The organism is Olleya sediminilitoris, assembly GCF_016785945.1.
Classification (GTDB): Bacteria; Bacteroidota; Bacteroidia; order Flavobacteriales; family Flavobacteriaceae; genus Olleya; species Olleya sediminilitoris.
In genome coordinates, this window is record NZ_JAEMEF010000005.1 from 57672 (window position 1) to 115342 (window position 57671).

At 30.9% G+C, this 57671-nt stretch carries 49 protein-coding genes (2 of these 49 cut by a window edge); 15 read left to right on the forward strand and 34 right to left on the reverse strand.

Features of this window, described 5'->3' with window-relative positions; all coding sequences use genetic code 11:
* Nucleotides 1–377, forward strand: the 3' portion of a protein-coding gene (locus JAO71_RS07445) for a glycosyltransferase family 2 protein (protein WP_116824308.1). 421 nt of this gene lie to the left of the window's left edge; only the last 377 of its 798 coding nucleotides appear in the window; its start codon lies off the left edge, out of view; it ends in the stop codon at nt 375–377.
* Here the strand turns inward: JAO71_RS07445 and JAO71_RS07450 are convergent.
* The gene (locus JAO71_RS07450) at nt 374–1120 is read right to left on the reverse strand and encodes a glycosyltransferase family 2 protein (RefSeq protein WP_116824309.1); all 747 of its coding nucleotides are present in this window, start codon (nt 1118–1120) and stop codon (nt 374–376) included. The genes JAO71_RS07445 and JAO71_RS07450 overlap by 4 nt on opposite strands.
* Before the next feature lie 80 nt (nt 1121–1200).
* Here JAO71_RS07450 and JAO71_RS07455 point away from each other — a divergent pair, with 80 nt between their 5' ends.
* Nucleotides 1201–1920, forward strand: coding sequence for a polysaccharide deacetylase family protein (locus JAO71_RS07455; protein WP_317193466.1), 720 nt, complete (start codon nt 1201–1203; stop codon nt 1918–1920).
* A 20-nt stretch (nt 1921–1940) separates the two neighbouring features.
* On the opposite strand, the gene JAO71_RS07460 is transcribed toward JAO71_RS07455, so the two are convergent.
* Entirely contained in the window at nt 1941–2678 is a 738-nt protein-coding gene (locus JAO71_RS07460) for a glycosyltransferase family 2 protein (RefSeq protein ID WP_116824311.1), read from the reverse strand.
* Between the two features lie 44 nt (nt 2679–2722).
* Here JAO71_RS07460 and JAO71_RS07465 point away from each other — a divergent pair, with 44 nt between their 5' ends.
* Entirely contained in the window at nt 2723–3544 is an 822-nt protein-coding gene (locus JAO71_RS07465; protein WP_162874913.1) for a glycosyltransferase family 2 protein, read from the forward strand.
* Here JAO71_RS07465 and JAO71_RS07470 read toward each other — a convergent pair.
* Nucleotides 3541–4620 carry a glycosyltransferase family 9 protein gene (locus JAO71_RS07470; protein WP_054852867.1) on the reverse strand — a complete coding sequence of 360 codons (1080 nt, stop codon included), beginning with the start codon at nt 4618–4620 and terminating at the stop codon, nt 3541–3543. The genes JAO71_RS07465 and JAO71_RS07470 overlap by 4 nt on opposite strands.
* A gap of 319 nt (nt 4621–4939) precedes the next feature.
* On the opposite strand from JAO71_RS07470, the gene JAO71_RS07475 reads away from it, so the two are divergent.
* Nucleotides 4940–5515, forward strand: a complete 576-nt coding sequence (locus JAO71_RS07475; protein ID WP_082396290.1) for a lipopolysaccharide kinase InaA family protein — start codon at nt 4940–4942, stop codon at nt 5513–5515.
* Nucleotides 5516–5582: 67 nt separating this feature from the next.
* Here JAO71_RS07475 and JAO71_RS07480 read toward each other — a convergent pair whose 3' ends face one another.
* Nucleotides 5583–6398 carry a 2,3,4,5-tetrahydropyridine-2,6-dicarboxylate N-succinyltransferase gene (locus JAO71_RS07480; protein ID WP_028289470.1) on the reverse strand — a complete coding sequence of 272 codons (816 nt, stop codon included), beginning with the start codon at nt 6396–6398 and terminating at the stop codon, nt 5583–5585.
* A 102-nt stretch (nt 6399–6500) separates the two neighbouring features.
* On the opposite strand from JAO71_RS07480, the gene ruvX reads away from it, so the two are divergent.
* The 5 genes from ruvX (at nt 6501) to JAO71_RS07505 (ending at nt 9053) form a co-directional block, all read left to right on the forward strand.
* A complete protein-coding gene (gene ruvX, locus JAO71_RS07485; protein ID WP_028289471.1) occupies nt 6501–6911 on the forward strand; it encodes a Holliday junction resolvase RuvX in 411 nt (136 codons plus the stop codon).
* Nucleotides 6912–6918: 7 nt separating this feature from the next.
* Nucleotides 6919–7512: a peptide deformylase gene (gene def / locus JAO71_RS07490; protein ID WP_202999927.1), complete on the forward strand. Its 594-nt coding sequence runs from the start codon at nt 6919–6921 to the stop codon at nt 7510–7512.
* Between the two features lie 105 nt (nt 7513–7617).
* The gene (locus JAO71_RS07495) at nt 7618–8043 is read left to right on the forward strand and encodes a DUF5606 family protein (protein ID WP_028607021.1); all 426 of its coding nucleotides are present in this window, start codon (nt 7618–7620) and stop codon (nt 8041–8043) included.
* Between the two features lie 105 nt (nt 8044–8148).
* Nucleotides 8149–8922 carry a nucleoside triphosphate pyrophosphohydrolase gene (gene mazG / locus JAO71_RS07500; protein ID WP_202999937.1) on the forward strand — a complete coding sequence of 258 codons (774 nt, stop codon included), beginning with the start codon at nt 8149–8151 and terminating at the stop codon, nt 8920–8922.
* Nucleotides 8898–9053 carry a hypothetical protein gene (locus tag JAO71_RS07505; protein ID WP_202999939.1) on the forward strand — a complete coding sequence of 52 codons (156 nt, stop codon included), beginning with the start codon at nt 8898–8900 and terminating at the stop codon, nt 9051–9053. Before mazG ends, JAO71_RS07505 begins: the two co-directional genes overlap by 25 nt.
* Nucleotides 9054–9576: 523 nt before the next feature.
* On the opposite strand, the gene JAO71_RS07510 is transcribed toward JAO71_RS07505, so the two are convergent.
* From JAO71_RS07510 to JAO71_RS07615, 22 genes are all read right to left on the reverse strand, one after another.
* Complete coding sequence (locus tag JAO71_RS07510) at nt 9577–11478, reverse strand: DUF349 domain-containing protein (RefSeq protein WP_202999941.1); 1902 nt, start codon at nt 11476–11478, stop codon at nt 9577–9579.
* A gap of 100 nt (nt 11479–11578) precedes the next feature.
* Nucleotides 11579–12340 carry a shikimate dehydrogenase family protein gene (locus tag JAO71_RS07515; RefSeq protein WP_236011206.1) on the reverse strand — a complete coding sequence of 254 codons (762 nt, stop codon included), beginning with the start codon at nt 12338–12340 and terminating at the stop codon, nt 11579–11581.
* Complete coding sequence (locus JAO71_RS07520) at nt 12309–13328, reverse strand: DUF368 domain-containing protein (protein WP_202999943.1); 1020 nt, start codon at nt 13326–13328, stop codon at nt 12309–12311. Before JAO71_RS07520 ends, JAO71_RS07515 begins: the two co-directional genes overlap by 32 nt.
* Nucleotides 13329–14342, reverse strand: a complete 1014-nt coding sequence (locus JAO71_RS07525; RefSeq protein WP_202999945.1) for a DUF368 domain-containing protein — start codon at nt 14340–14342, stop codon at nt 13329–13331.
* 52 nt (nt 14343–14394) lie between these two features.
* The gene (locus JAO71_RS07530; protein WP_054852909.1) at nt 14395–15783 is read right to left on the reverse strand and encodes a tetratricopeptide repeat protein; all 1389 of its coding nucleotides are present in this window, start codon (nt 15781–15783) and stop codon (nt 14395–14397) included.
* A gap of 135 nt (nt 15784–15918) precedes the next feature.
* Nucleotides 15919–17112 (reverse strand): aspartate aminotransferase family protein, encoded by a 1194-nt coding sequence (locus JAO71_RS07535; RefSeq protein ID WP_202999952.1) that lies wholly within the window; start codon nt 17110–17112, stop codon nt 15919–15921.
* Between the two features lie 9 nt (nt 17113–17121).
* Nucleotides 17122–18903, reverse strand: a complete 1782-nt coding sequence (locus tag JAO71_RS07540; RefSeq protein ID WP_317193467.1) for an OstA-like protein — start codon at nt 18901–18903, stop codon at nt 17122–17124.
* Between the two features lie 127 nt (nt 18904–19030).
* Nucleotides 19031–20302, reverse strand: a complete 1272-nt coding sequence (locus JAO71_RS07545; RefSeq protein WP_202999954.1) for an adenylosuccinate synthase — start codon at nt 20300–20302, stop codon at nt 19031–19033.
* Between the two features lie 2 nt (nt 20303–20304).
* Nucleotides 20305–20772 carry a Fur family transcriptional regulator gene (locus JAO71_RS07550; RefSeq protein WP_028289482.1) on the reverse strand — a complete coding sequence of 156 codons (468 nt, stop codon included), beginning with the start codon at nt 20770–20772 and terminating at the stop codon, nt 20305–20307.
* A gap of 95 nt (nt 20773–20867) precedes the next feature.
* Nucleotides 20868–23087, reverse strand: a complete 2220-nt coding sequence (locus JAO71_RS07555) for a RelA/SpoT family protein (RefSeq protein ID WP_028289483.1) — start codon at nt 23085–23087, stop codon at nt 20868–20870.
* 139 nt (nt 23088–23226) lie between these two features.
* Complete coding sequence (locus tag JAO71_RS07560; RefSeq protein WP_202999956.1) at nt 23227–24207, reverse strand: peptidase associated/transthyretin-like domain-containing protein; 981 nt, start codon at nt 24205–24207, stop codon at nt 23227–23229.
* An 18-nt stretch (nt 24208–24225) separates the two neighbouring features.
* The gene (locus JAO71_RS07565) at nt 24226–25467 is read right to left on the reverse strand and encodes a DEAD/DEAH box helicase (protein ID WP_202999958.1); all 1242 of its coding nucleotides are present in this window, start codon (nt 25465–25467) and stop codon (nt 24226–24228) included.
* A gap of 26 nt (nt 25468–25493) precedes the next feature.
* Nucleotides 25494–26498 carry a transglutaminase domain-containing protein gene (locus JAO71_RS07570; RefSeq protein ID WP_202999960.1) on the reverse strand — a complete coding sequence of 335 codons (1005 nt, stop codon included), beginning with the start codon at nt 26496–26498 and terminating at the stop codon, nt 25494–25496.
* Between the two features lie 12 nt (nt 26499–26510).
* Entirely contained in the window at nt 26511–27179 is a 669-nt protein-coding gene (locus JAO71_RS07575) for a carboxypeptidase-like regulatory domain-containing protein (protein ID WP_202999968.1), read from the reverse strand.
* 132 nt (nt 27180–27311) lie between these two features.
* The gene (locus JAO71_RS07580; RefSeq protein ID WP_116824327.1) at nt 27312–27875 is read right to left on the reverse strand and encodes a hypothetical protein; all 564 of its coding nucleotides are present in this window, start codon (nt 27873–27875) and stop codon (nt 27312–27314) included.
* 31 nt (nt 27876–27906) lie between these two features.
* Entirely contained in the window at nt 27907–30165 is a 2259-nt protein-coding gene (locus JAO71_RS07585; protein WP_202999970.1) for an FUSC family protein, read from the reverse strand.
* A 49-nt stretch (nt 30166–30214) separates the two neighbouring features.
* Nucleotides 30215–32419 (reverse strand): B12-binding domain-containing radical SAM protein, encoded by a 2205-nt coding sequence (locus tag JAO71_RS07590; protein ID WP_202999972.1) that lies wholly within the window; start codon nt 32417–32419, stop codon nt 30215–30217.
* A 38-nt stretch (nt 32420–32457) separates the two neighbouring features.
* Complete coding sequence (locus JAO71_RS07595; RefSeq protein ID WP_202999974.1) at nt 32458–33786, reverse strand: LTA synthase family protein; 1329 nt, start codon at nt 33784–33786, stop codon at nt 32458–32460.
* A gap of 47 nt (nt 33787–33833) precedes the next feature.
* Nucleotides 33834–34781: a tRNA dihydrouridine synthase gene (locus JAO71_RS07600; protein ID WP_202999976.1), complete on the reverse strand. Its 948-nt coding sequence runs from the start codon at nt 34779–34781 to the stop codon at nt 33834–33836.
* A 54-nt stretch (nt 34782–34835) separates the two neighbouring features.
* A complete protein-coding gene (locus tag JAO71_RS07605) occupies nt 34836–35186 on the reverse strand; it encodes a ribosomal protein L7/L12 (protein WP_036598471.1) in 351 nt (116 codons plus the stop codon).
* Between the two features lie 358 nt (nt 35187–35544).
* Complete coding sequence (gene htpG / locus JAO71_RS07610) at nt 35545–37461, reverse strand: molecular chaperone HtpG (RefSeq protein ID WP_202999978.1); 1917 nt, start codon at nt 37459–37461, stop codon at nt 35545–35547.
* Nucleotides 37462–37637: 176 nt separating this feature from the next.
* Nucleotides 37638–40046 carry an alpha/beta hydrolase family protein gene (locus tag JAO71_RS07615; protein WP_202999980.1) on the reverse strand — a complete coding sequence of 803 codons (2409 nt, stop codon included), beginning with the start codon at nt 40044–40046 and terminating at the stop codon, nt 37638–37640.
* Nucleotides 40047–40276: 230 nt separating this feature from the next.
* Between JAO71_RS07615 and JAO71_RS07620 the strand changes: the two genes are divergently transcribed.
* Entirely contained in the window at nt 40277–41287 is a 1011-nt protein-coding gene (locus JAO71_RS07620) for a 3-oxoacyl-ACP synthase III family protein (RefSeq protein ID WP_028607041.1), read from the forward strand.
* A gap of 379 nt (nt 41288–41666) precedes the next feature.
* Here JAO71_RS07620 and JAO71_RS07625 read toward each other — a convergent pair whose 3' ends face one another.
* On the reverse strand, nt 41667–44111 hold the full coding sequence (locus tag JAO71_RS07625; protein ID WP_202999988.1) for an outer membrane beta-barrel family protein: 2445 nt from the start codon (nt 44109–44111) through the stop codon (nt 41667–41669).
* 102 nt (nt 44112–44213) lie between these two features.
* Between JAO71_RS07625 and JAO71_RS07630 the strand changes: the two genes are divergently transcribed.
* Complete coding sequence (locus JAO71_RS07630) at nt 44214–44576, forward strand: CoA-binding protein (RefSeq protein ID WP_028289497.1); 363 nt, start codon at nt 44214–44216, stop codon at nt 44574–44576.
* On the opposite strand, the gene JAO71_RS07635 is transcribed toward JAO71_RS07630, so the two are convergent.
* The gene (locus tag JAO71_RS07635; protein WP_202999996.1) at nt 44560–46047 is read right to left on the reverse strand and encodes a sodium:solute symporter; all 1488 of its coding nucleotides are present in this window, start codon (nt 46045–46047) and stop codon (nt 44560–44562) included. The genes JAO71_RS07630 and JAO71_RS07635 overlap by 17 nt on opposite strands.
* Nucleotides 46048–46186: 139 nt before the next feature.
* Here JAO71_RS07635 and recR point away from each other — a divergent pair, with 139 nt between their 5' ends.
* From recR to JAO71_RS07650, 3 genes are all read left to right on the forward strand, one after another.
* A complete protein-coding gene (gene recR / locus JAO71_RS07640; protein WP_202999998.1) occupies nt 46187–46804 on the forward strand; it encodes a recombination mediator RecR in 618 nt (205 codons plus the stop codon).
* Nucleotides 46805–46811: 7 nt separating this feature from the next.
* Complete coding sequence (locus tag JAO71_RS07645) at nt 46812–47909, forward strand: glycosyltransferase family 2 protein (RefSeq protein ID WP_203000000.1); 1098 nt, start codon at nt 46812–46814, stop codon at nt 47907–47909.
* 94 nt (nt 47910–48003) lie between these two features.
* The gene (locus tag JAO71_RS07650; RefSeq protein ID WP_116824337.1) at nt 48004–49317 is read left to right on the forward strand and encodes a dihydrolipoamide acetyltransferase family protein; all 1314 of its coding nucleotides are present in this window, start codon (nt 48004–48006) and stop codon (nt 49315–49317) included.
* Nucleotides 49318–49400: 83 nt separating this feature from the next.
* Here JAO71_RS07650 and JAO71_RS07655 read toward each other — a convergent pair whose 3' ends face one another.
* The 4 genes from JAO71_RS07655 to aceB all read right to left on the reverse strand — a co-directional run bounded on the left by JAO71_RS07655 (nt 49401) and on the right by aceB (nt 54347).
* Complete coding sequence (locus tag JAO71_RS07655) at nt 49401–49811, reverse strand: MFS transporter (protein WP_203000002.1); 411 nt, start codon at nt 49809–49811, stop codon at nt 49401–49403.
* A gap of 3 nt (nt 49812–49814) precedes the next feature.
* Nucleotides 49815–50855: an OmpA family protein gene (locus tag JAO71_RS07660; RefSeq protein WP_203000004.1), complete on the reverse strand. Its 1041-nt coding sequence runs from the start codon at nt 50853–50855 to the stop codon at nt 49815–49817.
* Nucleotides 50856–51043: 188 nt separating this feature from the next.
* Nucleotides 51044–52675: an isocitrate lyase gene (locus JAO71_RS07665; RefSeq protein WP_203000006.1), complete on the reverse strand. Its 1632-nt coding sequence runs from the start codon at nt 52673–52675 to the stop codon at nt 51044–51046.
* Nucleotides 52676–52748: 73 nt separating this feature from the next.
* Nucleotides 52749–54347: a malate synthase A gene (gene aceB / locus JAO71_RS07670; protein ID WP_054852841.1), complete on the reverse strand. Its 1599-nt coding sequence runs from the start codon at nt 54345–54347 to the stop codon at nt 52749–52751.
* A gap of 120 nt (nt 54348–54467) precedes the next feature.
* Here aceB and JAO71_RS07675 point away from each other — a divergent pair, with 120 nt between their 5' ends.
* Nucleotides 54468–55943 carry a helix-turn-helix domain-containing protein gene (locus JAO71_RS07675; protein ID WP_116824341.1) on the forward strand — a complete coding sequence of 492 codons (1476 nt, stop codon included), beginning with the start codon at nt 54468–54470 and terminating at the stop codon, nt 55941–55943.
* A 16-nt stretch (nt 55944–55959) separates the two neighbouring features.
* Here the strand turns inward: JAO71_RS07675 and JAO71_RS07680 are convergent, their stop codons facing one another.
* Both JAO71_RS07680 and secA read right to left on the reverse strand, forming a co-directional pair.
* Nucleotides 55960–56376, reverse strand: a complete 417-nt coding sequence (locus JAO71_RS07680) for a hypothetical protein (protein ID WP_054852839.1) — start codon at nt 56374–56376, stop codon at nt 55960–55962.
* Nucleotides 56377–56470: 94 nt separating this feature from the next.
* On the reverse strand, nt 56471–57671 hold the 3' portion of the coding sequence (secA, locus tag JAO71_RS07685) for a preprotein translocase subunit SecA (RefSeq protein WP_203000008.1). 2156 nt of this gene lie beyond the right edge of the window; 1201 of the gene's 3357 nt are visible here — the last part of the coding sequence; the start codon falls outside the window, past its right edge; it ends in the stop codon at nt 56471–56473.

Consider the following 57671-nt stretch of genomic DNA (forward strand, 5'->3'; position numbering starts at 1 on the left):
CAGCTTTTTCAAAAGGAATAAAAAAACGTACTCGTGCTTTACACATTCCAATGTTAAGTAAATTATATAAACCAAATACAGAGTTTTCAAGTAAATTTAGAGGTTGTAACACCTCTTTCTTTAAAAAAGATTTTATTGCTGTTAATGGTTATAATGAAGATATAACTGGTTGGGGAAGAGAAGATTCTGAATTAGTGTTAAGAATGCATAATAATGGTTTGCAAGCTAGACGTTTGCGTTATAGAGGCATTGTGTTTCATATTTATCACAACGAAAAGTCTAGAAATAGATTTGAAATTAATGATAGTATTGAGCAAAAAACTATTAACGAAACTATTAAATGGGCTATAAATGGAGTAGATAAGTATTTACCTTAATCTATTTTACGATACATAGTCCACAATTGTATATAGCGTTTAAATACCGAAAATGCATGGACATAACAAATAATAAAACCTTCTTTACCATCTAAAAATCCAAACCTTAAAAAGTATTGGTGCATAAATCTGTACCAAGGTCTAAATAAAAAATGATACAAATTTGGACGTACATTTTTTTTAAATAAAGCTTCTGCTTGTAGTTTACTATATTGTGTTAGTTTTTGATTGTAGTTGTCAAAATCTGTATAGGTTTGATGTTTTACATGAGATTTTAATTTGCCGATTTTAGCATTAGTTTCTATACTTTCATGTACTAATTTACCATTGTATTTACAATTATTTTTATTAAACAAACGAACAGCTACGTCTGTCTGAAAACCACTATATTTAATACGTTTTCCCATAAAATGGTAATCACGCTTTACGCGGAATGCTTTTGCTTCTGGTTTTGATCTAACGGTTGCTACAATTTCAGTAGCTAATGCTTCAGGTACTTCTTCATCTAAATCAAAAAAAGTGACCCAATCATGTTTTGCTAAGCTAATTGCATAATTTTTTTGCGAGGAAAAATCATCAAAAACGCGCTTTATAAAAGTGACTTTTGGATGTTTGGCTAAAGCTTCAGTGGTATCTGTGCTATAAGAGTCTACTATAATAATTTCATCTGCAAAAGACATACTATTAATATAGCGTTTTATATTATGTGCTTCGTTATAAGTTATTGCTAGAGCAGTTATCATGCAAGAGAAAGTCAGATTTTTGCCAAATATAACCATTAGGCTTTATATATTTGTCTGTAGATTATTCAAATTAAAGTAACGTGCCAAAATTACCCATTTTAATGTATCATAGTGTAACCTCTAAATCTCAAGAGAGTAAAGGGTTAACTATTGATGTCAAAATTTTAGAAAAGCAATTGTTATACCTAAAAGCAAATGGTTATAGGACGTTGCATTTTAAAGATTTACAGCAATTTAACTCTGCTAAAGATTTTCCTGAAAAAGCAGTAATAATCACGTTTGATGATGTGTATGTTAATCAATTAGAATTAGCTTATCCATTATTTTTAAAATATAATTTAAAGGCTTGTTTTTACATTCCGTTTAAGTACGTAAATGGTGTTAATACTTGGGATGAAGGTGAAGAGCCTATTATGTCTGTGGAACAATTACAGAGTTTAAATACCGATAATATTGAGTTAGGTTTACATAGTTTTGCACATCAACGTTATGACCAATTATCAATTAAAGAGATCCAAGCAGACTTTGATTTATGTAAAGATTTTATAATTAATAACAATCTTGAAATCAATAATACTTTGGCATATCCTTACGGGAAATACCCAAAAACAGGAGAGGAGCAACATGCTTTTTTTAAATGTTTAAAGGATAATAATATTGCTTATGGTTTACGAATAGGAAATAGAGTCAATAAATTTCCGTTTAAAAATCATTACGAAATTCAGCGTCTGGATATTAAAGGTGATGACAGTATGAAAGTCTTTCAGCGAAAGCTAAAAAAGGGGAAAAGCTGGTTTTAACAGTTACAGTTAAACTGTATTTATCTAATCCTTTTTTGTAGTAAGATTAGCTTAACGTATCTTGAAAATACACCATAGGCATTAACGCTTGCAACAGTTAATCCAGGAATACCATCCATAAATCCACGACGTAATATATAACTACTAAAAAAACGATAAAAGGGTTTAAATGCTAAATGGAAATAAGTAGCCTTTTTACCTTTTTTAAGCATTTGCTCTGCCTGAAACCAAGCATAGCTATCTTTTTTACTAATATAGTGAAGTAATCCTTTGTAGGTAAAATGAAGCACAGGATTTTTTAATTGTCCAATAGTGCCATCAATAATCAGTTTTTCGTGGACCAAACCTTCAAATTTACAGTTGTTACGTTTTACTAATCGTGTTACATTGTCACTATGATGGTATAAAAAACGATTCATATAATAATGCGGAAAGTTTAACTTATAGCCAGCATGTTTGTTACTTTTAATGGCTTCAAATATTTCCTGTTGTAAGGCATAAGGTATGCGTTCGTCTGCATCTACAAATAAAATCCAGTCGCCTTTTGCAAATTGTAACGCGTGATTTTTTTGATTAGAAAAATTATCAAATGCACGTAAATAGACTTCACAACCCATTTTTTTAGCAATAGCAACAGTATTGTCTGTGCTATTAGAGTCAACAACAATAATTTGAGAAGCAAACCCAACAGATTGTATTGCCTGCTCTAAATAAGCTTCCTCGTTATAAGTTGGTATAATTACAGTAATAGCGTCCATATAAAAACCAAAATTACTAAAATAATTTTATCTTTGTAGCTATAATGAAAATAGATACTTCAATAATAATTAGCACTTATAATTCTCCTGAATGGTTAGCAAAAGTGCTGTATGGTTACAATAATCAAACCTACCGTAATTTTGAAATCGTAATTGCAGACGATGGTTCTAAACAAGAGACCATAGATTTAATAAAAACAATACAGGAAGAAGTCTTTTATCCTATTATTCATGTATGGCATGAGGATAATGGATTTCAGAAATCTGAAATTTTAAATAAATCAATTACACAATGCACATCAGAATATATTATTATGTCTGATGGAGACTGTATACCACGTCATGACTTTGTAGAAGTGCATGTTAAAGAGCGTGAAATTGGTTATTTTTTATCTGGAGGTTATTTTATGTTGCCTATGGATATTTCTCATGCAATCACTAAAGAAGATATCTACAAAGCCAACTGCTTTAATTTAAAATGGCTTAAAAAAAATGGTTTAAAATCCTCTTTTAAAAATAATAAGTTAACTGCTAAAGGTTTAAAGTCTAAAGTGTTAAATGCTATTACACCAACCAATGCAAGTTGGAATGGACACAATGCCTCAGGTTGGAAAAAAGACATTGTTGCTGTTAATGGTTTGGATGAACGTATGCAATATGGTGGCCAAGATCGTGAGCTTGGTGAGCGTTTAATGAATTTAGGAATACAAAGCAAGCAGATTAGGTATTCTGCAATTTGTATTCATTTAGATCATAAACGTGGTTATAAAAATGAAGCATCTATTGCTAAAAACAGAGCTATTAGAGAGGTTACTAAAAACGAAAAAAAGGCTTGGACTGACTACGGAATTGTAAAAAAAGCTTAATTTTTAAAAGCTTTTAAATGAAAATCTAAAAACGGAACCAATTTTGTTAAAATCATTTCTGGCGTTAACATACGGTATAATTCGTGTGGATTTTCTTCTATCTTGCGTCTTTGTTCAACACTAAACTCATCAAATAAGTTTGGTTTTTCTTCAAGTAAATGTATAGATGTATGTAGTTTACCATCTTCAAAACTAGCCCAATGTTCTTTTAAAACATAAGGAGAAAAAATTGTAAAAGTCGGTTTGTCTAATGCTTTTGCAATGTGTACAACACCACCTTCATTACCAACAAGTAGCTCGCACTTATTCATTAAAGTAATAAAACCTCTAATACTATCTTCGTAAAGGTCAATAATGATATTGTCTTTATTTTGACATTGGTTATATATATTTAAGGCATCGTCCTTTTGATCAGGAGCGTAATTAAATAACACATTAATGTCATAGTTAGAGGTAATATAATCTATAACAGATACTATGTACTGATATGGCATAGATTTTTGAGGTGTACTTCCTAAAACACCTAGCATTATAGCAGGTTTATTGTATTTGTCTAAAGCATCATATTGTTTTTCAGATTCAGTTAAAACAATATGTGGTTGATAATCTATTTTGTCTTCTGGTAATTTAAAAAAGCTGTTAAACATATTAACTCTATCTTGAATAGCTTTACCACTAATGTGTGTTTTTTCTTCAAGTAAAGGTACAGTGTGAGTGTAAAATTTAAACCAAGGATTTTTGCCTCTTTTTTGAAATCCAATACGCATGTCTGCACCAGAAAAATAACAAATCAATCGACTTTGAAGCTTAGTGTAAGGATCAAAAATCACATCATAATTGGTTTTTTTTATACGTTTAATCAAACGTTTCATGACCATAAACTGTTTTAATTCTTTTTCGTTTACAGCTATAATATTGTCAATTGCTGGATGGTTGTTAATCACACCAGTTGTATAGTCATATACCAAATAATCTATTTGACTATCTGGATAAATGGTTTTCATATTCTGAGCAATTACTGATGCTATCAATACATCACCAATACGTTTATTTTGTATGACAAGAATTTTTTTCATGTATGCTGACCTCTTTCAGTCTAAAGTTTTAACGCGTATTTTCTTTTTTTTTCCGCTTTTGCGCAAAATATAATTTTATAGGCTTTTATTAAAATTTACTTTAATATATCTTTGAATAATATTAAAATAACCAATTATCATACACTGTCACCCAAAATATCAACATTTAAAGCCTCAGTTATTACAACTTATTTCAGCGTTTGAAACCTCTGGAGAGGCAGTAACTATTGGTCAACGTAATGTTATTAAAGCATTTGAGATTGAAGGATTAAAACTAAATGTCAAATCTTTTAAAGTGCCTAATGCCTTTAATAGTTTTGTGTATAAATATATACGTCCTAGTAAAGCAAAACGATCTTTTGAGTATGCAAATAAGCTAATTAACTGCTCGATATCTACACCTTTTCCTATAGCTTATATAGAAAACAGTACTGTATCAGGATTGAAAACTAGTTATTATATTAGTAAACATATTGATTATGACTTTGAGTTTAGAGAGTTAATACACAATCCAAGTTTTCCTGAACGTGAAATAATTTTACAACAGTTTGCTGATTTTACGTTTAAACTACATCAAAACAATATTAACTTTTTGGATCATTCACCTGGAAATACATTAATTACAAAAGGCAATGGTGGTTATCAGTTTTATTTAATAGATTTAAATAGAATGCGTTTTGAAACCATGACTTTTGATAAGCGAATGCATAATTTTAGACGTTTATGGTTATCCAAAACAATGATTAAAGTTTTAGCTGAAACTTATGCCAAGCTTTACAATAAATCTTATCAAGACACACATGATTTAATGTTGAAGTATAGCCGAGCATTTCAACTAAAAATTAATAGTAAAAAACTGAGACGTAGCGGTAGAAAAATGCAGTTTAAAAAATAATATATAAACTAAAAAAGCCTCTAAAATATTTTTTAGAGGCTTTTTTTATTTAATAATGCTGTGCTATTTAAACAGCTACATCATATTCTCTTAAAGCATCATTTAAAGATGTTTTCTTATTTGTACTTTCTTTACGTTTACCAATTATTAATGCACAAGGTACTTGAAATTCTCCTGCAGCAAAGGTTTTAGTATAACTTCCAGGAATAACTACAGATCTTGCAGGTACGCGACCTTTCATTTCTACAGGCTCATCACCAGTTACATCAATAATTTTTGTGCTCATTGTTAAAACAACATTTGCACCTAAAACAGCTTCTTTTTCTACGTGTACACCTTCAACAACTATACAACGTGATCCAATAAAAGCACCATCTTCAATAATAACAGGAGATGCTTGTAAAGGTTCTAATACACCACCAATACCAACACCACCAGATAAGTGTACATTTTTACCAATCTGTGCGCAACTACCAACAGTAGCCCATGTGTCAACCATCGTTCCTTCATCTACGTAAGCACCAATATTAACGTAACTTGGCATTAAAATAGTTCCTGCAGATATATAAGCACCATGACGTGCAACTGCGTTTGGTACCACTCTAATTCCTTTTTCTTTATAACCCGTTTTTAGTGGGATTTTGTCGTGATATTCAAAAATACCAGCTTCTAATGTTTCCATTTTTTGAATTGGGAAGTATAAAACAACTGCTTTTTTTACCCATTCGTTAACTTGCCATCCATCATTTGTAGGTTCTGCTACACGTAGTTTTCCTAAATCTAAAAGGTTAACAACTTCTCTTATAGCTTCAATGGTTTTTGTTTCGGTTAAAAGCTCTCGGTTATCCCAAGCGCTTTCTATCGTTTTTTGTAATTCTGTCATGTCAATTTTTGTTTGACACAAATATAATTCGTAAAAATTAAAATATGGCACAATATTTAAGGTGTTAAGAGTAGAAAACTATAAATTTGTACAAAATTTAACATGGCTCGCATTTTAGCAATAGATTACGGAAAAGTAAGAACAGGTTTAGCAGTTACCGATGAGCTGCAAATTATTGCATCTGGTTTAACAACAGTTAATACCAAAGAGTTGCTGTCTTATTTAAAAGAATATTTAGGTAAAGAACAAGTAGAGCTTTTTTTAGTAGGAGAACCAAAACAAATGAATAATACACCTTCAGAAAGTGAAGCGTTAATTATTCCGTTTTTAGTTAAACTAGAAAAAGCCTTTCCAAACGTACCAATAAAACGTGTGGATGAACGATTTACCTCTAAAATGGCAACACAAACACTAATAGATAGTGGGTTAAAGAAAAAACAAAGACAAAATAAAGCGCTTTTAGATGAGGTTAGTGCAACCATAATTTTACAAAGCTACCTTTACAATCAATAATAATAGTATGATATTACCAATAGTCGCTTATGGCGATCCCGTTTTAAAAAGAAAAGCAAAAGATATTCTTGAGGACTATCCTAAATTAAAAGAACTAATAGCCAACATGTACGAGACTATGTATGGCTCATTTGGAGTAGGATTAGCAGCGCCTCAAATAGGATTATCAATACGTTTGTTTATTGTTGATGCAACCCCTTTTGCAGACGATGAAGATAATCTTGATGCAGATCAAATAAAGTTTTTAAAAAACTTTAAACATACATTTATTAATCCAGTGATTTTAGAAGAAACTGGTGATGAGTGGGTTTTTAACGAAGGTTGTTTAAGTATTCCTGATGTAAGAGAAGATGTGTTTAGAAAACCTAATATTAAAATCGAATATTATGATGAAGATTTTAATAAACAAACGATGGAATTAGATGGTTTAGCTGCAAGAGTTTTTCAGCATGAGTATGATCACATCGAAGGGATTTTGTTTACAGACCATTTATCTGCCTTAAAAAAGCGATTAATTAAGGGTAAATTAACCAACATTTCAAAAGGAAAAATTAATGTAGATTATCGTATGAAGTTTCCTTTAATGAAAAAGAAACGTTAAACGTTTGGAAAACCCAAACTAACATAAGATATTTGCCATCCTATTTTTTAACTCTGTTTTAACCAGAGCAAACTTAAAAACGGATAATAACAATAAAAACAATATATGGCTTTAGATAAAGTATTAGCAATAGCAGGTAAACCAGGATTATATAAATTAGTAACTCAAACTAGAGGTGGTTTTATTGCCGAATCTTTAATTGACAACAGACGTATGTCTGTAGGAATACAACAAAACGTTAGTATTTTAAGCGAAATAGCAATTTATACTCTATCAGAAGAAGTACCATTAAAAGACGTTTTTAATAAAATTAAAGACAAAGAAAATGGAGCTGAAACTAGTATTAGCCACAAAGAGTCTAAGGACAAGTTAGAAGAATATTTCTTTGATGTATTACCTGATTATGATGAAGATCGTGTTTATGCAAGTGACATCAAAAAAGTAATACAATGGTATAATATGTTACACAAAAATGACATGTTAAACTTTGAAGAAGCTGATAAAGCAGCAGCAACAGACGAAGAAGAATAGTATTTAGATACTTATTAATATTAAAAATCCAGCATACGCTGGATTTTTTTGTTTAGTTTTTTAAGCTCAAACAATCAACGTATTTTTACAAAAACCTATTTTAAAATGAATTCTAGAGCAGATCAACTTAAAGCATTTGACCGTTTACTAACTATTATGGACGAGTTAAGAGCACAATGTCCATGGGATAAAAAACAAACCATGGAAACCTTACGTCATTTAACTATTGAAGAAACTTATGAGCTAGGTGATGCTATTTTAGATAACGATTTGGAAGAGGTTAAAAAAGAAATAGGAGACTTAATGCTTCATATGGTGTTTTATGCCAAAATAGGTAGCGAGAAAAACGCTTTTGATATTGCAGACGTATGTAATAGTATTTGCGAAAAACTTATCCATAGGCATCCACACATTTATGGAGATGTAAAAGTAGAAAATGAAGAAGATGTAAAGCGTAATTGGGAAAATTTAAAATTAAAAGAAGGTAAAACAAGTGTGCTTGAAGGTGTACCTAATAGTTTACCAGCTTTAGTTAAAGCAAGTCGTATTCAGGAAAAAGTAGCAGGAGTTGGTTTTGATTGGGAAAAACCAGAACAAGTTTGGGAAAAAGTAGAGGAGGAGCTTAATGAATTTAAAGTAGAGGTAGATAAAGGTGATGCTGATGCTATGGAAGACGAGTTTGGAGACGTTTTATTTTCTATGGTAAATTATGCTAGGTTCCTAAATATTAATCCAGAAAATGCTTTAGAACGTACCAATAAAAAATTTAAAAAACGTTTTCAATATTTAGAGGCTCAAGCTAAAGCAATAAACAAAGAACTAAAAGACATGACTTTGGGTGAAATGGATGTTTTTTGGGAAGAAGCCAAAAAACAGTAATTAGAAAATCTGTTAGAGGATTTTCAAATACGTCTGCTTTTTTTGGGAGAAGCCAAGAAACAGTAATTGGAAAATCTATTAGAGGATTTTCAAATACCTCTATTTTTTGGGAGGAAGCCAAAAAACAGTAATTAGAAAATCTATTAGAGGATTTTCAAATACCTCTATTTTTTGGGAGGAAGCCAAAAAACAGTAATTAGAAAATCTGTTAGAGGATTTTCAAATACGCCTACTTTTTTGGGAGGAAGCCAAAAAGCAGTAATTAGAAATTTTTTGGAATGAAGATAATTTCTTTTAAATTATTATCCCTTTCCAAAGCTTTGTAAACACAGCGTTTTTTGAATAAAAATAAAAAAAAACGCTTTTTTTTATTTTTCGTAATCCAAAACTATAATTGCGACGTATATATAACAAATGACACAAGCTTTTTTAAAGTAATAGTTGATTAATAGCATACATCACTTATGATGTCATTACATATATTATTTCTTGTAAGCGAAGAGAAATAATTGGTTAGTTTAGTTAGGATCCAATAACCTACTTCTTTTAGAAGTAGGTTTTGGTTTTTTAGGACTTTTTGTAACATAGATTTAAACCATAAAAAAAGCCTGCAAGATTTATCTAGCAGGCTTTTTTATTATTAGTGATTACTATTTAATATAGACTTTTTATCTTTTTAAGTTTAGTAGTCCATAAAACTAAGCTGTCTTTATGCTTTTTAATGTTTTTATGTACATCTTTAACTAAAGGATTGTCAGATTTTACGTTAGAGAAAAACTGAAGGTTATTTTCTAATTGATTAATTTCACCTTTAATTTCATCTACTTTTTTCTGAATGTAAAAACGCTCGTTATCAAGAGCTTTAGTGTCGTCTCCAGAAGTCAATTGGTCTAACTTATTTTCAAACTTTATTAATTCAGCTTCAGTTTTATTTAAATCTAAAGATTTAAATAATCCATCTAAAGCATCATTAAAATCACTTTCAATTTGACGTTTATTACGTGGTACTCGACCAATTGTTTTCCAACTATTGATTTGTTCTTTAATAGTTGCTAAATCTGTTTTCTGTTCTCCAGTTAAAGCTAAATTTTTAACTTCAGCTAATAGTGTTTGTTTTTCAGTATAAGCAACTTCTTCTTCAGCACTAGCAGCATTGCGTTGTTCTTTTATACGATCAAAGTAATGGTTACAAGCACTTTTAAATTGCTTCCAGATTTTATCACTATCCTTTCTTGGGACATGTCCAATACGCTTCCAATCCCCTTGGATTTTTTTCATTAATTGTGTTGTCGCTTGAAAATCTTCACTATCTTTATTTTCTTCTGCTATTTTAATTAATGCTAGCTTTTTTTCAAGGTTATCATATTGATCCTTTTTTAAGCTTTTATAAAAATCGTTTTTCTTTCTATTAAAACCTCTAACTGCTTCTTTAAAGCTAGTCCAAGTAGCTTCGTTAACTTTAATTGGAACTTTTCCTGCTTTAAAAAATTCTTCTCTTAAAGCTTCAATTTCTTTAATTTTATTTTGCCATCCACTATGATTAGTGATGTTTTCGTTAGCTTTTTCTTCAATTAAAGTAATTATAGCCTGTTTGTTAATTAAATTTTGCTCATAAACCTTATCAAGATTTTTAAAATAGTCTTGACGTTTAGCATTTATTTTTTTGGTCGCTTCTTTAAAGCGATCCCAAATTGGTTCTCTATGTTCTCTGGCAACAGGACCTAATTCTTCCTTCCAAATTTTGTGTAAATTTTGAAGTTCTCTAAAGGCTCTGTTAGTATTTTCGTCATTAGCTAGCGCTTCAGCTTGCTCAATAATTTTAGTTTTTAATTCTAAATTATGTGCAAAATCTTTATCACGTAAATCTCTGTCTAAATGAAGTAAATCATAAAAACGTTCAACATTAAAATGGTAGCTATTCCAAGCATTGTTGTACTTGTCACGAGGTATTGGACCAGCAATCTTCCACTGTTCTTGTAGCTCTTTAAATTTTTTGTATTTAGTATTCATTGAGTCTTCTGCATCTTCTGTTAATGCTTTGATAGCCTCAATAATCTCTAATCTATTAGTCAGATTTTGTTTGTGATTTTGCTCGATATTTTTGTAATGCGCATTTAAACGTTGTCTAAAGTCTTTGTAGCTATCTTTAAAGCTACGTTGTAATGGAGAGTTGTATCTAAAATCAATCTCGTTACCACCATTACTTAAAAACTCTTCCTTTTTTTCGTCTAACTGTTGACTGAATTGCTTGTCAAATTCTGTTTTGATAGCATCCACATGTTTTTTTATAGCTTGAACTTTTTCGTTTTTAACTAAACGTTCAATTTCTATAACCAATTGTTCAAGGTTAAGTGACTCGTAATCCTTGTCTTCAATGTTATGACGCTCGCTGTTTCCTTCATCTTCTGCATCCTCAGCATTAGAATCGTCAATTTCATTTAACACTTCATCGTTTTCTTCTGTTACAGAAGTCGTTTCTTGAGGTGTCTCAGGTTGTACGTTTTTAATATTTTCTTCCGTTCCATCTGCGTTTTGCAGGTTATCTAGCTCTGACATTTTATAAATGTTTTAATTTGTTTTTATGTATTTCAGCTTTTAAAGATAATAACTACTTCAAAAACTACCAATATTTTAAGGGTTTACTCTTGGTTTTAAATTATTTATTCCAGATTTTCCATGATTTTTCGGCTTGAAAAACCAACATATCATAACCATTAATGGTTGTTGCGCCTTTATTTTTACCGTTTTTAAGAAACACAGTTTCTGATGGATTATATATTAAATCAAACAAAATGTGTTTAGAAGAAATCCCGTCATAAGGAATTTTAGGCGCTTCATTCACATCCGGAAATGTCCCAACAGGAGAACAATTAATAATTAGTTTATGTTTTTTGATATCTTCTTCGGTTAGCGTATCATACGTGAAAGCTGCTTTTTTTGAAGCTTTACGTGATACAAAACGGTACTCTATATTTAATTGATTTAATACAAATGCAATAGCTTTACTGGCACCTCCAGTACCAAGTATTAATGCTTGCTTGTGACGTTTTTTTAAATGAGGTTTTATTGTTTTTTTAAATCCGTAAATATCTGTATTGTAGCCTTTAAGTTGCCCTTTTTTTGTGAGTTTTACAGTGTTAACAGCACCTATTTTTTTTGCTTTTTTATCTAGTTTATCTAAAAAAGGTATTATAGTTTCTTTATAAGGAATAGTGACATTTAAACCTGATAAGTTATCTGTTTTTAGGATATTAGTCTTAAAGGCTTCAATGTCCTGAATGTCAAAATTTTGGTAAGTTGCATCAGTAATTGCTTCGTCTTTAAATTTTATTGTAAAATAATTTTGCGAGAAAGAGTAGGAGATATCCTTACCAATTAATCCGTATTTACGCATGTGATTGAGATGTTTTATTTCCATAAATTTCTAATGCTAATACTATTGCTATTCCCATTATGGTATAAAAAATAGCAAGGTAGGTTTGTGTATTAAGCTCTGGTAAATAGCGATGATAATTTTCTACTATTTTATGACCTTTAGAGTCTAAAATAAAAGTATTGTTTGTTGACATTTTATATATGGTTTGTTTGAAAGGCCAAACGACACCTAATGATCCTATTATGAACCCAATGATTGAAGCTAATGTTACACTTTTATAATGTTTTAAAATATAATTTAAAACATGAGAAAATGTGACTAGACCTACAACAGAGCCTAATGTAAATACAGCCAAAACTTTTAGCATCCTGATGCGCTCTATATTAGCAGTAAAACTAAAATCTCCAACCAAAATATCTGAAACGGTATCATATAAAGCATTGACCGAGTCTACTAACAGTAAAACATAATTGCCTAATAATATTAAAATAAATGAACCCGAAAAACCAGGTAATGTCATACCCGAAACACTAATTATACCACAAAAAAACACAAACAATAGATTATCGTTTTGTGTTGCAGGATCTAAAAAACTAATACTAACACCAATTGCTGTGCCTATGATTAGTGCAATGTAAGTTGTGGTTTTCCAGTCTTTAAAATCTTTACTTATATAATAAATAGATCCTATAATCATACCAAAAAAGACACTCCAAACATAAAGGTGGTAATGTGTGATTAAGTAGTCTAAGAGTTTTGAAATACTAAAATAACTAATAATCATCCCTAGAAAAAGCAAGCTTAAAAAATGACCATTTATATATTGGTAAAATAATTTAAACTCTCCTTTAAACAAAAGTTTTACAGCAGTTCCGTTTACTTTTTGTAAAGATTGGATAAACTCTTCATAAAAACCAGCGACAAAAGCAACGACACCTCCAGATACACCAGGAACTTTATTAGCTGCTCCCATACCTATCCCTTTTAAAACAAGGAATAATTTATCTTTAAAGGTTGTTAAGTTTTCCATTTATTTAGCTTTGTTCCCTACTTTTTCAAGAATAAAAATAGTTAAAAATCCAGCAACCATTAATCCTATTGCTAGAGTTGTTTGTGGTTGTGCCAAGTAATTGTTTATTTCGCTGTAATTTAATGGGTAAACACTTTGTTCTAAAACGGTTTTATAGGTTTCAAAATCGTTAGTTGTTTTTTGATAAAACGATAGTGTTCCAAAGTCCGTAACGGTATTAAAAGGGACGACTTTACCAGTCTCTTCAACCATTACCGAAACTGTTTTTTTCCAAGGCCAAACTTTATTTAATGAGCCTAAAATAAAACCTGTTAATATAGCTAAAGTCGTGTTATGATAATTTTTAAATAACCATTTTAAAACGTGACTGAAACTTAAAAGTCCAATAACTGCACCTGTACCAAATAAAGCTATTTTTTTTATATCAAAATCATGAAAGGCATCACTTAAAGTTTTATAAGCACCTAGTATTACTAATATAAAACTACCTGAAATACCTGGTAGAATCATTGCGCAAATGGCAATTGCACCAGCAATTAATAAAAAGTATGAGCTACTATTACTAGCTAAGGATGGTAAGCTAGTCAAATAAAAAGCAGTTACAGCACCAATTATTACAGCTACTATTGTTACAACTGACCATTTGGTTATTTGTTTTCCTATAAATAAGATACTGGCAATAATTAATCCAAAAAAGAATGACCAAATTAAGACTGGATGGTGTTCTAGTAAATATTTAGCCAAACGCATGAATGATACAAAGCTAATTACTATTCCCGTTAATAAAGCCAGTAGGAAATTGCCATTTAGTTGTTTCCAAAATGCAGAAACCCCTTCAGACTTAAGGGTTTTAAATAATGAGAGATTTACACCACTAATTGTAGCAATTAACTCTTCATATATACCTGAAATAAAAGCAATTGTTCCTCCAGAAACACCAGGAACTGCATCAGCAGCTCCCATTGCCATACCTTTTAAACTTATTAAAAGATAATCTTTTAACCGTCTTTGCATAATTTGATTTTTGTTACTAACCAAAGGTATGTAAAAATCGTTTTAATTTGGATTATTGTAGTTTATTTAATGCTTTTTTAAAGGTTAAAGACTTATAAATTGTAGGGAATAGCTCTTCTATAATTATTGCGTTTTCAGGGTTTATTGTCCATGCATTTTTAAGATGATAACTTCCTTTTTCTGTTTCTAGAATACTATAATATATACCAGCTAATCTAAATTCTATTTCAGATTCTTCAGGATAAAACTCGGCTGCTTGTATCAAGTTTAAGCTTGCAGCTTCATTTTCTCCTAATTGTAATAGAATATCGGTTCTTTGTAGCCAAGAATTTAACTCGTAATTACCTAACTCTAAAGCACGTTTGTAGCCTCTTTCAGCTTCTTCAAGATAATTTAATCTATGGTTTATTTGAGCAAAAAGCTTCCAGTACACAACGTTTTCACTATCTATATTAATAGCTTTATTAATATAATATAAAGCTTTTTGATAGTTTTTTTGTTTGTTGTAAAACTTGGTAATAGCAATCCATCCTTTGTCTAATAAAGGATCTTCTTTAACTGTTTTATAGTAGTATTGTTTTGCTAAATCATCTTGTCCTAGTTTTTCATGACAACATCCTAAGCGTAATAAAGCAAAAGATGTTGGGTCGTCTAATTCTAGAGTTAAAGCATAATTTTCAATAGCTTCATTATAACGTTTTAATTTTTCTAGTACTTTCCCTTTTTCAAGGTACGCACCAACAAAACGGTCATCCGATATTATTGCAAAATCAAAAGCGTTTAATGATTTTGTATATTCTTTAATTGCATAATATTGCTTTCCTAATTGATGCCAACCAACCTCTGAATAAGGGTTGTTATCTAAATATTCGTTTAAAAACTTTATGGCTTCGTTGTTTTCATTTAAAAAATCAAAACAATACATTACATTGTGTAAAGAAGAATAATCTTCAGAGTCTTCTGATAAACAACGCATAAAACTATGTTTAGCTTCTTGAAATTTATCTAGGAATAAGTATTCCATTCCGATTAAAGAATGAAGTTCTGAGGTTTCTTCAGCTAAATCTAAAGCTGTTTTTAAAACCTTAATAGCAGCTTCATGCTTATCTTCTTTGGATAATATATTTGCTTTTTGAATGTATATTTCTTCATTTGAAGGTTCTAAAATATACAAAGCATCTAAAAGCTGATTTGCTTCTTTTAGCTTATTTTCGAAAACATAAATTTCAACTTGAAATAATTTTAGGTTTGTAGATGTTGGGTGTTGATCTAAACCTAATTTTATAGCTTTTTTTGCTAAGGATACTTTACCTTGATTAAGGTAATGGTGTATTATATTTTCAAATTCGCTTGAATCAAAAAACAACACATTGTTTGTTTTTAACATCGATTCAAATTTTTTAAGCGAAACTTTATGTGGTTCTTCTTGACTAAACTCCATAGGCATTGTTTAGGTATTTCTAGTGTAATAAATGTACTGTTCTATTACTTTGTATACGCTAAAAAACTTTTTTGTTTTTAACAAAGTAATCAACAATTGTAGGTTTAAATGTGTTTTTGGGTGATTTGTAGTAACTTAACTTTTATTTTGGTCACTTATTTTATTTAATAGGTCAATTATGATGCCACAACCTTTAATTAGCTCTTCATTACTTATAGTTAATGGAGGAGTTATCCTTATTGCTTTAGGCTCAAAAAGTAACCAAAAGAGTATTAAACCTTGGTTTTGAGATTCTAAGATGACTTGATTGGTGATGTCTTCAGATGTTGTTAGTGCAGCTAACATGAGACCACGACCTCTAATTTTAGTGATTAAAGGGTGTTTGAGATGTTTTTTTATTAATTTTTCTTTGTTTAGTACTTCTGACATTAAGTTACTATTTACAACTTGTTTTAATGTTGCTAAAGCAGAAGCAGCTATTAATGGATTACCACCAAATGTAGTAATGTGACCTAATTTTGGACTATTTTGTAATGTGTCCATGTGTGTCTTAGAGGCAGTAAATGCTCCAATTGGAAGACCTCCACCAAGACCTTTACCAGTGACAACAATGTCAGGTATTACATTGTAATTTTGAAAACCAAAGAGCTTACCTGTACGTCCTATACCTGGTTGTATTTCATCTAGTATTAAAAGCGCTCCAACCTCATGGCATCTAGTTTTGAGTTTGGCTAAATAATCATTTGTAGGTTCTATAAATCCAGCTCCTCCTTGAATAGTTTCAACAATTACAGCAGCTGTTTTTTGTGTAATGTGTTTAAAGTGAGGTTCGTAATTAAAGGTGATATGACTAATGTCTGGTAATAAAGGTCTAAAAGGCGCTTTGCGCTCTTCAAAATCCATTAGACTTAAGGATCCCATTGTATTACCATGATAGGCATTGTGTGCAGCAATAATCTGACTACGACCTGTGACACGACGTGCTAATTTAATAGCGCCTTCAATAGCCTCAGTCCCAGAATTAACTAAATATGTGGCTTCCAAAGGATCTGGTAAATGTTTAGCCATGAATTGGCAAAGTTGTACAGCAGGTTGTTGTGCGTACTCGCCATAAACCATAACATGTAAATATTTATCGGCTTGGTTTTTTATGGCCTCAATTACTTTTGGATGACTATGACCTAACGTACAAGCAGAGACACCAGCAACAAAATCTAGATAAGCTTTTTTGTTAGTATCGTAAATATAACTTCCTTTAGCATGAGAAATTTCTAGCGCCAAAGGATAAGGTGATGTTTGAGCTTGGTATTTTAAAAATTCTGATTTCAAATGGTATTATTATTCTTTTTTAGGCGCTATTAAAGGCTTTAAAAATTTCTTGGGTATTGTTCTAGAGGCTTTTGGAGCTTGATCTTTTTGATTTAATTTTTTATTTTCCGCTTCTTGATCTGCTTTATTTACACGATCAAGTAGTGCGTCTCCAAAAAACTCTTCATCAGCTTTATAAGGTTCTAAACCTTTTATGGTTGGTAAATTAAGAGGTGGATCGTCTTTAAACAAATCTTCAACTGATTTTGGTCTTTCGTCATCACGCCAATCAAAGCCTCTTAGTTTTCTTGCGTTTTTTGGCAAATCTTCTTCTGTATATAATTTACCTTCAAATTGTGTGATTTTTCTTAATTCTATAACTTCTTTAGCTTCAAATAAAATAAGAATATCAGCAGATTTAGATTTTTCAATACCAATTAATTCCTTATCATCATTTCGACTATAGTTGATGGATTCTGCATTTTTTAAGATATCAACTTGTTTGATATCATTATTATCGTCAAAAAGTCCGATTAATACTTTTCCTGAAATTTGGTTGTAGGCATCTTCACTAATCGTGTCTTTACTAATTAAAAAGGCATTATTAAATACAATTAGAGAATCTAATTTCTCGGTTTTAGGATTAGATTTTAAATGAATGGTATCACCAGTCATTTGATTGTCAAGATTCCAAAGAATAGGTCTTCTGGCAACTGAAAAGGCATCACCTTTATTTAATCGTTTTAAATTAATTAATTGTGTTAATCCTGTCTTGTGATCTGCATGTATTGAATCTGCTTTAGCACTAATATCTGATTTGTAAACTTTACCATTGTAGTAGCCTCTAGTAATACGATGTTCTGGTTTTCCTGTAACCATAAGTGTATCTGCGTGCATATAAATGCTATCTGTTTCTTGAGTTGTAATGGCTAAAGCACGTTTAGTAATATACACAGAGTCTTTTGCACGATAGACTTCTGCATAATGTCCTTTAATAATACTACTGTTTATAGTGTCTGTAACTACAATGTTATTTGTTGCAGATGCGAAGTTTTTATTTCTGTCAAAGTATAAGCTATCACCTTCAATAACTCGATTATCATAATCTATTCTTGATTTTCTTACAAAATATCCAGTGTCATTAGTGGTATTATAAAAGCCACGTTCGCTATATATTTTACTGCTATCTCCAACAATTGTTGACGGTCCATACATGTATGCATGACCATTATCAGAGAAGTAGTCTAACGTTTTTGTGTTTAATTCATATTCAGGATTTACTAATCTTACGCTATCTACAAAACGATATTTTTTTTGGTTCATATAGTAACGACCAATACGACTTGTGATTGTTCCTGAAGAGTCTCTGACTACTTTTCCTCCAGTTCTGTAGTATGATTCTTGATTTGCTCTATTAAAATATAAAGTATCTGTAGTTATTGTAGATTGAGGATCCGTTAAAACGACGTCTCCACTAGCAAAAGCTAATTGTGTTTTACCCGAATATTCAACATATTTAGAGGTCAAATTAATAGTGTCACCTTGCTTCATGTTTACATTTCCATAAGCTTCGACAAAATCTTCTTTACCATAAAAGATAGCTTTATCGCAAAACATATCAATACCATCATGGTAGATGTGTACTTGTCCTTGGTCACTTCGTGTTAATATACTAGCTCCAGGATGGTTAACTTCGTCAATATCACCAAAAGCTCCTGAGTCTTTAATTAATATGTGTTTTTCTTGCGCTATTCCTAACTGTGAGAATAACATAGCAATTAAAATAATGGTTGAGTATGTATTAAATTTCAAGATATACGTGTTTATCACAAAAATAACGATTTAATAGACTTACTATTATGTATTAATATTTATTTAAGATGAAAAAACCTGCTATTCAATATAATAGCAGGTTTGTATTTTGATATTAGTTATGTAATTATCTAAAAATAGTTTGTTTTCTGTCAGGTCCAACAGATACTATTGTAATAGGAATTTCTAATTCTTTTTCTAAGAAGTCAATGTAGTCATTAAGTTCTGAGGGTAATGTTGATGCTTCAGACATTTCTGTTAAATCTTCAGACCAACCTTTAAAATCAGAATAAATAGGTTCTACATTTTCAGGTTCGATATTATATGGTAAATGAGTAATAGTTTCGCCTTTATACTTGTAACCAGTTGCAACTTTTAATGTTTTAAAACCAGATAAAACATCTGCTTTCATCATCATTAATTGAGTCACACCATTAACTTGACAAGCATATTTAAGAGCTACTAAATCTAACCAACCACAACGTCTTGGACGTCCTGTTGTTGCTCCAAACTCATGACCAACTTTAGCCATAGTTTCTCCATCAATATCAAATAATTCTGTTGGAAAAGGTCCAGATCCTACACGTGTTGTATATGCTTTAAAAATACCAAAAACTTCACCGATTTTGTTAGGTGCAACACCTAAACCAGTACAAGCACCTGCTGCAGTTGTGTTACTAGACGTTACAAATGGATAGGTTCCAAAATCAATATCTAATAAAGATCCCTGTGCACCTTCTGCCAAGATTGATTGTCCAGATTTTTGAGCTTGGTAAATGTATTCTTCAGAGTCAATAAACTTTAAAGATTTTAAAACTTTGACAGCTTCAAAAAAATCAGTTTCTAATTCTTTTAAATCGTACTGTATATCTACATTATAAAAGTCAATCATAGACTCATGCTTATCTGCTAATGCGCGATATTTATCTTTCCATGTGTTTAACTCTAAATCTCCTACTCGTAAACCATTACGACCAGTTTTGTCCATGTAAGTTGGTCCAATACCTTTTAAAGTAGATCCAATTTTTGCTTTACCTTTAGCGGTCTCACTTGCAGCATCTAATAAACGATGCGTTGGTAAAATAATATGAGCTTTACGCGAAATAAGAAGTGATTTTCTATAATCTACATCTTGCTCTTCAAGTTTATCTAATTCTTTTTTAAAAATTACAGGATCAATAACCACTCCGTTACCAACAAGATTTGTTGCTTCGTCATGAAAAATTCCTGAAGGAATAGTATGTAGCACATGTTTTTTACCGTTAAAAACCAATGTGTGTCCTGCATTTGGACCACCTTGAAAACGTGCTATAATATTGTATTTAGAGGTTAATACATCGACAATTTTTCCTTTGCCTTCATCTCCCCATTGTAAACCAAGTAGTAAATCTACTGCCATTTTTAGTTAGTTGTGTTGTTATTATTTTTTTTTCGGTTACCGTAAAAGTATAATGAATGTTTCGATATTTCGATATCAAAAACTTCTTCGATTGTTTTTTTTATTGCCTGAATTCTTGGGTCACAAAACTCAATAACTTCTCCTGTATCTTGCAATATGACATGGTCATGTTGCTTGTCAAAATAAGATTTTTCGTAATGTGCTTGATTTTTGCCAAATTGATGTTTTCTTACCAATCCGCAATCTAATAGTAATTCAATGGTATTGTATAACGTAGCACGACTAACACGATACTTTTTTTTCTTCATATTATCATATAAAGATTCTATATCAAAATGCTCTGAATTTGAATAGATTTCTTGAAGTATAGCGTAGCGTTCTGGTGTTTTTCTATGACCATTGTCTTCTAAAAAAGAGGTGAAGACGTTTTTTACTATCTCTTGATTTTTTATATCTGTTTTTCCACTCATAAATACCACGCAAATTTACATCTTTTTTTGAGGTTAAACTCATAAAAATGGTAATTTGACTAACGTGTTATTAGACACTTATTAACAACTTAGCTTTAAATCCTGCTAACTTTATCAATTCCGTTAATTTTTTTAAGATTATCTATTAACTTTTTAAGCATGGTTTTATTGCGAACAATAACGTTAATTTTACCTTTAAATACACCATCATCACTTTGAAAACTTAAGCTATTCATGTTAACATGCATGTTTGACGATATAACTTTAGTAATGTCATTAACCAGTCCTAAATTGTCAATTCCAGATAATCTAATTTGTGCAGCAAATTCTTGTTGAGACGAGTCTATCCATTTGGCTTGCATAATACGATATGCGTAATTGGATTGCAAACTTAAAGCATTTGGACAGTTTTTTTTATGAACTTTAATTCCGTCATTGATAGTTATAAATCCAAAAACAGAATCTCCAGGTATTGGATTACAACAATTTGCTAATTTATAATCTAATCTTTCTTCTTCTTTACCAAAGACTAATAAATCATACTTGTTAGTGATTTCGTCTTTATTAATATCATCAGGATTGGTACCTGGTTTTCGGTTCATTTTACTTTTTAGGAAACTTACTAATGCATTACTTCTTGAAGCTGCATATTCTTTTAACATGGTATTATCAATGTTTCCTGTACCGACACGATAGAATAAATCTAAGCTTGTTTTTAAATTAAAATGGCTGACCATTTCATTTACTGCTTTTTCGTTTAAAGTAATTTTTAGTTGCTTTAATTTTCGTCTTAAAATTTCTTTACCATCTGCAGCAATTGCTTTAGTTTCTTCTTTTAACAACGATTTTATTTTACCTCTTGCTCTTGCTGTGGTTGCATAATCTAACCAGTTTGGATTTGGTTTTGCACTCTCTGAAGTTATGATTTCAACCTGATCTCCGCTTTTTAAAGTATGACTTAACGGAACCAATTTTCCGTTTACTTTTGCTCCTCTAGTTTTACGTCCAACTTCTGTATGTATATTAAAAGCAAAGTCTAAAGGAGTAGCTCCTTTTGGTAAAGATTTTAACTCTCCTTTAGGTGTGAAAACAAAAATTTCTTTTGAATATAAATTCAGTTTAAACTGCTCTACAAAATCTACTGCATTTGTGGATGCATTTTCTAAAGCTTCTTGTAGACGATTAATCCAAATGTCTAAATTATCTTCTTTATCATCTGCATTTTTATATTTATAGTGTGCAGCGTAGCCTTTTTCGGCAATTTCATTCATGCGCTCACTACGCACTTGTACTTCTACCCATCGTCCTTTTGGACCCATTACAGTAATGTGTAATGCTTCATAACCTGTAGATTTAGGTGATGATATCCAGTCGCGTAATCTGGTTGGATTTGGTCTGAAGTGATCGGTTACTATAGAGTATATTTTCCAGGCTAAAAACTTTTCGTTGTTTCGGTCACTTTTGTAAATAATTCTTACAGCAAACTTGTCGTAAACTTCATCAAAAGTCACACCTTGTTTGGCCATTTTTCGTTTTATCGAAAAAATAGATTTTGGTCTTCCTTTGATACTGTAATTTAAACCTTCTTTATCTAAAGAGGTTTTGATAACTTCATTAAATTCGTCTATATACGCATCTTGCTGCTCTTTGCTTTCTTTTATTTTATTAAGAATGTCGTTGTAAGTGTCAGGTTCTGTATATTTTAGACCAAGGTCTTCAAGTTCGGTTTTAATATTGTATAACCCAATTCTGTGTGCTAAAGGTGCATAAATATATAAGGTTTCTGAAGCAATTTTTTCTTGTTTATCAGGACGCATGCTGTCCATAGTTTGCATATTATGCAAACGGTCTGCTATTTTTATAATAATAACTCTAACGTCATCATTTAAAGTTAATAGCATTTTTCTGAAGTTTTCAGCTTGTAAAGACACATCCATGTCTTTTTCTTTGCTTAAAGAAGAAATTTTTGTTAATCCGTCTACAATTTTGGCAACGGTTGTACCAAACAAATTTTCAATATCTTTAATTGAATAGTCCTCATTATCTTCTACCACATCATGAAGCAATGCAGCTGCAATTGAAGTTGCATCTAATCCGATTTGTTCTGCTACAATTTTAGCCACAGCAATAGGGTGAAAAATATAGGCTTCTCCACTTTTTCTGCGTTGATGGCTATGTGCTTCAACAGCAACATCAAACGCTTTTCTAATTAGTTTTTTGTCATCGTCAGACAAGGTGCGATAACTTACTTTTAGTAAATGTTTATATGCTTTTGCTATTTCAGCATTTTCTTTTTCAATATCAATTTCTATCATATAAGGCTCTCCTTCATTTATATTAGATTGCGTACTAAAAATACTATAAAATTATGAATGGACAACACTCAAAATGCTAATTTTGATTAAAACTGAATAAGGTGCTTTTTTTGTCGGATAAAGAGGTGAATAAAAACTATTATTCTTTATAAACAGCCATTTTTAAACCCATTCCGTAGTTATTTAAACCAGCGTTTAAAAGGTTTGAATTATTGATGTTTTGTTTATCAAATAAAACCCATTGTCCATTGTTATGAAACACACGTTTTACAAAGGTGTGTTTTTGATTAATTTGATCTGTAAAAGGTAATAAAGGTCTAAATGTTGTGGATACTTTTACAATACCACGTCTAGTTTTGATTTCTTTGTATTTTTTATTGGGTAATAATTTTCCGTTTTTATCTGTAAAACCTAATACTTGAACAGAAACATAAATTCCCTCTTTAGGTATAAAAATATCAAAACCAGAAACGTCAAATTCAAATACAGGTTTAGTATTTTCGGTTGCTATAAAAATAGCTTTTTCATAGGTTAAAACATCTCCAGGTAAACCATTGTTGTTGTCGTAAAACTGAACTCTAAATAATGTTGAAAACGGTCGTTTTGCTTGTTTGCTTTTACTTCTTTTTTTCCAATCTTTAGCTTCTGTTTTAATAGGAATTAAAACTTTAGTTAAGTGCTTAGGTTTTGCATCTGTATTAGGGAAAAAGACAGCAATTTCACTTTCTATAGTAGGTAGCCAACATTTATAATAATCATTATGATCTGTTGGTTTTAAAGTCACCTCTTTAAATTTTCCTGTAGGTTTTGCTGTAACAATTACTTCGTCTAAAACGTTAGATTCAGGTGTTAAATACAATGTGTCTTTTAATGATGAAGACGCTAATTTGGTGTCTTTATATCCTAAAGCAGAAATGTAAAGCGAATCGATATCTGAATATAATTTTTTAGTAAAATAGAATGAACCATCCTCTGCAGCAAACAATCCGTTACCATTACCAAAAGATATGGTTGCAAACGAGACGCCTTTTTTAGAAACACTGTCTAAAATAGTGGTTTGACTATGGCTGTTTGTGTAGTAAACTACGAAAAGTAATGTAATTAGGTATTTTAATTTCATACTACTAATATAGCAAAATTAATACCAACGCTTTTTCTTCTTTTTAGAGGCTTCGCTTTTACGACCTTTTTTATGTTTACTTCCTGTTTTTTTAGATTTATGTACAATTGGTTTTGCTTTTGGATCTAATGGATAAGGATGATCATCCATAACATCTAATTGTAAATGTATTAGTTTTTGAATGTCTAAAACGTAGCTTTTCTCGTCAGCACTACAAAGCGAATAAGCCATACCAGATTGCCCAGCACGAGCAGTACGACCAATTCTGTGTACATAAGTCTCTGGTACATTTGGTAGATCAAAGTTTACAACAGCATCTAAATTATCGATGTCAATTCCACGAGCTGCTACATCTGTAGCGACTAAAATATTGACTTCTTTTTTCTTAAATTTATTTAAAGCTTCTTGTCTAGCAGTTTGGCTTTTATCACCATGAATACTATCTGCTTTATAACCGTTTTTTAATAATGTTTTTTCAAGTTTGTCTACACCATATTTTGTGCGTCTAAAAATAATAATATGACCCTTTATGGTATTACGAAGTAGGTGTAAACATAATTCGATTTTATCCTTTTTAGGAACAAAATATAATAACTGATTTACATTTTTTGAAGTCGAACTATTCTGTGCAACCTCAATACGTTTAGGTTGGTTTAAAATTGAGCTTGCTAATTGCTCTACTTTATAAGGTATTGTTGCCGAAAATAATAAGGTTTGTTTAGTGCTTGGACATAAACGTTCTATTTTTTTGACATCATCTATAAAACCCATGTCTAACATTAAGTCTGCTTCATCAAGAACAAGGGTTTCTATATAATCTAGATTAATTTGATCTTGTTTATGTAGATCTAATAATCGACCAGGAGTTGCTATTAATATATCAACACCATTTTTAAGTTTTTCAATCTGAGGCTCAATGGATGCTCCACCAAAAATAACAGTGCTAGTTAAATTGGTATGAGTTGCATAGCTGGTAAAATTTTCAGCAATTTGTATCGCTAATTCTCTAGTAGGACTAACTACTAAAGCTTTTATTTTTTTTCCTTTTTTAGGACCTTCTTGTCTGTCAAATAACAATTGTAAAATAGGTAATGCAAATGCAGCAGTTTTACCTGTACCTGTTTGAGCAGATACAATTACGTCTTTTTTATCAAGTACTAAAGGGATTGCTTTTTCTTGTACTAGTGTTGGGTTATCGTAACCTTTTTGGGCAATTGCGCGTAATATTGGCCTATTTAATTGTAAGTCTTTAAATGACATAAGTTATAATTTGCTACAAAGGTAGTTTATTCAGTCATAACTTGTATTGTGTATGTTGCTACAATATCATTATTGATTTTTAAATGTACGTCATGCCAACCTTCGGTTTTAAAAAGATGCTTAAAAGCTATGGATTGTCCTTGGATATTTAAATCAAATATTTTTAGTGATTTTAAGTTTCCGCCTGAAAAATAGACTAGACTAATCTGTTCTTTTTTGATAGGTTTAAAGGTGTCAAAACTAAATGTAATTGTGTTGTTTTTTTTAACGTTGGTGTATAATTTGGAAGGGCTTGTTGTTAAAATTTGGTGTTTAAATGTCGCTCCATAAACTATTGGAGATGCAACAAAAGCGTTGTTGTTTGAGTTGTTGTCTAACAACCATTGTGTGTTTAACGGATAATGATTTTGTCTAAATAATTTAGGGTCTGTTAAAAAATAACCTAAATTATAATCGTTTATGAATATGTCGTTTAGAAAATAGCCACTGGACCAAGTTGCATCACATAAATACCATTTGTTATTAAGTTTTACAACATTCCATGCGTGATTTGCTATCTGTAAAGTGTCTGTATTTGTATTGGCTGATCTGCCATAACCATTAATTATTTTACTTTCTATATTGGCCAAAAAACATAATTGATTTATCAAATAGGCATAGCCTGAACACATGGTTTTTTTACGTTTAAATAGTGTTTTAAAAGCAATGGTTTTATACTGATCATTCCACGCTTTGAAAGTTAAACTGTCATTTTTGTATTTTTTACGGTATTTGCTAACCTTTTGATCTTGATTTAAATCCCCTTTTATATTGTTACAAACCCATGAGTAAATTGCTCTAAATTTCTCGGCATCAGTATTTAGTTTATGGGTTAAATTATACGCTAAGACAGGTAAGTTGTCCAGTTTTTCGCCTTTATTTAATTGGGCAATATTATCTGCTCTTGTAAAATTTATTGTTTTAAAATCAGAAACTTGAGCAGATAATATTTGTACGCAAACAAAGCAACCTATTAAAAGGAGGTTTTTCATAAGTATAGAAAATTATTTATGTTTTGATTGAAATACTTCTTTTACAGCTACTTTACCCATTAAAATATAATGGTCATTGTTTAATGTAACGTCAAGATTAACTGTTTTTTTATTGTCAGGATCTGTTACTGTTATTTTCTTTGCTTCATAACCAACATAGCTAAAAACTAATACAGATCCTTTATTTAGTTTATTAGGAAATGTGAAGTTACCATCAAAATCAGTCTGAGTCCCAATGTTTGTTCCTTCTAAAACAATATTTGTAAGTGGTAATGGTAAACCGTCGTCATCTAAAACAGTCCCTTTAATTAATATGGGTTGGTTTAATTGTTTTATGGTTTTGGATGTGTTTTTTGTTATGTTATTACTGTCTTGAGCTTGAGCTGTAAAAAAGGATAAAAAGGCTAAGCATGCTAATCCAATACTGCTAACTAAATTTAATTTTTTATTTTGTTTAATAGGTTTTGAATAGCTTGTTAATTGTGTGTTTTTAAATTGACCACAGGTATTTAAATTGTTTTTATTTTGAAAAAATAAAGCAATTTGGTTTGGTGTCCAATTTGTAAAATCTACCACTTCTTTAGTGCAAGAATTACAAAACCCTCCATTTGTTGTAGGAGTGAAGTTGCTAAATTTTTCTTGACAAGGTGTTTTAATATTTAAGTTAATTTGATTTTTCATGATATACCGTTTTTAAGTTATACATCAAACTTATATAACTTAGTAATGGTATAAAATAGACAATGAGTAAACAGTGCTTTTTAAATGGTAAACAACACTTTTGGCTAAGTATAACTTTTTTTTAAAGGTAAGTTATTGACACAGTTTTTCAGGAATGTTCAATTGGTTTGAAAGTTTTCGACGTCTTAAAGTGACCTTTTTAGGATTAGTTTTTAAAAATTGAATTGGTAATTTAGTTGTAAGTGTAATTGTTTCAAATGTAGTTTTATGCTCAAAAAAACATTCATTTGTAAAAGTTGTGTTGTTGTAGTTAAATTCAAACTCTACAACATATAAAAATTCTTTTATAACTTTAGATTTTGAAGAGTCAAAAGTAGAGCTGTTAGTATGCGAATAGTCGTCGATTCGTTTATTGGTAATCCTTGCAAAGGTATAGCTGCCATATTTTTTTACTTTAGCTTTTTCGTAATAATACATTATACTAGAAGGTAAAGTAAAGAGTATAAATGTTGAAGCTAGTACTATAAAGGCATAGCCAAAAATTACAAAACCAATACCGTTTTGTTCAATATGATTACCTAAATAGATGAAAAAACTACCAAAAACAATAAATATTAGCCAGATACCAAGTAGGCCTAAATGTGGTTTTATAGCTTCTGTTATAAAATGTTTTTGATCGTTAAAAGTGACTTTCAATATTTTTTATAAAATGAATTAAAACAGCAATTTAATTAAAAACCGAATGATATTTAGTCGTTACTTTGGTTAAATTAGTAGACAATGTTTTTAACCATAATAATTGATTGCTAATTAAGTGTGCTTCTTGAAGGTTTAGTAACGTTTTTGTGTCAATTAATGTTTGACCAGCTTTAATTTGATTGTCACGCTTGTCTGATAATTTTGCATAATGTTTTTGAAGTGTTTGATGGGCTTGTTGAATTTCTTTTTCTTCTGAAACAACAATTTGCTTATTACTGTCTAATGTTTTTGCCGATTGATTTAAAGTTGTAGTAATATCTTTTATAATAGTATCAAATTCTTCTGAAGCAGGAGTTGTTTTATGATTTAAAATATAGCGTCCAATAGAAGCTGTAGCAGATAATATAGTGTGATTTAGTGTTACAATATCATATATTAATACCGATTGTTTTTGCTTAGATTTAGGGTCTTGAGTCAGTCTTTGAAAAGCAGCATTAAGATTACTCATGGCTATAAATGCTTCTTTTCTGGATACTTTATATCTTAATGTGTTAGCTTCTTTATTGTGATATAAGTTTTTAGTAGCCCTTAAATAATTACTGTTTGCAGTTATAACATTTAATATAACCGAATCTAGGTTTTTGTATTCCCAACTTGGTAAAATTAAATAATTTGCCAATACAGCAATTGTTGCACCAATAGCAGTGTCGATTACTCTAAACTGAATGACAGCAAAAGCATTAGGCTCTATTAAAGCATATACAAACACAATGTGTAACGTGATAAATGCTGCGCCAATTTTATAACTTTGTTGTATTAACGAAAAAGCAAAAGTTAATGACAATACAGCTAAAACCATATAAACGGTAATGTTTTTGGTTATTAAAATTATTGCTGTTGCTATCATAGCTCCAATTATGGTACCTATAATTCGGTTTTTAGAGCGTTCTTTAGTTAAACCATAATTAGGACGCATAATAACTATTATGGTTAAAATAATCCAATAAGCATTTTTTAGGTCTAAAAGACTACCAAAAACAAACCCAAATACAATAGCAACTGTTAGTCTTAAAGCATGTCTTAACATTGGAGACTCTAAACTAAAATGCTGTAGCAGAATATTAAACCTATAATCTTGAGAAGTTAAAAATTGTTTAGACTCTTGGACTACTAAAGAGGCTTTAGCATTATTTTTAACTTTAGTTAATACGCGTCTTATAGCTTTAACTTCTTGAAATAATTGCTTTTGATAATCTTGTAAATTACGCATGGTAATAGCTCCATCTCTTGCCTGTGGTAATGAGATTTCAGAGACGTAAGCTTCAATAGCTTTTTCAGTATTATCGGTAATTTTATTAATATGTTTAATATTGGGAAGCTCACCTTTTTTTATTAATAATTCAGATAGTTTTATTAAGTGATTTCCTAATTCTTTATTAAGCTTTTTAAAAGGACTTAGGTGTTGTTTTTGTAAACCAAAAAGAGTGTCTATTTTAGAGTAATCTATGGTGTTAGCTAAAGCCAGTTCAAAAATATCGATTAACGAAATAAATATTAGTAAACGTCTTTCGTTTGAAAACGAACGACCAGAACGTTTTCTACCTTCTAAAAGTAATTCTCTTAACGTTTCATGTTTTTCGCTAATTTGCGTTTGAATTATTAATGCTTTTTTCGAAAACTTTTCACGCTTGTTAGGCTTAGTTAAAAGTTTAGCTCTAATTTTTAAATATTGACCTGTTAACGCTAAAGTGTCTGATAGTAATTGGTCATCATCTTTTTTAGGAAAAATCCAATAGGATAATAATGATACTAATAAATACCAAAACCCTCCAATACCTAAAAAACCAACATGTATAATAATAGAGTTTAAATCTGGTTTGCTTACTGCTAAAGCTAGTACTATGGCTAATAAACCTGAAAAAGAAATTAATGAAGCCCTAAAACCATACACAGATATTAAACTTATTAAAAAGCTTAACACAGCAATAGTAAGTATTAATACAATAAAAACAGGTTTGGTTACTAATACTAAAAAGGTGACAATAACAGTTATTGCTACGCTAATTAGTGTCCCATTAATTTTACGTCTTAAACTACCAGGTACGTCACTTGGTGCATTTAAAAAAGTACCTAAAGCTATTGCAGGAGCAAAAGCAAAAAGGTCTAAAAGATTTAAAACAACTAGAGGTAAAACAATTGCTATAGTTAGTACAACGCCTCTATAAAAGCTTGAACCTTTAAAGAAAAGCTCAGTAGTTTTAAGATGTTTTTTTAACTTAGTTTGCATAGTCAGACAAAGGTAAGTTAATGCAATTAGTTTAAATTATAAACTTTACTTAAAGTATTAGTAAGCCAAAATCTCTCAGTTTTTGCAAGGGTTTAGAGAACCAAAATAACTCGAAATTTTCTAAATTAGTTTCAAAGTCTTTTTTTATTGTCGAAAACGAAAGTGTTTTTCCGCTTGACGGTTTTAAAAGCTCTAAGGTATTTAGCAGCCATTCGCCTTCAGGCTTATTTAATGTTAATTGAAGCGTTTCCGTTTTATCATGAAACGTTAAGTCTAATAAGTAATTGGTAAATCCTTTTTTTGTCTTTGTGCGTTCTTCAACCAATGGTAAATGTCCTAACCAAACTATTTTTGCTGTAGGTTTTGTGTTTAAAATAGTTTCAGTATTTAAACAATCTTCAATATAAAAAGGAGCTATTGTGGTTTGCGGAACTGTAAAATCAAACCAATCTTGTAATTCCATGTCAAAACCAATACCATGCATAAAATTGAATAGTGATTTTTTTAACCCATAACTAAATTGCGAATGATCTATACCTGTGTTGTCTGTAAAATCTATATCATTATTAGCAAAAGAAATGGATTTATAATGAGGTGTAACACCATAATCTGATGGGTTTTTACCGATAGGACTATGTGCTGTTAAAGCAAATTGATGCCAAAACCCAGATTGAATAATACCAAGCTGAAACAATTGTCTAACCATTTCTAGACTATCTATGGTTTCTTGCTCAGTTTGCGTTGGGTAGCCATACATTAAATAGGAGTGAACCATAATATTGGCTTGTGTAAAATTACGTGTCACTTGTGCCACTTGCTGTACAGTGACTCCTTTATCAATTAATTTTAAAAGTCTATCTGAAGCTACTTCTAAACCACCAGAAACTGCAATACAACCAGAGGCTTTTAGTAAGTAACACAGGTCTTGAGTAAAGTTTTTTTCAAATCTAATGTTAGTCCACCAAGTAACGGTTAATTGTCTTTTTAAAATTTCTAGAGCTAATGCTTTCATTAAAGCAGGAGGAGCAGCCTCATCCACAAAATGAAATCCGTTTTCACCAGTTTGAGCAATCAACTGTTCCATTCTGTCTACTAAAAGTGAAGCAGCAATAGGTTCGTAAATTTTAATATAATCTAAAGAGATGTCACAAAAGGTGCATTTTCCCCAATAACAACCATGAGCCATTGTTAGCTTATTCCATCTGCCATCACTCCATAAACTATGCATTGGATTAGCAATTTCGATAACCGAAATATAATCTTCTAAAAGTAAGTCAGAATAGTCAGGCGTACCAACTTGTAATTGTTTATAATCTGGTTTTGTAGTATTGTTTTTATAGCTAACTATTCCGTTTTCTAAAACAAAAGTACGTTTGTATTCTTGTTTATAAAGGTCTTTATTTTGATTAGCTTCATTTACAGCTTTGTGTAATAGCTCAACTGGTAATTCGCCATCATCTAATGTTATAAAATCAAAAAAATCAAAAACACGTGTGTCTGATACTTCACGTAATTCGGTATTAGGAAAACCACCACCAATAGCGATTTTTATGTCAGGATAATTGGCTTTTATAAACTGGGCACATCTAAACGCACTGTATAAATTCCCTGGAAAGGGAACCGAAAAACAAACCAATTTTGGATTTACTGTTTTAAGTCTTTTGTTTAGAATAGATAAGGTGATCTCATCAATAACTGTTGGTTTGTTTTGCAAGCTGTTGTATAACTCGTCAAAAGCATTTGCACTTTGCCCTAAACGTTCTGCGTATCTACTAAATCCAAAATTTGGGTCGATACACTCAATAATAAAATCTGATAAATCTTCAAGATACAAGGTTGCTAAATGTTTGGCTTTGTCCTGCATTCCCATTTCACCAAATGCCCAATCCATATCTTCTAATTGGTTAAATCTTGAAGCTTGAGGTAAAAAATTAGTAGTACAAATTTGTCTGGCTAAAGTTTGATTTTTGCCTTGTAAAAATAAAATAACAGCATCTAAAGGTTGAAGATAATCGTCTTTTAAAGTGTAAATACGTTGACAATTATCTGTGACAATACTTTGATTTTTGATGGCTAAATCAAAAAGATTAGTAAACGTTTTTTTACTGAATAATTCCAGAATAACCTCAATACCTAAATCCATTTGAAATGCAGAAATGTCTTTAGTATTTAAAAAACCTTTTAAATATGCAGTCGCAGGATAAGGTGTGTTTAATTGAGTAAAAGGTGGTGTTATTAGTAAAAGATCTTTCACAAATGTTATTTTTAATACAGTTGCAAAGGTACTTTAAATTACTTGGAGTAATGCCAAAACGGGATAGTTACTATCTTATTTTTAGTATTTATACTATCCTGCTTTTCAATTCTAAAAATGTCTAAACTATGTTTGCCTTCGGTAAGGTTTTTTAAAGGTAGAACTGTTTCAAACCCTTCTTGGTTGTTATTATGTCTTGTGTAAATAAATTCAGGTTGGTTAAAATCTATACTATCTATTTTAAAACTATAAATTTTAGTCAATGTTTTTAAATATTCTGTTTTTAGGCTATCCATGTTTTTAATTTTAACGACTTCATTAAAACTAAAGTTTAAGCCAGATTTTAAACCACGTTTATCATATTGTGGTTTTAAGGTTTTATTAAAATTAAAAATAGCGTCTTCGATGTCTTCATTATATTCAATAAAAACGGGAAGGTAATTAGTGGTAATAATTTTAGAAGGTATAGAAGCGTTTTTAATAAACATACCTTTTTTTGTAATTGTTTCGTCGTAATTATTAATGTTAGCAATATACTGATTAGAGTCATCATTAGTATTCAAATAATTAGACCTGTTATGTTGGTAAGATGCTAAGGTTGCAGCAATAAAGTATAATGGAATTAATGAGAAATGTAGTCTTTTACCAAATCTATTATCTAAAAAATTATGGACTAATGGTCTGTATAAAAAGGAAAGTGTTAAATAATTAAATACCCAATAAAAAGGAAAGTATATTTTAGCTAACCATTTGTTTTTTTTAAGATACCCTTGTGTTACAAAATCTATAAAAGTTAAAAACATGCCTATTAAAACAAAAAATAGTGCGCCAATACCAAGTACAAAAATTATTTTGTTGCTATTTTGATGATCTTTTATCATTAATATTGAAATAGCAACAATACTACCAATGCTAATAAAAATAGATAACATATAAAAAATCAATAAAAAAGAAGTCGCAAATAGTATACTACAGTAATCTTCTAATTTAGATATGTATTTGTCAAAAGATCCTGTTTTACGTCTTATATAGCGATCAAATTTAGGTCTATAATTTAATTTTTTATAGTCAATATCTCCAGATACATAGCGTAATCCTAAGGCTCCAATCCATAATCCTCTTAATACAACGTGTAATAAAAGAGAGGTCATTAAGATGTAACAAGAAAATAACATTAAAACAATACCAATAGATATTATAGTATTGCCTTCGTTACTTGAAATGTTATAGTATAATTCTAAGGGTTCAAAAGCTTGAGATAATCCATAAACTGAAAACCCAGAAATAATAAGTTCTAATTGCCAACTTTCTTGTTGAAGTTTATCTAGCCAAGCCTTAAAAGCTTTGGATCTGTAATTATTTTGCATTGAAATTTTGGTTGGTTACCGTAAATATAATTTAAATAATGAAAATGTTACTTTTCATTATTTAAAATAGTAGCAACTGCTTGCTTGTACTTAACTGGATTACCTGCTTTTTTTATGGCTTTATATGTTTTTTGAGGATTAGAGAATGACTGAGAGAAAAATTCCCAAAAGCCTAACATTTTCATTTTTATAGGTGTTGGACCAGACAGATACTCGTCATATTGTTGATAAATTGTGTCATGAAATTGGCTAAAAATGTCCCAACGGTTTTTAGGATATTCGGTTGTGTTATTTTTAATCATACTTGGTAAAAAAGGATCAGCAATTAGACCACGACCAATCATAAAATGATCAATGTCAGGAAAACGTGCTTCCATATTCTTAAAAGAGGCTACACTTGTAATATCACCATTGTAGTATAATTTATGTTTGGTACTTTTTGTACAACGTTCAAAAGCATCTAAATCTACAGGCCCTTTGTATAATTGCTTACCAATTCTGGCATGTATCGCAATATTTTTAAGTGGATATTTGTCTAGAGTAGGGAAGGCGTCTAAAATTTCGTTAGCGTTATCATAACCCATTCTCATTTTCATGGATACAGTAATATCACTCTCGTTATGTGCTTTGTTTAAAATCTCATCAATTTTTGTCGGATTACAAATTAAACCAGAACCCATACCAGATTTTGTAACCATTGGATATGGACAACCTAAATTCCAGTTTAGTTCTTTATAGCCTAAACTTTGTACATACTTAACCACAAATAAAAACTCGTCAGCATCATTGGTCATTACTTGTGGAATAACATTTAATGTGGTGTTATTTTCTGGTTGTAAATCCAGTTGATAAGAATTTTTGATTTTTAATTTACCATTTAACCTAATATATGGTGCATAAAATGTATCAATACCACCAAAGTAGTGATGGAATGCATTTCTAAATCTAAAATCAGTGAAGCCTTGTAAAGGCGAAGACAATAAGGTAATGGACATTAAACAGTATTTGTTAAGCAAATATAGTTTAAATTGAAAAAGAGTTACGCGATTTTACTTTTGAATATATAAAACCATCATTGTTATAAGGCTAATTAATAAAATTAAGATGACGTAATTTTTAGTTTTAGAAGGATCATCTATTATATGATTGCCTTTTTTTTGAAATTGGCTAAAATCTTCAGGTATTAGTGGACTTGACAAGTCCGTAGATATAAAATTAGGTTTACCATCAAAATAATCTGGATTGTTGGTTAATCTGTCAACAATATCTTTACTTTCTTTCAAGCCAATATTTAATTGGTCTCTTACAGATTTTATGGCTTGTAGTTTTTTTCCTTTGGCAATTAACAGTAATAGTTTGGTTTTATTAATTAGTGTATTGTTAATGATAATTGTACTCATAGCTAGAAAGTTGCTGGTTTTGACAGGTTAATTAATTGGTTGTCATAATAGCATTTATTTGCTTTAATTAAGCATATGGTATTGGTATATAGTAAGGTAAGGTGTAAATGCACACTGAAACTATAATGTGTTTTTATCATGTTAACTAATTATCATTTAGCTTGTACAAGTTAGTCATTTTTTTTTAATTTAAAAATGAACGATCATTTTTGAGTATAACCTAATGATTTAATTTTTGTTATTAAATCACTAATGTATCTGGCTGTTTTTATTTTATTATTAGGTTTGTAGTAATAAAAAAACCACCTATTTCTAGGTGGTTTTTTATTTCCGAGAAAGCGATATTTTTAATAGTAAATTACTTTAGTAACTCGTAACTACGTTTTACAAAGTCTGATAATTCTTTACCTTTTAATAAACCTTGAGATAAACGTGCTAAGTCTAAACTTTGCGTGATTAAATGCGTTTGTTTGTCTTTAGCTTCTGTATTTAAAATTTCTGCTACTAAGTCAGAGTTTGTATTAACAACAAGGTTATACATTTCTGGCATGTTACCAAACATTTGCATTCCGCCTCCACCACCAGATGCTTGCATCTCTTTCATACGACGCATAAATTCTGGTTGTGTAATCATAAACGGAGTCGCATTACTATCCATAGCTTCTAACTGTACCATGAATTTTTCTGAAGGAATAGCAGCTTTTAAAATTTCGTCTAGAGCTTTAGTTTGCTCTTCGTCAAGCTTAGATATTGCAGCTTCGTCTTTGGCAATTAATTTGTCAATAGAGTCTGCGTCTACACGTGCAAATGTTATGTTTTCTTTAGTAGATTCTAGTTTTTGCATTAAATGCGAAACGATAGGACTGTCTAATAATAAAATTTCGTAACCTTTATCTTTGGCAGCTTCAATGTAGCTATGTTGCTCATCTTGATTACTTGTGTAAAGTATTACTAATTTATTGTCTTTGTCAGTTTGTTTAGCCTTTATTGCGTTAAATAACTCGTCATAAGTGTAAAACTTACCATCAACAGTTGGATATAACGCAAATGCATCTGCTTTGTCAAAAAACTTATCTTCAGACAACATACCGTATTCAATAACAATTTTAATGTCATTCCATTTAGCTTCAAACTCTTCACGATTATTATTAAATAAAGATTTAAGTTTATCTGCTACTTTACGTGTAATGTAAGAACTAATTTTTTTAACTGCACCATCGGCTTGAAGGTAACTACGCGATACGTTTAATGGGATATCTGGACTGTCAATAACACCACGTAACATAGTTAAAAACTCAGGTACAATACCTTCTACGTTATCTGTAACGTAAACTTGGTTTTGATATAACTGAATTTTATCCTTTTGCATAGCCATATCCTGAGACATCTTAGGGAAATATAAAATACCTGTTAAGTTGAATGGATAGTCTACATTTAAATGAATGTGAAATAATGGATCTTCATGCTGTGCTGGATACAGCTCACGATAAAATCCTTTGTAGTCTTCGTCCTCTAACTCAGTTGGTTGTTTTGTCCAAGCTGGATTAGGGTTGTTTATTATGTTGTCAACAGTGATTTTTTTCTGAGGCTCAGTAGTTTCTTTACCTTCAGCATCAGTAGTTGTTTCTGGTGTGTGATCAGGATCGTTTACTTCTTTAGTTCCAAATTTAATTGGAATAGGCATAAATTTGTTATACTTATATAATAAGCTGCTAATACGTGCTTCTTCTAAAAACTCTGTAGAGTCTTCAGCAATATGTAATATAATCTCAGTTCCTCTATCTGTTTTATCAGCTTCTTCTAATGTAAATTCAGGAGATCCATCACAAGTCCAATGTGCAGCTGTAGTACCTTCTTTATGAGATTTGGTGATGATTTCTACCTTTTCTGCAACCATAAATGCAGAGTAAAAACCTAATCCAAAGTGTCCAATAATACCAGAGTCTTTTGCACTGTCTTTGTATTGGTCTAAAAATTCTTCAGCTCCAGAAAAAGCAACTTGGTTGATGTATTTTTCAACCTCGTCTGCAGTCATACCAAGACCTTGATCAATAATATGAAGTTTTTTACCTTCTTTATCAATTTTAACCTCAATAACTGGGTTTCCATATTCAGATTTTGACTCTCCAATACTAGTTAAATGCTTTAGCTTTAAAGTAGCATCTGTACCATTACTAATTAACTCACGTAAAAAAATCTCGTGATCACTGTATAAAAATTTCTTAATTAACGGGAAAATGTTTTCAACCGAAACATTAATATTTCCTTTTGCCATGATAATATTGTTTATGTTTTAATTTCCGCTTTAAGCGAAAAAATAGATTTATTATTTGCTTTGTTATAGACAACAAAAATGCCAATTGATTAACTTGACCTTTTTTGTGACAAGATGACATAAAAAAACCATTCGTTTTGCTGAATGGTTTTTAGGTAATCCGTTTTTATTGAGATTTATTGTTTGTTTTTAACATGTTTGTCTAACCATTGTTCTTGTTCCCAAAGCATATGCATAATAGATTCTTTGGCTCTGTATCCATGACTTTCTTTAGGAAGCATAACTAATCTTACAGGTGCACCTAAACCTTTTAATGCGTTAAAATAACGTTCGCTTTGTAATGGGTAGGTTCCAGAGTTATTATCTGCAACACCATGTATTAACAGTAAAGGTGTTTTCATTTTGTCTGCATGCATAAATGGAGACATGTTATAGTATATTTCTGGAGCTTCCCAATAGCTACGTTCCTCACTTTGAAATCCAAAAGGTGTTAATGTTCTATTATATGCACCACTTCTTGCTATACCAGCAGCAAATAAATTTGAGTGCGATAATAAATTAGCTGTCATAAAAGCACCATAACTATGACCTCCTACAGCAACTTTATTTCTGTCAATATATCCAAGATTATCAACAGCATCAATAGCAGCTTTTGCATTGGCTACTAATTGTGTTCTGAATGAGTCGTTTGGTTCTTCAGTACCTTCACCAACAATTGGGAAAGCAGCATCATCTAAAACAACATAACCTTTAGTTACCCAATATATTGGAGAACCCCAATATGGATACACAAATTCGTTTGGATTAGCTGTACTTTGCGATGCACTTGACTTATCTTTAAATTCTCTTGGATAAGCCCATAAAATCATTGGGTATTTTTTATCCTTTTTATAATCTAGAGGTAAATATAATGTGCCTTCTAAATCTAATCCATCATCTCTTTTGTAGCTAATAACACGTTTGTCAACATTTTCTATACTTTTAAAAGGATTTTTAAAATCTGTAATAGCTTTTAAATCATTGTCTTTGTAAATATTTCTTATGTAATAATTAGGGTATTCTGTTTTAGATTCTATTCTAACTAAAACATCTCCCTTTTTCATATCTAAAGCAGTGTTTAAGCTTTCTAGCTTATCAGTGTATTTAGATTGGTATAAACGTTTAGTCGTGTTGGTTGTAATATCATATTGATCTATAAAAGGAAATTGTCCTTCTTTAGAGAAGCCTTCACCCATTAAAAATAATTTATCACCATCCATTGTTAATGTATAATTACCATATTTGTTTTTAGACCTCACAAAATCTCCTGGATCGCTATATACATCTTGATAGCTTCTGTCTGTTATTATTTTAGCGTCTTTAGTATTATCTGAAGGATTAAATAAATAGGTTTTGGTGTTTCTTGTATTCCACCAATAGTCATAAGCAATAGCAGTATTGTCATTTCCCCAAGTGATATTAGAAAAACGTTGTTTGGTTTTTATAAGAAGTTTTGGATTTGCATTAAAAGGTGCTTCCATTTGGTAAACAGCATCTCTAAAATCTACTTTAACTGCTGGATCACCTTTATCCAAAGCTTCAGTCCATACTAAGGTTGACGGTTTGTCGCTTCTCCAAGTCATGTTTCGTTTTCCAGTTCTAGTAGACATGAAACCTTTTGGTCTTACTTCGTCTAAAGCAATATCATTTACTTTAGAAATTAATTTAGCTTTATTGTCATAAATATTACTTTCGTTAGGAAACCTAGAATAGGTTACTAAATATGAAAATGGTTTTTTGATTTTTGTAATCATAATATAAGTTCCGTCAGGCGAAAAGCTAATATTACGATACATATCTGCATTTAAAAATGTTTCAGTTTTACCTTTTACAGATACTTTTTTAATTTCAGATCGTGCAAGTTGTTCAAAATTAAATTCATCATTAGGTGTTTTTAATAAATCTTGATACGTTCTGTTTTGTGCTTTAGCACCATCACTTACAGATACTGTAGGACCAGACGGTACAGCAGTAGAGGTATTTATTAAAGGTTTTCTGTCACTTGGTAACATTTTTACCAATAGATTTTGATTGTCTTCAAACCAATTTAATGTGCTTCCCATATTAGCATTAACATTGGCGTCTGTAATTTTTTTAGCAGACGCTTTATTAATATCTAAAATCCAAACTTCAACACCTTTATCTGTGGTGTTAAGACAGGCAATCATGGTTTCATCTGGAGACCATCTAAAGCCTGATAACCTTGGTTTAGCTGGTAAGCCAGATATTTGCTTAGCGTCTTTATCTTTTGTTTTTTTTATTTTTAAATTAGTGTAATAGGTTGTTCTGCTTCCAATGTTTGTTACAGGATTTATTCTTAATCCTGCTAAACGTAATTCGGTTTCAGATAATTCTGTAATAGATTTATATTGATTACGATAAAACAAAACCATGTTTTCTCCTTTACTGTCAATTTGTACACCAGGAGCTAAATCTGCATCTGCTAGTTTTAAAATTTCTTCAGAAGGTTTTTGGTATGTTAAATTTTGTTGCGCATAGCTATTACTAAGTAGTAAAATAGCAAATAATTGAAGTAGTTTTTTCATTTTTAATAAGGTTGATTTTTCAACTTTCAAGTTACTTAAAATCTATTTTGGTAAATGTGATAGATTTGTTAAAACTTATAGCAAATTTTATTGTCAATTAATAGTTAGTTATTATGCATGCATAATTAAATAGTGTAATTTGTGAAATCTTTATTTTTGAAAGCATTAAATTGCGAAACTATTTGCTTTAGTGATAAAAGAAGCAATAGCATTAATAAAAATATAATTAAATGTATAATTCAAAAATTATTGGTTTAGGTAAGTATGTGCCTGACAACGTTGTGACTAATGAAGATTTATCCAAAATGATGGATACTAATGATGAGTGGATTACAGAACGTACTGGAATTAAGGAAAGACGTTGGGTAAAAGAAGGCTCTGGTGACACCACTGCTACAATGGGTGTAAAAGCTGCTAAACAAGCAATTGAACGTGCTGGAATAGATAAGGATGATATTGATTTTATCATTTTTGCAACCCTAAGTCCTGACATGTATTTTCCTGGTCCAGGAGTGCAAGTACAACATGCTTTAGGTATTAAAACGGTTGGAGCCTTGGATGTACGTAACCAATGTTCTGGTTTTATATATGCATTATCTGTAGCAGATAATTTTATTAAAACTGGTATGTATAAAAACATATTAGTTATTGGTAGCGAGCTGCATTCTCATGGTTTGGATAAAACTACAAGAGGTCGTGGTGTTACAGTAATTTTTGGAGATGGAGCAGGAGCAGCAATTTTAACAAGAGAAGAAGATACTACTAAAGGAGTTTTATCCACACACTTACATAGTCAAGGTGAACATGCAGAAGAATTAGTGTTGGTTGCACCAGGAATGGGAAAGCGTTGGGTTAATGATATTATTGCTGATAATGATCCTAATGACGAAAGCTATTTTCCGCATATGAATGGTCAGTTTGTATTTAAAAATGCAGTTGTTCGTTTTAGTGAAGTGATAATGGAAGGTTTAGTTAAAAACAAAATGGGTAAAGATGCTATTGATATGCTAATACCTCATCAAGCAAATTTACGTATTGCACAATTTATACAAAAGAAATTTGAATTAACAGATGACCAAGTGTATAATAACATTATGCGTTATGGTAATACAACTGCAGCATCTATACCAATAGCTTTGACTGAAGCTTGGGAAGAAGGTAAAATAAAGGAAGGCGACAATGTTGTGTTGGCTGCTTTTGGTAGTGGTTTTACTTGGGGAAGTGCTATTATTAAATGGTAATTAATTACAAGACTTAATAATATTTTATATAATTAAAAAAGCCAAACACAATTTTGTGTTTGGCTTTTTCTATTAACTAACTAACTATTTAACTTAACTATATAAATCTGTTGGTTTTTTGTGAAGACTAATTCAAATAAAAATAAAAACGATTTACTGTTTTGTTACTATTAAGACGCCTAAAATTGAATTTTATTACGCTGATTATCAGTATTTAACGTTATTTTAACATTAGCTTGTTTAATTACCAAATAATGTGTTAAAAATAAAAACCCAAAGTTGATCAGACTTTGGGTTTTCTTTATCTAGCAACTAACCTAAACACTAACCATCAACTGTTTTGTTAGCAACTAAATAGCCTCTAGAAGGTATTTTTATATTACATAAATCCGCCTCCAGATTTAGTATCATTATCTCTTTGTTTTCTTGATTTTGCTCTGTAGTTTCCTCCTCCAAAGCGGTAAGATAAACGTCCAGAAATTTGTTGACTTTCCCAATTAAAACGTCCAACTTGTACATAAGGTGTCTTACCTTCAAATTGTGCATACATAGTATCAAAAATGTCATTGTAGCTTAAGCTAAAGCTTGCTTTACCTTGTAAGAAGCTGTAACGCATCCCTAAATTTACCATAAACATGTCATTAGTTTCAAACTGTATGTTTTTGTTTTTTCCACTATACATTCCAAAAGCAGATAGACTTAAAGCTTTAGTTACTTTAAAATTATTAAAAGCCCTAACATTCCACATAACATTATCTACTTGTACAGTATTTAAAACAATGTTTTGATTACTATCAAAAGATTCGGCTACACTTTTTTGAGTTTGAGAAAATAAATCGAAACTAGCATTAACACTCCACCATTTAGTAGGTCTGTAGTTTGATGATAACTCAACTCCGTAAGCAGATGAGTTGTCAAAGTTTAAGTTTGTAAAAATTAAACGATTTGTATCTGTTCTATCAATAAGTATGGCTTGTTGTATCTCGTCTTCAATAATTCTGTAAAATACACCAGCAGTAATGCTTCCGTTTTCTAATTGTCTTGTGTAATTAGTTTCAATAGAGTTTGTAAATTGTGGACGTAACTCTTGATTTCCAAACTGAGAAATTAATGGTGTGTTCCATTCAGGTAAAGGATTAACTTGACCAATTCCTGGACGATCTACACGTCTGCTGTAATTTACCTGAAACGAGTTTTTGTCTGAAGGAGAATACGTTACAAAAGCCGAAGGGTATAACTTAAAATAATCATTGTCAAACGGAATATTAGTTTGCTCATTAGATTGTAAATCTTCTTTAAAAGCTTCTGAGTTTACCGTTACATTTTCAGCACGTAAACCAACTTGGTAACTCCATTTGTCTAATGTTTTACCGTATGTTGCATAAGCAGAATAAATGTCTCTTGTGTAATCAAAAGTTGTGGTTGTAGGTATGTAATCTCCATTTTGATTGGTCTCTCTTGCATCAGATTGATAGTAAATATTGGTATTAAATAATCGTGCTTGAAGTCCAACTTCTAATTTTGCAGTTTCAGATAAAGGGTTGCTGTAGTCTAAGTTAATAGTACTACTTTTTCGATCTGTATCTGTATCTTCAATAAAATTAGGACGTTGTGAGCTAAAAAAGTTATTTCGTGTAAAGGCTAAACCATTATAAGTGTTGTGATCGACTTCTAATTCAATATTATGTCCTTCATCATTAAAATCATGCTTGTAATTAAAATTATATTGTTGTGAATCATTTTCGTTATCACTTCTTGTGTATTGACTTTCGTTTAAAGACGCATCAAATAAATAGTTTATACTTGAGTCTACGTCAACCCATCCATTAAATATATTTTGATTTGTAAATACTGAAATAGTGTTTTTATCATCTAAATAATAATCCAAGCCTACTTTAAATAAATGAGATTTGTTATTGTTTAAAATTTCAAAATTTTGATTAATATTTTGTTCAATTCTATTGATTTCTCCAAAATTGAAATTTTTTGTAACACTGTTATTATATGATCCATAAACGTTAAACTTTCCGTTTCTATAATTGGCATCAATAGAGCTATTAAATTTAGCTTCCACATCATGAGATAACCCTATGTTTAGGTTTCCGTTAAAACCAATTTTTGTATTTTTATGTAATACAATATTTATAATTCCGCTCATTCCTTCAGGATTATACTTAGCAGAAGGATTTGTAATTAGTTCAATACTTTTAATAGAAGACGAAGGGATTTGTTTTAGTAACTGTTCGGCAGGAATATTAGATAATTTTCCATCTACCATTACACGTACATTTTGGTTACCTCGCAAACTAATAGATCCTGTCTGTTGGTCCACACTTACAGATGGTAAGTTGTTCATGATCTCGCTAGCTGTAGCACCTGCAGTTTGCAAGTCTTTACCAATGGTAATAACTTTACGATCAACTTTTTGTTGTATAGTTGAGGTTTCAGCAACAATCGTTACTTCATCCAAACTTGTTGCAGCTTCTTCAAGATTTATAGTTCCTAAATCTATTTTTTTATTGTCTTTAGAGATGATAATAGTTTTGGTTTGTGATAAAAATCCAAGATATTCAATACTAACAATGTGTATTCCGACTGGTATTTGGTTTACTTCAAATTGACCGTCATTATTTGTGATACCTCCAGTAATTAAATTGTTTTTAGAGTCCTTAATAATTATATTTACATAAGGTAAGGGTTGGTTTAAAGTTACGTCTAATACAGTACCAGTAACAGTTCCGATTTTTGGTTTGACATTAGGTTGGTTTTGAGATTGCATGCTAAAGGCTACCAATAGACATACGATGGTGAATAGTTTTTTCATTGTTTTGATTGATTATTTGATTGATGTTTGGTTATGTTATAAAGACGTCACAATTGTCAATCTGTTACTGTAAAAAATCGTTTTATTAAAACTTTAACATTTATGAATAAAAAAACATTGGTTCTAGGAGCTTCCTTAAAACTTGACAGATATAGCAACATTGCATTACGCAAATTGGTTAATTATAACCATAGTACAGTTGCTTTTGGGATGAAAGCAGGACAGGTAGAAGGCGTTACTATTGACACTCAATTACAACAATATCAAGATTTAGATACAATAACGTTATATCTTAATCCGACACGTCAAAAAGAATATTATGATTATATAATTGGTTTAAATCCAAAGCGAGTCATTTTTAATCCAGGCACAGAAAACCCTGAATTATATCAATTATTAACAGCTAATGGTATAGATTATGAAGTCGCCTGTACTTTAGTATTACTATCTACAAATCAGTATTAGGTGTCGCTTTCGTGGAAATTAAATACAGACCTAAACATGTTATTAGTCCGTTTAACGGAAGGATTTCCCAATGGAATGCATATTGTCCAATAAAACTATCCGGAAAGTTTCCAGGTAGTTCTGTGATTATATAAGTAATTATAATTGAAGCTAGGCCAACAATCCATGCAAATTGGTCTTTAATACTACGTTTGCTAAGTATACCAAAAGCAAATAAACCCAATAATGGACCATAAGTAAAGGTAGCAAACTTAAAAAGGTTGTTTACAACGCTACCTTCAAGTTCATTAAAAATAACAACAACAATAATTAAAAGTAAAGATACACCAATGTGTACTTTTTTACGTAAAGGTTTTTGTTCCGTTTTAGGCAGTTTTTCAATATTTAAAAAATCTACAGAAAAAGACGTTGTTAGCGACGTTAAAGCGCTATCTGCACTGCTATAAGCAGCAGCAATTAGTCCAATTAAAAAAGTGATTTGTAACCCAAGACCCAAACCTTGATTCATGGCTATTTCTGGAAATAACAAATCCGTACGCGTTTTGCCATCAACAACAGGAATTGAAACACCAAACTGCTCGGCATAAATAAATAGTAAAGCACCTAACGATAAAAATATAATATTTACAAAAACCAATAAAACAGACATGCTAAACATGTTTTTTTTAGCATCCGAAGGGTTTTTACAAGTTAAGTTTTTTTGCATCATGTCTTGGTCTAAACCAGTCATTGCAATGGTTATAAAAATACCACCAATAAAATATTTCCAGAAGTATATTTTACTATTAACGTCATCAAAAAATAGCACTTGACTTTTTGCAGCAAAAGCCTCTTGACTAAAAATGGTTGCAATAGACCAATCAAGTTTATTTACAATTAAAACAATAGCAACAATAACACAAGTTAACATAGCTAATGTTTGTAATGTGTCTGTCCAAACAATAGTTTTAATACCACCACGATTAGTATATAACCAGATTAGTAATATAGAGATTACAACGGTTAACCAAAACGGAACGCCTAATGCTTCAAAAACTATATATTGCATTGCTAAAGCTACTAGAAACAGTCTAAAAGCTGCACCTGTAACTCGTGATAATAAAAAGAAAAAAGCACCTGTTTTGTAACTTGTAGTGCCAAAACGTTGTTCTAAATATTGGTAAATGGACGTAACATTTAGTTTGTAGTATAATGGTAGTAATACTAGTAGTACAACCAGATAACCAACAAAAAAACCAAGCACACCTTGCATGTAAGCAAACTGTTGACCTTCAATTAAACCAGGAACAGATATAAATGTAACACCAGATAATGAAGCGCCAATCATACCAAAAGCAACAACATACCAAGGTGATTGTTTATTTCCTTTAAAAAACACATCGTTAGAATCGTCTTTACCAGTAAAATAAGAGATTAATATTAGCACACCAAAGTAAGCAGCTATTAATAAAAGGATCTGTATTGAAGTCATAGTTTTTATTTGTGAAGCCAAAATACAAAATTAGTATGTACAAGCTTTATTAAGATTTGTAAAACGTGTTTTAAATTTTTTGAATGGATGATTAAAATAAATTCGAAAACTAGCATCAAATACATTAATTTTGCAGCTTATGGAATTTTCATCAAAACTTCTTGAAAACGCAGTTAACGAGATCTCGCAATTACCAGGTATTGGTAAGCGTACAGCATTGCGTTTAGCCTTACATTTATTACGTCAACCCAAAGAGCATACCCATAATTTAAGTAATGCTTTATTAAATATGGTCAACGATTTAAAATTATGTAAATCTTGTAATAATATAAGCGATAACGATTTATGCGACATTTGTGCTAACTCATTACGTAAGGATGATGTAATTTGTGTGGTTGAAGATATAAGAGATGTAATGGCTATAGAGAATACAGCGTCTCATAAAGGTTTGTATCATGTTTTAGGCGGAAAAATATCACCTATGGATGGAGTAGGTCCACATGATTTAAACATAAATAGTTTGGTTCAAAAAGTAAAAGAAGGTAAGGTAAAAGAGCTTATTTTTGCTTTAAGCCCAACTATGGAAGGAGATACAACCAATTTTTATATCTATAAGCAAATCAAAGATTATAGCATTCAAACCTCTACAATAGCAAGAGGAATCTCTGTTGGAGACGAGCTAGAGTATGCGGACGAAATTACCTTAGGACGTAGTATTTTAAACCGTATTCCGTTTGAATCTTCATTAAAATTATAAGCCATTAATGAAGCTATCCGTAATTATCATAAATTATAACGTACGCCATTTTCTAGAGTTATGCTTACAAAGTGTTGAAGCAGCAATAACAAACCTAGATGCCGAAATAATTGTAGTAGACAATAACTCTCAGGACAATAGTTGTAAAATGGTATTGCAAAAGTTTCCGGAAGTAAAACTCATTCAAAACAATCAAAATTTAGGATTTTCAAAAGGAAATAATATAGGTGCACAACAAGCTAAAGGAGAGTATTTATGTATTCTAAATCCAGATACTGTTGTTCCAGAAGACTGTTTTGAAGAGTTGTTTGATTTTTCAAAAATTAAAAATCAATTAGGTCTTTTTGCTTGCAGGTTAATAGATGGTAGTGGTAGTTTTCTACCAGAAAGTAAGCGTCATATTCCGACACCAAAAGTGGCTTTAAAAAAAATGATTGGTTTGGATAAAAGCTACTATGTAACTAGTATTAAACCCAACTCTACAGGTATTTCGCCAATTTTAGTTGGTGCTTTTATGATGGTTAAAAAAGACTTATATCAAGAAGTGGGAGGTTTTGACGAAGACTATTTTATGTATGGTGAAGATATAGATTTATCATATAAAATATTCAATTCTGGTCATGATAATATGTATTATGGTCCAATAAAAGTGATTCATTTTAAAGGAGAAAGTACTTTAAAAGATGCTAATTATGCTAAACGCTTTTATGGAGCCATGCAAATTTTTTACAAAAAGCATTTCAAACGCAATATTTTGTTTGATAGTCTAGTTTGGTTAGGTATAAAAACCGTTAAAATTTTAAAAAATAACACTTTCGCGGAAATAAAGCCAGCTGTAAATCATGTGTTGGTTTCCAACCGAAACTACAAAGCATTAAATGCTAAGTACAATAATACATTGCAAATTGTTTCAGAAGTAGTACCATTTAAAAAAAACACACAAGTAATTTTAGACGCTAACTATTTAAGTTTTAAAACAATAATCGAAACGCTTGCAAATTCTGAAAAAAATAAAAATATAACCTTTAGAATTATTCCAAAAAGTTCTAATTTTATGCTCGGAAGTGATTCCGCAAAAAGTAGGGGTGAAGTGCTTCACTTTTAAGATATTGTAAAATGATGCATAATAAGTAGTAAAAACGCTTATTATTTATTAATTTTGCAATTCAACACATTAAAAAGACTATTAGATTATTAATATGGCAAGATTTGAACTTAAGTTACCAAAAATGGGAGAAAGCGTTGCAGAAGCAACAATTACTTCATGGTTAAAAGAAGTTGGAGATACTATTGAAGCAGATGAGGCAGTTTTAGAAATTGCAACAGACAAAGTAGATAGTGAAGTACCAAGTGAAGTTGATGGTGTTTTAGTAGAAATACTATTTAACGCTGACGACGTTGTACAAGTTGGTCAAACCATAGCAATTATTGAAACCGATGGTGATACTGCCTCAGCAACTGAAGCACCTAAAACCGAAACTAAAACAGAAGCAGCTCCTGTTGCTGCTCAAGAAGTAACAAAATCTTTAGAAACAGCTAAAGATAGTGTTGCGCCAATAACATCTAATGACGATCGTTTTTATTCGCCATTAGTAAAAAATATGGCAAAAGAAGAAGGTATTGCGCAATCAGAATTAGACGCAATAACTGGAACAGGTAAAGATGGTCGTGTGACTAAAAATGATATGATTGCTTATCTAAAAGATAGAGGTAATCAACCAGTAAAAGCTCAAGCAGCGCCAAGTGCGACTACAGCTAAGACTACTGCACCAGCACCAAAAGCAACACCAATTGCTGTTTCTGGTGAAGATGAGATTATTGAGTTAACCAGAATGGGTAAACTAATATCGCATCACATGGTACAATCTGTACAAACTAGTGCGCATGTGCAAAGTTTTATAGAAGCTGATGTTACAAATATTTGGAATTGGCGTAAAAAAGTTAAAGATGGTTTTGCAAAGCGCGAAGGTCAAAACTTAACTTTTACACCAATATTTATGGAAGCTATAGCAAAAGCGTTGCGTGACTTCCCGATGATGAATATTTCATTACAAGGTGATACAATCATAAAAAAGAAAAATATTAATCTAGGTATGGCTGCAGCTTTACCAGACGGTAATTTAATTGTACCTGTAATTAAAAATGCAGATCAATTAAATCTAGTTGGTATGACAAAGCAAGTTAATGATTTAGCTGGACGTGCTAGAGAAGGTAAATTAGCACCAGATGATATACAAGGCGGAACGTACACTGTAACCAATGTAGGTACGTTTGGAAGTATTATGGGTACGCCAATTATTAATCAACCTCAAGTTGGTATTCTAGCTTTAGGAGCAATACGTAAAGTACCTGCTGTAATCGAAACTCCAGAAGGTGACTTTATCGGAATCCGTTACAAAATGTATCTGTCACACAGTTACGACCATAGGGTTGTTAATGGTGCACTGGGTGGACAATTTGTTAAAGCTGTTAAAGATTATTTAGAAGCTTGGGATAAAAACAGAGAGATCTAAACAACAAAACGTTATATATTAAAAAAGCACAATCTTAGGATTGTGCTTTTTTTATTTAAAATTTACTTTTAGGTTTGTAATGGTTAATCTAAAATATGTAAATCTCTTTTAATTCTTTGTTCAGTAGGTCTTAATAATGCCATGTATACTATTAATAATATTCCAAATACGATAAATTCTGGAAATATTATTAGTATAATAAATGCAGCTCCTTCAAGTATGGCATAGCGTACAATGGTAGCACTTTGATAGGCAACTAGTTTTTGTTTTAAGCTTAAATTACTTTCAATTTTAGAAACCAATCTTTTAAATAGTAGGTTGCTAAGTAAAAATGCAACAATTGGTATGGCTAAATAAATCATGTTTTCATTATTAATTTCAGGCATTTTTAATTGACTAAAGTCAGATAGGTTGCCTAAAAAAAAGTATGCCATTATTATACCGACTACTAATGCTATATGGATGATTTTAAAAATTTTTAATTGTTCTTGCATGTTTTAAATTTTTCTTAATTCTACGCGTCTGTTTTTTGTGCGACCTTGTTCTGTAGTGTTATCTTCGATTGGTTTTGTTTGTCCAAAACCTTTACTTTTGAGTCTGTTGGCGTCTATTCCTTCATCAATAAGTGAAATTTGTACAGATTTTGCTCGGTTTTCGGATAATTTAAGATTTGATTTCTCATCACCAACATCATCTGTATGTCCTTCAATACTAATTTTTAAATCTTTATTGTCTTTCATCATTTTAGTGATTTCATCAATGATTTCAAAAGATTCAGTTTTAATTCTTGATTTCCCTGTGTCAAAATTAATGTGTAATGAAGCAAAACCTTTTGTTTCAATGTCATTTAAAATGTCTTTAGCAGTTACTTTTTCGATGGTTTGTTTAAAATTTTCTAATTCAACAACACCAATATTTCCTGTTGACGTATCTGAATATATTTGAAACCCAATTTTTTTATCAACAGTCTTAAGGACATACATTCTGACTTTATCGTTAACCACATCACCAACATAAAATTTATTCATGTGTGCATATTGTTCGTTTGGAGAGGTTCCCCAAGTTTTAATAAGTTCGTTTGGTATTTTTTTATCCGAAACTAGAACAGCTCCTATAGATTTAAGGTATTCTTCAATACTTTTATCAAATAAGTATTGGTTCCATTGTTTGCTATTTGGATCCATTTGAATACTCATTTTATCAACACGTCCTTCTAAATCAAAAAGTGTAGTTCCATCAAACATTTGTAGTTTATGAAATTCATAAGACTGAGTACCACTATTACTTTTGTTAGTCTTCATTGTTTTAGGAGGTGCAATATAAGGGTAGTCTCCAATGTCTTCAGTTGAGGTTGTGATATTATCCCAAGAAAACTTCGTGTCATTAGTTGTTGTTGGTTTTTCTGTAGAAGGTGAATCTGTTATTTTAGTTGTCGAAGTATTAACTGTTTTATTATCGTTAGTTATTATTTTTGTATCTTCTTTACAGGATAAAAAAAGTAGTGAAAGTGCTAGACTAGTGAAGATGATTTTTTTCATTATTTTGGTTTGATTAAAGCGTATTTTTCTTTTTGCAAAATTTAAATCTAATTTAGTTTAAATATATGACATAATCAAGCTATCAAATAATTACTGTTTTATTGTGTTTTTATTCTAAACCAAAAACACACAAACCGCTAATAAAAGCTAAGTTTGTGTGTTGCATTAAAACTAAATTTAAATATTAATTATACGACATCAGCAGTTTGTTTTTGAGTGATGTTTTTTTTTGTTTTAACTTCAAATTGATTGGAAGTGTTTTTTGTTCCACCAGCTTTTAAAGCCTTATCACCTGCAAAAAATGTTTTGTGGTCATCGCCAAGATCAGAACCTGCCATTCTTTGGTGTTTAACGCAAGCTACACCTTTACGTATTTCTTGTCTTTGTACGTCTTTAACATAAGCAAGCATCCCTTGATCTCCAAAATATCCAGCGGTTAAATCATTCATGTGTAATGCGGTTGTGTGATATGTTGGTAAGGTAATTAAGTGATGGAATATTCCAGCGTCTCTTGCTCCATCCATTTGAAAGGTTTTAATTTTTTGGTCTGCTCTAAAACATAATTCAGTATTGTCGTACTCTGCATCCATTAGGTTGTTACGGTCGTAAGCAGTCATGTTTTCTCCTTCAGCAAGCATTTCTTCAAATACTTGATTGCGGAAGTTTAAAGTCCAGTTAAATGATGGTGAGTTATTGTAAACCAATTTAGCATTTGGAATGACCGCTTTTACTTGGTTTACCATGTTTGCAATTTGTTTTACATTAGGTGTAGGTGTTTCTATCCATAACAGATCTGCTCCGTTTTGTAAACTTGTAATACAGTCTAAAACGACACGTTCTATATTTGTGCCTTCTCTAAATTTATATAAACCATTAGCTAATCTAACAGGACGTACCAATTTACCAGCTCTTTTAATTAAGACGTCGTTTTCTTTAGCTTCTGTAATGTCTATTTCTTCTGCTTCAACAAAATCTAAATATTTTGAAGCTAAATCACCAGGCTCTTGGCTAACAGGAAGTTTTTGAGTTAAACCTGCACCTTCAGAATCTGTTCTAGCTACAATTACACCTTCATCGACACCTAGCTCTAAAAACGCATACCTTACAGCATTTAGTTTGGCTATAAAATCTTCATGAGGCACTGTTACTTTTCCGTCTTGGTGACCACATTGTTTAGCGTCAGATACTTGGTTTTCTATTTGTATAGCACAAGCTCCAGCTTGAATCATTTTTTTTGCTAACAAGTAGGTTGCTTCTTCATTACCAAAACCAGCATCAATATCTGCAATAATAGGAACAACATGTGTTTCAAAATTATCAATTTGAGCCTGTACGTCTTCGCCATTTTCTAGTCTTCTAAATAAGTCGTTTAACTCAATAGCATCAGCCTGACGTAAAAAATCATAGATCTCTGCTATTAAATTTGGTACTGCAGTTTTTTCATGCATAGACTGATCTGGTAAAGGTCCAAATTCAGATCTTAATGCAGCTACCATCCAACCAGATAAGTATAAGTACCTTTTATTAGTAGTATTGTGGTGTTTTTTTATAGCAATCATTTTTTGCTGTGCCACAAAACCATGCCAGCATCCTAAAGATTGTGTGTATTTTGAGTTATCTGCATCATATTCATCCATATCTTTTCTCATAATTGCTGCGGTATATTTTGCAATTTCGATTCCAGATTTAAATTGATTTTGTGTATACATTCTTGCTGCACTTTCAGGATTTATAGCATTCCAAGTGGTGCCAAATTTTGCTTTAAGTTGCCTTACTGTATCTAAAGCTGAGCCATAATTTGTTTGTGATAAATTTTTCATAATTTTGTGATACGTTATTTATTATTAATAATTAGATCCTGTTGATTGTTGCCGCAATCGCAGGATTGTTTTTTTATATGTATTGGTAAGCAGGAAGCGTTAAAAATTCTTCAAATTTGTCTGCTAAAACTAATTTGTCAAATAAGTCTATAGCTAATTTAAATTTGGTGTCTTTAATATTTTCCTCACCAATTTCGGTTAATATTTTTTCTACTTCATCATTAAAAAGGGTGACATAAAGTTTCATGTCAAACGCACGTCCATCTTCTAAGATAACTTCGTTTTTTAGCCATTGCCAAACTTGTGTTCTAGAGATTTCAGCAGTAGCTGCATCTTCCATTAAGTTATAAAGTGCGACTGCACCATGACCTCTTAACCAAGCTTCGGTATATAAAATTCCGACATTAATATTTTTTCTAATTCCAGCTTCAGTAACAGTACCTTTTGGAACTTCCACTAAATCTTTTTCTGTAATACTTATGTCGTCACGTGTCACGTGTAATTGGTTTGGTGTTGGCATGTGTTTGTTAAATTCGGTTAAGGCAACATCTACTAATGCAGGATGTGCAACCCAAGTCCCATCATGTCCATTTTTAACTTCACGCTCTTTGTCTTTTCTTACTTTTTCAAGCGCTGCTAAATTTGCATATTCGTCATTTTTAATAGGTATTTGTGCAGCCATTCCACCAATAGCTAAAATGCCTCTTTTGTGACAACGTTGTATCACTAATTTTGAATACGCATCCATAAATGGTGTTGTCATAGTAACCTGATCACGATTAGGGACTACAAAGTTTGGGTGATTTCTGAATTTTTTGATGTAAGAAAAAATGTAATCCCAACGTCCACAGTTCAATCCAACAATATGTTCCTTTAATTCGTAAATAATTTCGTCAAGCTGAAAACTTGCAGTGATGGTTTCGACTAAAACAGTAGCTTTAAATGTACCTTCTTTTACTTTCAGGTATTCTTCTGCAAAAGTAAATACGTCATTCCACCATCTAGCCTCTAAGTAATGCTCCAATTTTGGTAAATAGAAGTAAGGTGCAGTATTATTTTTTAGTAATGTTTTTGTGTTATGAAACACGTATAAGCCAAAATCTATTAAACTACCAGAAGCTTCTTGTTTATCAAATGTAATGTGTCTTTCATTAAGATGTAACCCTCTTGGTCTAACTAATAATACAGCAGTTTCTGGCTTTAGTTGATAGGTTTTATTCTTTTTAGTATCTACTAATGTTATGGTTTTATTGTTAGCATCCATTAGGTTTTTTTGACCTTCGATGTTATTTTTCCAACTTGGAGCATTGCTGTCTTCAAGGTCTGCCATAAAGGTTTTTGCACCAGAATTTAATGCATTAATAACCATCTTTCTATTTACAGGACCTGTAATTTCTACACGCCTATCTTGTAAATCTTTTGGTATTGGATTTGCTGTCCATTCAGCGGTTCTAACGGATTCAGTTTCTTTTGGAAATTCAGGAAATTGACCTTTATCAAAAATTGCTTGTTGTTTGACACGCTCATCTAATAATTCTAATCTTCGATTGTTGAATTTTTCATGTAAAGCTGTTAAAAAAACTAAGGCTTCATCTGTTAAGATTTCTGGGTAGTAATTTGTAACGTCTCTAGAGAATGTAATTTTTGGTTGTTTTAAAAGAGTGTTTTCCATGGTGTTATGATTTTTATATGACAATATTAAAACAAAGAATTGAATAAAACAAGCGAACGTTCGCTAAAAATGTTTTTTCGCCAAAATAGAATATTCGCAAAAAATGCTATATTTGTATTTATGGAAGAAGATTACATAAAACTAATATTTGGATTAAAGCTAAAGCAGATAAGGACTGATAAGAATTTATCCTTATTAGGATTGTCTAAACTTTCAGGTTTGTCAAAGTCCTATTTGAACGAAATAGAAAACGGAAAAAAATATCCAAAACCTGACAAGATTGCTATACTTTCTGAAAAATTGGATGTACCCTATGACCAAATGGTGTCTCTTAAATTGGACAAAAATTTGGCTCCAATTGGTGATCTGTTACAGTCAAAAATTTTAAAAGAAATTCCTTTAGAACTTTTTGGAATTAAAGAAAGTAACCTGATAGATATCGTTGCTAATGCACCAGCTAAAGTCAATGCATTTATTAGCACAATTATTGAAATTGCACAGAATTATAACTTTAGTAGAGAAAGTTTTTATTTAGCTTCTGTACGATCGTTTCAAGAAGCAAATAATAATTATTTTGAAAACTTAGAGCAAAGTGTCTTGAAATTTGCGGAAGCCTACCATATAGATTTAAATGAAACAATTACATCTAAAGATTTAGAGGAGGTTTTAGTTGAAGAATATGGTTATACAATTGAAGCCAATGAGCTTAGTAAATATGAAGCTTTGGGTAATTTAAGGTCTATGTTTGTGCCTAAAACCAAAACTTTATTGTTAGCTAATGAAATTGATGAGCCTCAAAGAACCTTTATCTATGCAAAGGAATTAGCTTATAATTTTTTAAAAATAGAACAACGTTTATATACGTTTCCTTGGATAAAATTTGACACCTTTGATCAGGTTTTAAACAATTTTTATGCGTCTTATTTTGCGGGAGCTTTAATTATACCAAGCGCAAAAATTATTTCCCAATTAAACCATATTTTTGAAAAAGAAACTTTTGATGCTTCATTATTTTTAAAGGCTATTGATAGTTACAATGCATCACCAGAATCGTTTTATCAACGTTTGACTAATGTTATACCCAAAGCATTTAATATTCAGAATTTGTTTTTTTTGAGGTTTACGCATAAAGCTAATAGTAAAAACTTTTATTTAAAAAAAGAATTACATTTATCACACCAACAATCTCCTCATGCAAATGAAACTAATGAGCATTACTGTAGACGTTGGGTGTCTTTAAAAATGCTAAAGGATATTAGTAAAAGTAAATCAGACCATGTTTTTGATTATCAAATTTCTAATTATAAAGACGATGGTGTAAAATACTTGGTGTTGTCATCTGCAACTAAAGATCCTTTTAAAGAGAATCATTACCGAAATATTACAATAGGTTTGTTAATTAATAGACAATTACAACGTAAGGTTAATTTTTTACAAGATGAAATTATAGAAACCAAAAATGTAGGTGTGACTTGTGAGCGTTGTGCTATTAAAGACTGTAAGGATAGGGAAGTGCCTGCGGTTTTTTTAGAGAAAAAAGCAAAAAACAAAAAAATGGAATCTATAGTAAGTGAATTAACCACTAAGTTTTCTTAAAACCTACTCGTATAATTTATACTAATGAGCCATAAATAAATCTGGAGGCTAAGGATTTACCAAAGAAGAATGCCGAAATAGCTAAAATACCATCACTTAGAGAAAACCATAGTTCTTTAGGAAGCATAACAATTGTCGTAATTGTAGCAATAACCATTAATCCACCAACAATGTATGAAGGTATTATGCTTGTCTTAGAAATTATTCCTGCAATGGTCATACCTGTTATAATGCCAAGAAAATGAGCAATTACAACAAACACTTTGGCGCCTATTGGTATTAAATGCATATTAGCTTTAATAGATTCCATATTATTTGGATCAATAGTCTCTGGTAATGGGTATAAATTATGACCAAGTAGTGTTTCAAAAATGTAAACTGTAACAGCTGCTACAATAAATCCAACGATGGTTGCTAGTATATTTTTAAGCATGATATTAAGTTTGAGACGTTAGTTAGTAATTAAATTTACAAAAAAATCCTAAAGCTTTCACTTTAGGATTTTAATTATTTTACAGTATATATTTTTATTCGTTAACTAAAACCCATTCTCCTTTGTTAATTAAAGGTTCCGCTTGTTTATATTTTACTGTTTTACTTTCTCCAGTAATAATATGCTTGATATTTACTTTGTCATTACGACCAATTTTAGGTTGATCTCTAACAATAGTTTCTACTACTTGTTGTTGAGGTTGTGTGTTACTTGCTGCTCTGTTTTGTGCAGCACGCTCATCTAAGTTTTGTATTTCTTCTTTTTGTGTTTGAAGATTGTCTTTTTTACGTACTTCTCTGGCTTCACTAATAGCGTTAGTTGTTTCGGTAGGTAATTCTCCTTTAAATAAGAAAGAAATAACGTCCTTATTAACTTGGTCAATCATAGCTTTAAATAACTCAAAAGCTTCAAATTTATAAATTAATAAAGGGTCTTTTTGTTCGTGTACAGCTAATTGTACAGATTGTTTAAGCTCGTCCATTTTGCGTAAATGCGTTTTCCAGGCATCATCAATAATAGCAAGAGATATGTTTTTTTCAAAATCGGTAACTAATTGTTTTCCTTTAGTTTGATAAGCTTTTTCTAAATCTGTTACAACTTGTATGTTTTTAACACCATCAGTAAAAGGAACTACAATGCGTTTGTATTGGTCACGTTGATTTTCGTATACGTTTTCAATAACAGGAAATGCTATGTCTGCATTACGCTCCATTTTTTCTTTATAATGATCAAAGCCAGCTTTGTAAATGGTTTGAGCAATAGCTAAAGGTGTCATTTTATTAAACTCTGCTTCTGTAATAGGAGAAGACATTGAGAAGAATCTGATTAATTCAAATTCAAAATTCTTAAAGTCATTAGCAGCTTTGTTAGATTCTGCAATACCTTCTGAAGTATCATAAATCATGTTTGCTAAATCCACACGAAGACGTTCTCCAAATAAGGCATTGTAACGACGTTTGTATACAACTTCACGTTGAGAGTTCATAACATCATCATACTCTAATAAACGCTTACGAACACCAAATTGGTTTTCTTCAACTTTTTTCTGAGCACGCTCTATAGATTTTGAAATCATAGAATGTTGAATGACTTCACCTTCTTGTAATCCCATTCTATCCATCATCTTAGCGATACGCTCTGATCCAAATAATCGCATTAAATTATCTTCAAGCGACACGTAAAATTGAGAGCTTCCTGGATCTCCTTGACGACCTGCACGACCACGTAACTGTCTG

Excerpts from the sequence above, each read along its gene's own strand:
- JAO71_RS07620 (WP_028607041.1), top strand. The coding sequence starts at position 40,277 with ATGTATAATTCAAAAATTATTGGTTTAGGTAAGTATGTGCCTGACAAC.
- JAO71_RS07585 (WP_202999970.1), bottom strand. The coding sequence starts at position 30,165 with ATGCAAACTAAGTTAAAAAAACATCTTAAAACTACTGAGCTTTTCTTT.
- JAO71_RS07470 (WP_054852867.1), bottom strand. The coding sequence starts at position 4,620 with ATGAAAAAAATTCTTGTCATACAAAATAAACGTATTGGTGATGTATTG.
- JAO71_RS07605 (WP_036598471.1), bottom strand. The coding sequence starts at position 35,186 with ATGAGTACAATTATCATTAACAATACACTAATTAATAAAACCAAACTA.
- mazG (WP_202999937.1), top strand. The coding sequence starts at position 8,149 with ATGAATTCTAGAGCAGATCAACTTAAAGCATTTGACCGTTTACTAACT.
- ruvX (WP_028289471.1), top strand. The coding sequence starts at position 6,501 with ATGGCTCGCATTTTAGCAATAGATTACGGAAAAGTAAGAACAGGTTTA.
- JAO71_RS07550 (WP_028289482.1), bottom strand. The coding sequence starts at position 20,772 with ATGAGTGGAAAAACAGATATAAAAAATCAAGAGATAGTAAAAAACGTC.
- JAO71_RS07600 (WP_202999976.1), bottom strand. The coding sequence starts at position 34,781 with ATGTCCATTACCTTATTGTCTTCGCCTTTACAAGGCTTCACTGATTTT.
- JAO71_RS07630 (WP_028289497.1), top strand. The coding sequence starts at position 44,214 with ATGAATAAAAAAACATTGGTTCTAGGAGCTTCCTTAAAACTTGACAGA.
- JAO71_RS07515 (WP_236011206.1), bottom strand. The coding sequence starts at position 12,340 with ATGGAAATAAAACATCTCAATCACATGCGTAAATACGGATTAATTGGT.
- JAO71_RS07450 (WP_116824309.1), bottom strand. The coding sequence starts at position 1,120 with ATGATAACTGCTCTAGCAATAACTTATAACGAAGCACATAATATAAAA.
- JAO71_RS07495 (WP_028607021.1), top strand. The coding sequence starts at position 7,618 with ATGGCTTTAGATAAAGTATTAGCAATAGCAGGTAAACCAGGATTATAT.
- JAO71_RS07660 (WP_203000004.1), bottom strand. The coding sequence starts at position 50,855 with ATGAAAAAAATCATCTTCACTAGTCTAGCACTTTCACTACTTTTTTTA.
- htpG (WP_202999978.1), bottom strand. The coding sequence starts at position 37,461 with ATGGCAAAAGGAAATATTAATGTTTCGGTTGAAAACATTTTCCCGTTA.
- JAO71_RS07510 (WP_202999941.1), bottom strand. The coding sequence starts at position 11,478 with ATGTCAGAGCTAGATAACCTGCAAAACGCAGATGGAACGGAAGAAAAT.
- JAO71_RS07575 (WP_202999968.1), bottom strand. The coding sequence starts at position 27,179 with ATGAAAAATCAAATTAACTTAAATATTAAAACACCTTGTCAAGAAAAA.
- JAO71_RS07595 (WP_202999974.1), bottom strand. The coding sequence starts at position 33,786 with ATGCAAAATAATTACAGATCCAAAGCTTTTAAGGCTTGGCTAGATAAA.
- JAO71_RS07460 (WP_116824311.1), bottom strand. The coding sequence starts at position 2,678 with ATGGACGCTATTACTGTAATTATACCAACTTATAACGAGGAAGCTTAT.
- recR (WP_202999998.1), top strand. The coding sequence starts at position 46,187 with ATGGAATTTTCATCAAAACTTCTTGAAAACGCAGTTAACGAGATCTCG.
- JAO71_RS07675 (WP_116824341.1), top strand. The coding sequence starts at position 54,468 with ATGGAAGAAGATTACATAAAACTAATATTTGGATTAAAGCTAAAGCAG.
- JAO71_RS07665 (WP_203000006.1), bottom strand. The coding sequence starts at position 52,675 with ATGAAAAATTTATCACAAACAAATTATGGCTCAGCTTTAGATACAGTA.
- def (WP_202999927.1), top strand. The coding sequence starts at position 6,919 with ATGATATTACCAATAGTCGCTTATGGCGATCCCGTTTTAAAAAGAAAA.
- JAO71_RS07480 (WP_028289470.1), bottom strand. The coding sequence starts at position 6,398 with ATGACAGAATTACAAAAAACGATAGAAAGCGCTTGGGATAACCGAGAG.
- JAO71_RS07525 (WP_202999945.1), bottom strand. The coding sequence starts at position 14,342 with ATGCAAAGACGGTTAAAAGATTATCTTTTAATAAGTTTAAAAGGTATG.
- JAO71_RS07565 (WP_202999958.1), bottom strand. The coding sequence starts at position 25,467 with ATGTCATTTAAAGACTTACAATTAAATAGGCCAATATTACGCGCAATT.
- JAO71_RS07635 (WP_202999996.1), bottom strand. The coding sequence starts at position 46,047 with ATGACTTCAATACAGATCCTTTTATTAATAGCTGCTTACTTTGGTGTG.
- aceB (WP_054852841.1), bottom strand. The coding sequence starts at position 54,347 with ATGGAAAACACTCTTTTAAAACAACCAAAAATTACATTCTCTAGAGAC.
- JAO71_RS07560 (WP_202999956.1), bottom strand. The coding sequence starts at position 24,207 with ATGAAATTAAAATACCTAATTACATTACTTTTCGTAGTTTACTACACA.
- JAO71_RS07615 (WP_202999980.1), bottom strand. The coding sequence starts at position 40,046 with ATGAAAAAACTACTTCAATTATTTGCTATTTTACTACTTAGTAATAGC.
- JAO71_RS07645 (WP_203000000.1), top strand. The coding sequence starts at position 46,812 with ATGAAGCTATCCGTAATTATCATAAATTATAACGTACGCCATTTTCTA.
- JAO71_RS07655 (WP_203000002.1), bottom strand. The coding sequence starts at position 49,811 with ATGCAAGAACAATTAAAAATTTTTAAAATCATCCATATAGCATTAGTA.
- JAO71_RS07465 (WP_162874913.1), top strand. The coding sequence starts at position 2,723 with ATGAAAATAGATACTTCAATAATAATTAGCACTTATAATTCTCCTGAA.
- JAO71_RS07545 (WP_202999954.1), bottom strand. The coding sequence starts at position 20,302 with ATGGCAGTAGATTTACTACTTGGTTTACAATGGGGAGATGAAGGCAAA.
- JAO71_RS07530 (WP_054852909.1), bottom strand. The coding sequence starts at position 15,783 with ATGGAGTTTAGTCAAGAAGAACCACATAAAGTTTCGCTTAAAAAATTT.
- JAO71_RS07555 (WP_028289483.1), bottom strand. The coding sequence starts at position 23,087 with ATGATAGAAATTGATATTGAAAAAGAAAATGCTGAAATAGCAAAAGCA.
- JAO71_RS07570 (WP_202999960.1), bottom strand. The coding sequence starts at position 26,498 with ATGAAAAACCTCCTTTTAATAGGTTGCTTTGTTTGCGTACAAATATTA.
- JAO71_RS07625 (WP_202999988.1), bottom strand. The coding sequence starts at position 44,111 with ATGAAAAAACTATTCACCATCGTATGTCTATTGGTAGCCTTTAGCATG.
- JAO71_RS07650 (WP_116824337.1), top strand. The coding sequence starts at position 48,004 with ATGGCAAGATTTGAACTTAAGTTACCAAAAATGGGAGAAAGCGTTGCA.
- JAO71_RS07680 (WP_054852839.1), bottom strand. The coding sequence starts at position 56,376 with ATGCTTAAAAATATACTAGCAACCATCGTTGGATTTATTGTAGCAGCT.
- JAO71_RS07520 (WP_202999943.1), bottom strand. The coding sequence starts at position 13,328 with ATGGAAAACTTAACAACCTTTAAAGATAAATTATTCCTTGTTTTAAAA.